The organism is Kitasatospora sp. NPDC088742 (assembly GCF_055584905.1).
Window position 1 is genome coordinate 54,619 of record NZ_JBVJLD010000023.1, and the last position, 57,671, is coordinate 112,289.

A 57,671-nucleotide genomic window follows, 5' to 3' on the forward strand; every position below is an offset into this window, starting at 1 on the left:
TGCAGCTTCCGCGCGGTGACTTCCCGTCAGGGGTGTCTGGCCGCTTGCGTCCAAGGCCCGTTCCGTCCGGGCGGAGGGTCTTCTGCCGGGTGTCCCGGAGCACAAGGATGGTGATCACCGGCCGGACAGCGCCTGCGGAAACCCGCGGCCCCGGCGATTCCAGCTCTCCCAGATCGGGGTACCACCATGTCCGCACACCGTCCGACGCGCCTCACCGTCGCCCTCGCGGCCACGTCCGTCCTGGCGGCCGTGGTGACGGCCGGCGCTCAGGGGACGGCTTCGGCGGCCTCGGTCGCCACCTGGGACAAGGTGGCGCACTGCGAGAGCACTGACAACTGGTCCATCAACACCAACAACGGCTACTACGGCGGCCTGCAGATCAACCTCTACAACTGGCAGCACTACGGCGGCACCCAGTACGCGGCCCGGCCCGACCTCGCCACCAAGAAGCAGCAGATCCTGATAGCCGAGAAGATCCTCGCCGACCAGGGCTACAAGGCCTGGGGCTGCTGGCCCGGCACCGGCCTGGACACCGACCGCGCCGACCCGTACCCCGCCGCCCCGGCGAACACGGTGCGCCTGGTGGACCTCAAGCCGGGCGGCACCCTGCAGAACGCCGAGGGCGACTTCGCCACCGGCCAGTGGTCCGGCTGGAGCGACATGGGCGCCACCGGCGTCACCGAGGTCACCAGCGCCGCGACCGGGTCCGTCAACCGCGTCTTCGCCATCCGGGGCGGCCAGATCTTCGAGAAGGACGGCAACTACGCCACCGGCCAGTGGTCCGGCTGGTTCCAGCCCGCCACCGGTGCGCTGCCCGGCAACGCCGCGGCCATCTCGGCCTCCTCGTTCGGGAACACCGTCCACCTGGTCGTCGTCGGCACCGACGGGCACCTCTACAACACCGACGCCGACTACAGCGCCGGCAGCTGGAACGGCTGGACCGACCACGGCGGCAGCTACAAGCGCGTCACCAGCGCCACCACCAGCGACAACGTCAACCACGTCTTCGCCATCAACTCCAACGACCAGGTGGTGGAGAAGGACGCCAACTACGCGACCGGTACCTGGAGCTCCTGGACCACCGCGGGCTCCAGCGTGTTCACCGCCCAGGACGTCGCCGCCTCCGCCTCCGGCCGCACCGTGCACCTGAGCGCGGTCGCCCCCGACGGCAGCTGGTCCAACACCGACGGCAACTTCGCGACCGGCCAGTGGAACGGCTGGTTCAAGATGTCCGGCGGCAACCTCAAGCGCATCACCAGCGCCACCGCCAACAACGTCAACCACGTCTTCGCCACCGACACCGGCAACCGCCTGCTGGAGATCGACGGCGACTACAACACCGGCACCTGGGGCTCCTGGGCGCCCGCCGCCGGTGGCGCCGACTCCCTGAGCGCGACCGCCGCCTTCACCAGCTGACGCACCGTCCGACCGGCCCCCGGGCCCGCTGCCCGGGGGCCGGTCGCAAGTGCTCCGTGTACACCTCATAGGCTTTCGAGCCGACCCCCGTGAACCGCGCCGCCATCCGGCCGTGCCGCATTTGGAGACGACATGCCCCGCCTGACCGCCCTCGCCGCCACCACCGCCCTGCTGGCGGCCGTCGGGTGCAGCGCCATCGCGCCCACCGCGAGCAGCGCGGCCACCACTACGGGCACCTCCGCCCAGAGCGCGGCCGCCGCGAACACGCCGGTGGTCCGGGTGCTGCCGCTGGGCGACTCGATCACCTTCGGCCGCAGCAGCTGCACCGGCAACGGGTACCGCGGTCCGCTCCAGGGCCTGGCCGCCGCCGGTGGCCGGTACGCGATCGACTTCGTCGGCTCCAACCGCAACGGCGTGATGGACGACTACGCGAACGAGGGCCACCCCGGGTTCACGGTGGATCAGATCGCCAAGGGCATCGACGACGGCTGGCTCTCGGCCGCCGGCCCGGACGTGATCCTGCTGCACATCGGCATCAACGACCTCAACCAGGGCGCCAGCAGCACGGACACGGCGGGCCGGGCGGTCGCCCTGGTCAACAAGATCTTCGCCGCGCGGCCCGGCGTGACCGTGATCATGCAGGGTCTGATCGGCGCCAGCACGGGCATGAACAACCCGATGCCCGTCAACCTCTCCGCCAGCATGGACGCCTTCAACACCCGCCTCCAGCAGGAGGAGGCGGTCCAGCAGCAGGCGGGCCGTCACTTCCGCTTCGCGAAGGCCCCCGCACTGAGCCCGTCCCAGATGAACGACGGCCTGCACCCGAACGACGCCGGCTACGCCGTCTTCGCCCAGGGCTTCTCCACCCTGCTCGACCAGGCGTACACCGCCCACTGGTTCTCCGGCACCAGCACCCAGCTCGCGCGCCCCGCCGACACGGTGCGCCTGGTCAGCCTCAAGGACGGCCGCCTGCGCAACGTCGAGGGCGACTTCACCGCCGGGCAGTGGAGCGCCTGGAACGACATGGGCGCCGACGGGATCACCGAGGTCACCAGCGCCGCCACCTTCTCGGTGAACCGGATCTTCGCGATCCGCGACGGCAGGGTCTACGAGAAGGACGGCGACTACTCCGCCGGCCAGTGGTCAAGCTGGTTCGAGCCCTCCTTCGGCGGTACCCTCCCCAGCCGGGCCGTCTCGATCTCCGCGTCCGCGCTGAACCACGCGCTGCACCTGGTCGTGGTCGGCGAGGACGGACACCTCTACAACGCCGACGCGGACTACGAGGCCGGCCGCTGGACCACCTGGACCGACCACGGCGGCGGCTTCAAGCGCGTCACCAGCGCCACCACCACTGACAACGTCAACCACGTCTTCGCCATCGACGCCGCCACCAACCAGGTGATGGAGCGGGACGGCGACTACTGCGCGGGCCGCTGGAGCGGCTGGACCAACTCCGGCTCGAGCCCCTTCACCGCGAAGGACGTGGCCGCCTCCGCCTCCGGCCGCACCGTCCACCTCAGCGCCGTCGCACCGGACGGCACCTGGGCCAGGACGGACGGCGACTTCGCCGCCGGGCACTGGAACGGCTGGAACACACTGCCCGGCAGCGGCCTCACCCGGATCGCCAGTGCCACCGCCAACAACGTCGAGCACGTCTTCGGCACCAGCGGCGGCCGGCTCAAGGAGCTCGACATCAACCTCGCCAACGGCACCATGAACGGCTGGGCCGAGGCAGCGGGCGGGGCGGACTCGCAGGGCGTCACCTCCTCCTTCACCAGGTGACGGACCGCGCACACGACGCCGAGGGGCGGCCGGGTACTCCCGGCCGCCCCTCGGCGTGGGCGCTCCGCTCAGTCGAGGCGGGCGTCGAAGGCGAGCACCTCGACCAGGGCGTCGACCGAGGCTTCGGGGAGGCCTCGGGAGACGAACCAGGCGCCGATGTTGCGGACGTCGCGCTCCAGGAACGAGCGGCCGCGCGGGTTGGCGATGACGTCGACGATCTGGGGGACGTCGATGATCACCAGCCGGCCCTCGTGGACCAGGGTGTTGTAGGCCGAGAGGTCACCGTGGGCGTAGCCCTGGCGGGCGAGCACGGAGAGGCTGCGGCCGAGCTGGTCCCAGAGGTCCTCGACGTCCACCTCCTCGGCGGCGTACTGGGCGAGCCGGCGGGCGGCCACGCCGTTCTCGTCGCCGACGAACTCCATCAGGATCTCGGTGCCGGTGATCTGCACCGGGTACGGCACGGCGACCCCGGCCTCCCAGAGGCGGCACAGGGCGGTGAACTCGGCCCCCGCCCACTGCCCGGCGATGGCCTCCTTGCCGAAGGAGGTCCGCTTGGCCATCGCCCGGCTGATCCGGGACTCCTTGTGCTGGCGGCCCTCCAGGTAGCCGGAGTCCCGGTGGAACATCCGGTGCTGAGCGTCGCGGTAGCGCTTGGCCGCCATCAGGGTGCGGCGGCCGGTGCCGGGGACGGCGCGCTCGACCAGGAAGACGTCGGCCTCCTTGCCGGTCTTGACGATGCCGAGCTCGGTGTCGACGGCGGCGAGCTCGGTGATCACCCAGTCCGGTCGGGGCTCGGGGCCCTTCTCGGTCGGGGTGGACTGGTCCCAGGTGGACCAGCGGTCGCCCTCCGGCGGGCCGTCTCCGGCGGAGGTGGTGGTGGCGGTGGGCTCGGGGTCCTCGTCGACGGAGAAGTCGGAGGACTCGGCGAACTCGGGGAAGAAGTACTCGGGCTCGACGTCGTCGAACCGCTCGTTCCGGCGGCCACGCCGGGCGCCGCCCTTGGGGCGGATACGGGAGAAAGAATCACTGTCTGCGAACTGCTCGCGCACTGCGGGGGCTCCTGAGGAGTCGGCCCACCGGGGTGCGTCGGAGAGTGTGACGCGTCGTCAGCCGGTGGGCTGGAAACGGAAGTAGGCGTATGGCGCGCAAGAAGAAGCGCGCCGCGACACGGCGGCAACCATTCGGACACACCTCCTCGGAACTTCCGGACTCACAACAGCTTGATCACCATAGCAGCGGCCATCGGCGGCGGCGCAAGTGGTTTTTCTCAGCCTTCCACCGGGTGCGGGCGCAGCACCGTCAGCTCCCCCTCCCGGCGGGCCACCAGGGCGAAGGGGAAGCGGTCGAGTTCGAGGCAGAGCGCCACGTCGTCGGGGTGGACGCCCTCCCGGACGCCCTGGGCCAGCTCGGCGGCGGCCAGCGAGCCGGCCGCGCGCCGCAGGTAGGGGCCGGCGTCGACGGAGACGGAGAGTGGTGCGGCCGCGCGGCGGGCGATGTACTGCGCGCAGGCCAGGTCCTCCTCGGCCGTCCCCCGCTCCCCCGTGACCACGAAGGTGACTTCCCCGGCCCCGGGCCGGTGCTCGCGCAGCAGCGCCGCCGTCGCCCCGGCCACCGCGAAGCTCGCGCAGAGCACCAGCCCGGCGTCCTGCACCGCGAGGGCCCCGACCGTCCCGGCGGTGGTCTTCTGGACGACGGTGCGCCCGGCGAGGTCGGCCGTGCGCAGCAGGCCGGGTGAGTTGACGGCGTCGAAGCCGGGGGTGGCCGGGCCGTCCTTGAGGGCGATCCAGCCGGGGTGACGGGCCTTCAGCTCCAGGGCCTCGTCCGGGGTGGCGGCCAGCACGATCCGTTCGGCTCCCCGGCCGAAGGCCCAGGCGGCCGTGGTGAAGGCCCGCATCACGTCCACCACCACGGCCACGGCGGGGACTTCGGTCAGTTCTTCGATGGCGAGGAAGCGCGTGTCCATCGGAGGACTGTGGCACGGCGGCGCACCTCCGTGCCGGGTATTTCAGCGCCGTGGACTTCAGCGCGGGTGGCCCAGGGCGTCGGTGTTCAGCGACTGGGTGTTGAACCTGATCTGCCAGACCACCACCTGGCCGCCGGGCCGTTCGCACACCACCGCGCCGTCCTGCCAGGGCCCGTTGGTCGGGTACCACTGGCTCCCCACCGGGTCGCCCTGGTTGAGGTGGACGTCGTGGACGCCGAGGCCGGCGGTGAAGGCCTGGCCAAAGACATAGATCCTGGCGGCCGCCTCCAGGTGCGGCACCAGCACGTCCAGCGCGTTGTCGCCGTTGCTGGCGATCCAGGGGAAGAAGCGCAGGTACGGGCGGAAGTGGTCGAGCCCGCCGAGGCCGAGGATCCGGCGGCGCAGCTTGGTCACGTTGGCGGCCAGGGTGTCCGAGAGGTCGGGTCCGAACATCGGGCTGCCGGGCGGGTGCGGCGCGAGGGTGTGGTGGATGCGGGCGTTGGCGGCGGTGAGCCACTCGAACCAGAGGCGGTTGCGCAGCAGCGGGCTGCGGACGTAGTCGAGGGCGCCGGAGGTGGCCGAGGAGACCAGGTGGTGGAAGCCGTCGGGGCGGTTGCGCAGGCCGGCGATGTCCGCGCCGGTCAGGTCGTCCACCACGCGGTAGCTGACGCCGATGCTGCCGGGGGCGTCCACGTCGAGGGCGGCCTGGTAGACGCCCACGGGCGTCTGGAGGAAGAGGTGCCCGTGGTACCACTGGCCGAAGTCGTGGGTCGGGTCGCGGGAGAAGTCGTGCAGGCTTCCGATGGCGACCCCGTAGTTCGGAAGAGCCATACCCCCACTCTCCGCCTTCCACGACCCGGCCGCAGGCCGAACGGCTCGGCGCGGCAGCCCCGTTCGGGCACCTTCCGCCGCCCTGAGCTGCCCGAACGGGCAGTCCTCCGTCACTGTCCGCCGACGGCCGGGAACGGTGAGGCACTCTGATCCGGCCATGTTCTGAGGGTCCGTCCGGTGACCGGAAAGTTAAGGCCCGGATATCGGACGATCCGGCGGACGGCGCGCCTGGGCGCCGGACGGCGGGAATCGCCGCTGGTCCCGCGCGGGCAGTGTCCGGATGCTGAGACGGAACTGCTCGCCACGGACACGGTGCACGGCCCGCCGCGGGGTGTCCGGTACCGGCCGGTACCGGTGGGCCGGAAATGATCGAAGTGGTTGCTCCGCTTCGAACGGGTAACGGACAGTCACTCAGGTGAACGAAGAACCCCGTCCGTCTCAGGACCGTCTGCTCGCCCACCGCGACTTCCGGCACCTGCTGCTCGGTGCGGCCACCAGTCAGGCCGGCAGCCAGGTGACCCTGGTCGCGCTGCCGCTGGTGGCGGTGCTGGAGCTGCACGCCACGGCCTTCCAGGTCGGCCTGCTGACCGCCGCCGAGACCGCCGCCTTCGTCCTGGTGGGCCTGCCCGCCGGGGCCTGGCTGGACCGGATGCGCAAGCTGCCGGTGCTGGTCCGGGCCGACCTGGTGCGCCTGCTCGCCGTCGGCTCGGTCCCACCCGCCGCGCTGGCGGGCGTGCTGACGATGGCTCAGCTCTACGCCGTCGCGCTGCTCACCGGAGTGGCGACGGTCTTCTTCGACGTGGCCCACCAGTCGTACCTGCCGTCGCTGCTGCCGCGCGAGCGCCTGGTGGCCGGGAACGGCGCGCTGGAGACCGTCCGCTCCTCCGCCCAGATCGTCGGCCCGGGCCTCGGCGGCGGGCTGGTCCAACTCCTGGGCCCGCCCCTGGCGATCGTCGCCGACGCCCTCGGGTACCTGGCCTCGGCCCTGCTGCTGCGCCGCATCCGCGCCGTGGAGGAGGAGCCGCGGCCGGCCGCCGGGACCTCGCTGCGCGGCCAGGTCGCCGAGGGCCTGCGGTTCGTGCTCGGCCAGCCGCTGCTGCGGACCATCGCGGCCGCGACCGGCCTGTCCAACCTCTTCGCTGCAGTGCTGATGGCCGTTCAGACCGTGTTCTGGGTCCGGGTGCTGGAGCTGTCGCCGGGGGCGATCGGCATCCTGCTCTCGGTCTCGGCGCTCGGCGGGCTGGCCGGGGCGCTGTGCGCCGGACGGCTGGCGGCGCGGTTCGGGCAGGCCCGGGTGATCTGGCTGTCCGCGCTGGCCGGAGCGCCGTTCGCACTGCTCTGGCCGCTCGCGGCCGGCCCGGCGGCGCCGGTGCTGTTCGCCCTCGGCTCGGCGGCGGTGCTGTTCTGCGCGGTGGTCTACAACGTCGCCCAGGTGAGCCTGCGTCAGGCGCTCTGCCCGCCGGAGCTGCTGGGGCGGATGAACGCCACCATGCGGTTCCTGGTCTGGGGCACGCTGCCGCTCGGCGCGCTGCTCGGCGGCACCGTCGCCGACACGGCCGGTCCGCGCACCGCCCTCTGGGTCTGCGCCCTGGGCTTCCTCGCCGTCCCCGTCCCGCTACTGCTCTCGCCGCTGCGCCGCCTGCGCGAACTGCCGGCCGAGCCCGACCTGGCCACCGCGAACCGTTGAACCCGCCCGGCCGGCCCGAGGTCACCGAACCCCGAAAGCAGACGACCGTGCACACCAGCATCACCGCCGCCTACCTCACCCGGTACCGGGCCCTCGCCGAAGCCGAGGCGGCCGGCCCCGACGGGCTGCTCCCGCTCACCGGCGCGCAGCGCCGCTTCCTGCTCACCCGGCGGATGCGTCCGCAGGCCCGCCCGGACACCGTGCCGCTGTTCTTCCTCTTCCCGCGCGGCACCGTGGACCCGGCCCGGCTGCGGCGCGCCGCAATCCGCCTGACGGCACGTCACCCCGCGCTGCGCGGCCGGTTCACCACCGTGCGCGGCACACCGGTGCTGCGGCTCGGCGGGCCCTCGGTGGAGGTCGCCGAGCTGACCGTCGAACCCGGGGGCTCGGCCGAGGCGGCCGCGCGGGAGGCGCTGGCCGCCTGGCCCGCCGAGGGGCCGGTGCTGCGGCTGCTGCTCGCCGCCGACCCCGGGTCCGGCGAGGAGCTGCTCACCGTCGCGCTCGACCACGCCGCCTGTGACGAGCAATCACTCGGCCTCGTCACGGCCGGGCTGACCGAGGCCTACGCCGAGGCCGGGGCCGGCGCCGAGGAGGACGGGCTCGCCGCCTACCGGGAGGCGGTGGAGCTCCAGTTGGCCGCCGAGCTGGCGGCCGCCTCCGCCGCCGCCCGGGCCCACTGGGCCGCCCGGCTCGGGCAGCTCACCGACGGGGCGACGGCCTCGGACTCCACCGGGACGACCGGTGCGCTCGCCGAGCGGCTGCCCGCCGTCACCGGCGCCGCCCGCGGCTCGCTCTTCCCGGTGCTGCTGGGCGCGGTGACCGCCGCCGGGCACCGGCTGCCGGACGCCCGGCGGACGCTGGCCGTCGGCTATCCGTGGGGCGGGCGGCCGGCCGGGGCGGAGGGGGTGCTCGGCTGCTTCCTCAACACCCTGGTCCACCCCGGCGCCGCCGCACCCGCCGATCCGGAGGCGCTGGCCGACGCCTGGTGGGACGACCTGGAGCACGCCGGGACCCCGTTCGACGAGGTGGTGCACGCGGCCCGCTCGGGCGGCGCCCACTGGTCCGGCGCCCTGGACGGGCTGCTCACCTACGAGGACCTGCTGCGCCGGCCACCGCTGGTGCTCGACGGCGTGGCCGGGCTGGAGACCCACCCGGCCGGACGGCCGATCGGCGCCCCGTTCGCGGTCGCCGCCTCCAACGGGGAGCGGGAGCTGCTGGTCCGGCTGGTCTGGGACCGCGCGCGCTGCTCCGACCGGGACGCCGAAGCGGCCTTCGAGGCGCTGCTCCTGACCCTCCGCCACCACCTCTCGCCGGTGCCCGCCTCCGCCTGACGGACCGGCACCCCACGATCCTCCGGACCTCCGCGTCCGGCCCCCCGTACCACCGTTGCACCGCCGTCGGACGCCACCACCCCGGCGTCCGCCCGAGGGCGCGCACCCACCCAGCGGCGCGCCCCGGCCATCCGCACCAGTCACAGCAAGGGAACCCACCATGTTCGACCTCTCCTCCTCGCAGGAGATCGTCTGGTTGCACGAGCAGATGCTCCCCGGCAGCCGCGCCTACAACTTCACCGCGGCGCTCGACCTCTGGGGCAAGCTCGACACCGACGCGCTGCGCGCCGGGCTGACCGCCGTACTGGCCCACCACCCGGGCCTGCGCCTGGAGTTGGTCCAGCGCGCGGAGGGCCTGCCGGGCCAGCGGGTCGGGGAGCGCACCGAGCCCCGGCTGCGCACCAGCGACTTCTCCGGCGAGGACGACCCCGAGGCCGCCTTCCGCACCCTGCTGGCCGCCGAGGCCGAGGAGCCGCTCGACACCGAGCAGGCCCCGCTGCTGCGCTGGCACCTGGTCAGGCTGGAAGAGACCCACCACCGGCTGATCCACGTGGAGCACCACCTGATCCACGACGGGCACTCGTTCGCGATCCTGCTGCGTGACCTGTTCACCGTCTACCGGGCCGAAGTCCTGAACGAGCAGGCCGAGTTGCCGACCGCCCCGTCCTACGAGACGCACGCCAGGAGCGGCTCCGACCCCGCCACCGCCGGCGACCGGGCCGAGGCCCGGGCCCGCAGCCTGGCGTTCTGGCAGCGGGAGCTGGCGGACGCCCCGATGGACCTCACCCTGCCCGGGCTGGCCCGTCCCGGCGCCGTGCGCCGCCACCACGGCGGTCAGCTGCGCCAGGCGATCGGGGCCGATCTGGCCGAGCGGCTGCGCGAGCGCAGCCGGGCCGACGGCCACACCCCGTTCTCCACCCTGCTCGCGCTCTTCGCCGAACTGCTGCGCCGTCACAGCGGCCACCGGGAGACGGTGATCGGCACCGCCGTCGGCAACCGGCCGCTCGGCTTCGAGGGCACGGTCGGCATGTTCGTGAACACCGTGCCGCTGCGGCTGCGCCTGGACCCGGCCGAGCCGGGCACCGAGGCGGTCGACGAGGTGACCGAGGTACTGCTCCGGGCACTGCCCCACCAGGACGTCCCCGTCCAGGAGTTGACCCGCTCGCTCGGGCTGCACACCACGGGCGCCGACAACCCGCTGTTCGACGTAATGTTCAGCGCGCACGACGCCTCGCTGCCCGACATCCAGGCGCCCGGCCTGGAGGTCTCGCTCTACGAGGGCTTCAACACCGGGACCACCCGCTTCGACCTGGACGTGGTGCTGCTGCCGGACGACCGGCGGGTGGTCGGCGAGAAGCACGGCGCGGCCGGCATGATGCTGGTCTGGGACTACGACGTGGACCTGTTCGGCCAGCCGGTGGCCGAGCTGCTGGCGGAGCGCCTGGTGGCGCTGCTCCGCGCCTACCTGGACCGGCCCGGCGCGCCGCTGGCCGAACTCGCCGTCGCCGCACCGGAGTCGGGCCCTGCGGAGACCCTCGGTGAGCCCGCCGGACTGGACCCGCTCGCCGCGCGGGACCCGGGCGCGCTCGCCCTGGTCGCCGGCGCCGAGCGGCTCACCTACGGCGAGCTGGACCGCCGGGTCGGTGCCCTGGTCGAGCGGCTGCGCGCCGCCGGGGTGCGGCCCGGGCAGCCCGTCGCCACGGTGCTGCCGCGCGGCACCGACAGCGTGGTGGCCCTGCTGGCCTGCCTGCGCCTGGGCGCGGTGTACGCGCCGCTGTCGGGCGACGACCCGGCCGCCCGCCTCGGCCTGCTGATCGAACGGCTGTCCCCGGCCCTGGTGCTGACGACCCGTCAGAGCTCACTCGCACTGCCCGCGACCGGCGTCACCCCGGCCCTGCTGGACGGCCCCGACGCCTTCCCCCCGGCCGCGCCGGCCGCCGTGCTGGAGGGCGCCGCGTACGTCATCCACACCTCCGGCTCCACCGGCGTGCCCAAGCCGGTCCTGGTCGGCCGCCGGGCGCTGGCCCGCTACGTCTCCGGCGTGGTCGAGCGGTACGGGCTGACCGCCGCCGACCGGGTGCTGCTCTTCGCCCGGCCCTCCTTCGACGTGGCACTGGAGGAGGTGCTGCCCTCGCTGGCGGCCGGGGCCGCCCTGGTGCTGCCCCAGCGCGAGGTGCCGACCGGGACGGAGCTGGTCGCCGTGCTGGCCGCCCGCGGCGTCACCGTGGCCAATCTGCCGACCAGTTACTTCCTGGCCGTCCGCGAGGAGCTGCGGGAGGCGCTGGCGGACGGGCGCTGGGCGCCCAGGCTGCTGGTGCTGGGCGGCGAGCGGCTGCCGGCCGCCGCGCTGCGCGAGGTCACCGCGGCCACCACCGCCACCGTGGTCAACGCCTACGGCGTCACCGAGGCCACCGTGACCTCCACCACCCACGAGGTGACGGCCGCCGATCTGGCGGCCGCCGAGATCCCGCTGGGCACCGAGCTGCCGGGCACGCGGGTGCACGTCCTGGACGACGGGCTCCAGCCGCTCCCGCCGGGCGCCGTGGGCGAGTTGGCGGCGGCGGGCGAGGCGCTGGCCGAGGGCTATCCGGGGCTGCCCGAGGTCACCGCCGCGCGCTTCGTCACCGTCCCCGCGCTGGGCGGCGAGCGGGTCTACCGGACCGGCGACCGCGGCTACCGCGACCTGTCCGGCCGGCTCTGGTTCCTCGGCCGCCGGGACAACCAGGTGAAGCTGCGCGGGTTCCGGATCGAGCTGGAGGAGATCGAGGCCGCCGCCTCGGCCGAACTCGGCGGCCGCTCCTGCGCGGTGGTGCTCCACCAGGACGAGGCCGGCGCCCCGCGTCTGCTCGGCTTCCTGGAGGGCGCCGAGCAGCCCGACCGGACCGCCCTGCACGCCGCGCTCGCCGAGCGGCTGCCCGCCGCGCTGGTGCCCGCCCACTGGACGGCGCTGGCCACCATGCCGCTGCTGCCCGGTGGCAAGCCCGACCGCGCCGCGCTGGCCCGGACCGCTGCCGAACTGCCCACCACCGCACCGGAGTCCACCTCGGCAGCCACCTTCGACGACCCGGCCCAGGAGCTGGTCGCGCAGGCCTGGCGGGCGGTGCTCGGCCACGACGCCTTCACCGCCGACTCGCACTTCTTCGAGGCCGGCGGCCACTCCCTGCTGGCCGCCCAACTCGCGGCCCAGCTGGAGCCCTTGCTCGGCACCCGGCCCGCGCTGCGCACCCTGTTCCGGCACCCGGTGCTGGCCGACCAGGCCCGCGTCCTGACCGGCGGTGCCGCGTGAGCACCGTCCTCCCCACCCTCCTCCCGACGGCCGCGCCCGCCGCCCCGCGCCAGCTCTCCCCCTCCGCCGTGCTGACCGAGGAGCACCGCGAGCTGGTCGAGGCCTTCGAGAGCTTCATCCGCCGCGAACTCGTACCGCTGGCGGCCGAGTTGCCCGAGACCGCCGACCAGGTGCCGGCCGACCTGCGGGCCTACGTCCGCCGCCGCTCCGCCGCACTCGGCTTCTACGCGGGCGACCAGCCCGAGGAACTCGGCGGCGCCGGAATGCCGTTCACCGCCGTGGTGCTGCTGCACCACGCGGCCGGGCGCAGCGGCTGCCCGCTCGCCCCGTACGCGCTGGCGGGGTCGGACGGGCCGAGCCCGCTGCTGCGGCACGGCACGCCGGAGCAGATCGAGCGGCACCTGGTCCCGCTGGTGCGCGGGGAGTCGGCCCGCTGCCTGGCGCTGACCGAGCCGCACGCCGGTTCGGACGCCTTCCGGCTGACCACCACCGCCGTCCGCACCGACGGGGGCTGGCTGATCAACGGCCGCAAGACCTTCGTCTCCAACGCCGACCGGGCCGACATCGTCCTACTGGTCACCGCCACCGACCTGGGCACGGGCTCCGGCCCGACGGCCGGGGCGACCGCCTTCGTGCTGCCGATGGACACGCCCGGCCTGCGGATCGGCCAGCGCTACGAGGGGATGTCCGGCGAGCCGCTGTTCGAGCTGCTGCTGGACGGCGTGCTCGCCCCCGAGGAGGCCGTGATCGGCGGCGAGGAGGGGATCGGAGCGGCGGCGGCGCTGGCGATGGACAGCCTCTCCCGGGGCCGGCTGGTGGTGGCGGCGATGTGCGACGGCATCGCCGAGTACGCGCTGCGGCTGGGGGTGGAGTACGCCCGTGAGCGGGAGGCCTTCGGCTCCCGGATCGGCGCCTACCAGCACGTCCAGGAACATCTGGTGACCACCCGGGCCGAGGTGGAGGCCGCCAAGCTGCTCACGCTCGCCTGTGCCCGGCTGGTGGACGAGGGCACCGAGGCACCGGAGAACGCCGCGCTCGCCAAGCTGACCTCGTCGGAGACCGCGGTCCGGGCGGTGGACCGCGCGCTGCAGGTGCACGGCGCCACCGGCTGGGTGCGCGGGCATCCGCTGGAGAGCCTGTACCGGTACGTCCGGATGATGACGATCATCGAGGGGACCTCCGAGGTCCAGAAGGTGATCATCGCCCAGGCCATGGGCCTGAGTTGACCGCCCCTCACCACCCGTTCGGAGAACCCACGATGACCACTGCCTCGTTCCTCGGCACCGCGCACGACGCTCCGCACCAGGACGTCCCGGTGCTCGACCTGTTCACCGGCTGGGCCCGCCGCACCCCGGACGCGCCCGCCCTCCTCGACGGCGACACCACCGTCAGCTACGCCGAACTCGACCGGATGGCCGAGGAGTTGGCCGACCGGCTGCGCGGGCGGGTCCGCCCCGGGGAGCTGGTCGGCCTCTGCCTCGACCACTCCGCCGCGCTGGCCGCCGCAGCCCTCACGGTGGCCCGGCTCGGGGCCGTCGCGCTCCCGCTCGGCCCCCGGCCCGGCGAACGCCGCCTCCAGGCCGTCGCCGAGAACCTGCGCCTGGCCTGCCTGATCGGTACGGCCGGGGTGCTGCCGCCCGCCCACCGGGACGGGGAGCACCTGCCGCTGCCCGTCCCCGCCACCGGCGGCGAGGTCGTGGCGGCGTTCGCCGACACCCCCGAGGGAGCGGTGGGCGCACCGGAGGGCACCTTCTACGCCGTGCTCACCTCGGGCTCCACCGGCACCCCGAAGGCCGTCGCGGTCGGCGAGCCCTCGCTCGGCGCGCTGCTGCACTGGTACCGCGGCCTCACCGGCCTCGGCCCGGGCGAGCGGCACAGCCTGCTGATCGGCGTCGCCTTCGATCCGCACCTGATGGAGCTCTGGGGGACCCTCACCTCGGGCGCCGCGCTCTGCGTCGCCCCCGAGGCGGTCCGCTGGGACTCCGCCGCGCTCACCGACTGGTGGCGGGAGGCCGGGATCACCGTCTGCGTGCTGCCCACCCCGCTCGCCGAACCGCTGCTGGACCGTCCCTGGCCCGCCGGGCTGACCCTGCGTCACCTCACCATCGGCGGCGACCGGCTGCGCCGCGCCCCCGGCCCGGACGTCACCGCGACCGTCCACAACGTCTACGGCCCGGCCGAGGCCACGGTGTCGACCACCGTGCACACCATGGCCCCGGGCGGCGGGCACGAGGCGGGGGCGCCGCCGATCGGGCTGCCGGTGCCCTCGGCCGCCGTGCTGGTCGTCGACCCGGAGGGCCGTCCGGTCGACCGCGGCACCACCGGTGAGCTGTGGATCGGCGGCCACTGCCTGGCCCTCGGCTACCTGGACCAGGAGCTCACCGCCCGCCGCTTCGTGCCCGCGCCGGAGGGCCCGGCCGGCGCCGACGGGCGGTTCTACCGGACCGGGGACCGGGTAATGATGCGGGCCGACGGCGTGCTGGAGTTCCACGGCCGGCTGGACGACCAGGTGAAGGTCAGCGGGGTGCGGATCGAACCCGCCGAGGTGGAGGCCGCGTTCGAGCGCGACCCCCGGGTGCGCCGGGCCGCCGTGGCCGCCCGGCCGGGCCCGGCGGGCGGCGTCCGGCTGCTGGCCTTCGTCCAGCCCTCGCCGGGGGCCGCCACGGTCACCGGCCCCGAGCTGCTGGCCGAGGCCCGGGCCTGGCTGCCCGAGCAGGCCGTCCCGGCGGTGGTCCGTCTGGTCGACGCGTTCCCGCTGGACGCCAACGGCAAGGTGGACCGGGCCGCGCTGCTGGCCGCCGAGGAGGCCACCGCTCCGCCGGCCTCCGCTGGTGCCGAGGAGGGCGACACCGAGACCGAGCGCTTCGTGGTCCGGACCTGCCGGGAGCTGCTGGGGCGCGCCGAGCTCGGCCCGCAGGACGACTTCCGGGACGCGGGCGGCACCTCGCTGGCCGCCGCCCGGCTGCTCGCCGCCGTGGAGGAGGAGTACGGCGTGCGGCTGCGGGCAGCGCAGCTGCTGCGCTGCCCGGACCTGCGCGGGGTGGCACGGCTCGTCGACGAGCGCCGCCCGGTGGCCGCCGCCGCCCACTCCTGACCTCGCGTCAACCGCCGCCCTCCGTAAGCATCAGGGCGCCCCGGCCCACCGGCCGGGGCGCCCGGAAGGGAACCTCCATGTCCGCTCCCACTCCCGACGGCCCCACTCCCGACCGCCCCGCGCCGTTCCGGCCGTCGGCCGGCTCCGTGCCGGCGCTGATCGCCGAGCAGGCCGAACGCGCGCCGCGGGCGCTGGCCGTCACCGACGGATCCGTCGCCCTGACCTACGGTGAACTCGTCGGCGCCGCAGGCCGGTTGGCCGCCGAGCTGACCCGTCGCGGGATCGGCCCCGGCAGTGCCGTCGGCCTGCTCGCCGCCCGGTCCACCCGGCTGGTGGTGGCCCAGCTCGCCGTCTGGTGGGCCGGTGCCCACAGCGTGCCGCTGGACCCGGCCTACCCGCGCCCGCGCACCGCCGAGATGATCGCCGACTCCGGGGTGGCCCTGGTGCTCGGCGACAAGGCCCTGCTCGCCGAGGCGCGGCTCGCCACCGGCCTGGGCCTGGAGCTGTCCGAGGACGGCTCCCCGGGTGACGGTCCGTCGGCTCCGCCGCCCGTCCCGGCGCTGGGCGCCGAGTCGGTCGCGATGGTCTTCTACACCTCCGGCTCCACCGGCCGCCCCAAGGGCGTCCTGGTGCCGCACCGCGCCGTCACCGACCTGGTCACGGCGGCCGACGGCATCCCGCTCGCCCCCGGGCACCGGGTGCTGTTCCACTCGCCGCTCACCTTCGACGCCTCCACCTTCGAACTCTGGGCCCCGCTGACCCGGGGCGCGGCCGTCGCGGTCTCCCCCGCCGACCGGCCCACCGGCGAGGAACTCGCCCAGGACGTCGAGCGGTTCGGCGTCACCCACGCGTTCCTCACCACCGCGCTCTTCCACCACCTGGCCGCCCGCCGGTCCCGGCTCTTCGGCGTCCTGCGCACCCTGGTGACCGGCGGCGAGACGCTCTCCCCCGAGCACGCCGGATCCGTCCTGCGGGCCTTCCCCTGGCTGGAGTTGCTGAACGCCTACGGGCCCACCGAGGCCACCACCTTCACCACCCTGCACCGGGTCTCCCCCGCCGACTGCACCGGCCCGGTCCCGATCGGCCGCCCGTTCGGCGGCACCACCACCGCCGTCCTGGACGACCAGCGGCGGCCCGTCCCGGCGGGCGGGCAGGGCGAGTTGTGGATCGGTGGCGCCCGGACCGCGCTCGGCTACCTCGACCGCCCCGAGCTGACCGCCGACCGCTTCCGTGAGCTTCCGGGCCTCGGCCGGATGTACCGCAGCGGTGACCTGGTCAGCCAACGCCCGGACGGCGCCCTGGACTTCCACGGGCGCGCCGACCAGCAGGTCAAGGTGCGCGGGTTCCGGATCGAGCCCGGCGAGACCGAGCACGCCCTCGTGCAGCTGCCCGAGGTGGCCGAGGCCGCCGTCGTGGTCCGCGGCCCGGGGCGCGAGGACGCCGCCCTCACCGCGTACGTGGTCCCCGCCGAGGGCCACCGGCCGGCCGGCGAGACGCTGCGGGCCCGGCTCGCCGAGCGGCTCCCGGCCCATCTGGTGCCGACGGCGTGGACGGTGCTCGACCGGCTGCCGCTGACCGGCAGCGGCAAGGTGGACCGCCGGGCGCTGGCCGAGCTGCCCGGCCCGGCGACCACCGCCGATACCCCGGCGGAGGCCGTGGCCGCCCTCACCCCGATCCAGGAGGCCGTGGCCGAGGCCTGGTCGCGGGCGCTCGAACGCCCCGTCACCGACCCCGCCGCCGACTTCCTGGCCGAGGGCGGCCACTCCCTGCTCGCGCTCTGGGTCGTCGACGACCTGCGCGAGGACCTCGGCGTCGAACTCACCCTCGCCCAGTTCTTCGCCCACCCGACGGTGGCCGCCCAAGCCGCCCTGGTGGAAAGCGCCTTGCTCGCCGACACCACCGTTCCCGCCGAGGATGGCCGATGACCGACATCGAACTGAGCGCCGACCTGAGCACCGACCTGAGTGCCCGTCAGGCCGAACTGCTCCGCCGCGCCCGCTCCGGCGGTGGCCGCACCGAACGCCGCGCCGACCGCCGCCCCGGAGCCGGCCCGGCGGAACTGCGCCCCGGACCGGCCGGCCCCGCTCCGCTCTCGCACGCCCAGCACCGCATGTGGCTGATGGACCGGCTCGGGCAGGGCGGCGCCCGCTACAACGTGCCGGTGGCGGCCCGGCTGCGCGGCCCCCTCGACACCGAGGCCCTGGCCACCGCGCTGACCGCCCTCACCGAGCGGCACGCCGTTCTCCGCACCCGCTACGGGCAGCCGCCCGGGGACGGGGAGACGGCGCCCTACCAGGAGGCCCTGCCGACCGCGCCCGTCCCCGTCGAGGTCCGCCCGGCCGAAGCCGACGCCGACGCCGAAACCGTGGCCGAGCTCCTCCGGGCCGAGGCCACCCGGCCCTTCGACCTCGGGACCGGTCCGGTGCTGCGCGCCCTGGTCCTGCGACACGGGCCCGAGGACCACACCCTCCTCCTGACGGTGCACCACATCGCGGTCGACGGCTCCAGCCTCCCGATCCTCACCGCCGACCTCGCCGCCCTCTACGCCGAGGCCCGCACCGGGATCCCCGCCGATCTTCCCGAACTCCCGCTCCAGTACGCCGACTTCGCCCGCTGGGAGCGCGCCCGCGACCCGGAGTTCACCGTCGCGGCCGAGGCCCGGGCGGCGCAGCTGGCCGGGGCCCGTCCCCTCCCGCTGCTCCGGCCGGTCCCTGGCGGTCCGGGCGAGCGGACCGCCGCGCTGCACAGCGCGCCGCTGAGCGCGCGGACCCTGGACGGGCTGCGCCGCCTGGCCACCGCGCACGGCGCCACCCTCTACACCGTGGTGCTCGCCGCCGCCCTGGCCACCCTGCACCGCGCCACCGGCGAGCCGGACCTCACCGTCGGCCTCGCCAGCGGTCACCGCGCCCGTCCGGAGCTGCGCCGCCTGGTCGGCCTCGGCGTCAACACCCTGGCCGTCCGCGCCGATCTGGGCGGCGACCCGGAGTTCACCGAGGCGCTCGGCCTGGTCCGCGCCGCGCTGTTGGACGCGCAGCAGCACCACGACCTCCCCTTCGACCTGGTGGTCGAGCGCCTGGGCGCCGAGGCCCGGGGCACGGACGGCGGCGCCCTGGTCAACGTCACCTGTGACCTGGTCCAGCCGGTCGCCCCGCTGGAGCTGCCCGGGCTGACCGCCGAGGCCGTCGACGTCGAGCTCGGGCTGGCCAAGTTCGGCCTCGGGCTGCTCGTCGAGGACGGGCCCGCGCCGCGCTGTCTGGTCCAGCACGACACCGAGGCCCTGGACCGTGCCACCGGCGAACGGCTGCTCGCCGCCTTCGCCGCCGTGCTCGACGCGGTCGCCACCGACCCGGCCGTCCGTCTCGGCCGGCTGCCCGCCCCGCTCCTGACGACCCCTGAACACCCCGCCGTGGCAGTGCTGTTGGCCGACCCATGGGTCACCGACGCCGCCGTGGTCACCGCCGAGGGCCGGCCCACCCTGGCCTACGTCACCCTGCGCGGCCCGATGGGGCCGAGCGGCGGCGAGCTGCTCACGGCCCTGCGTCGGCGTCGGCAGCTGTCGGCCGGGCAACGCCCGGCCGCCGTCACGGTGTTGGACAGCATGCCGCGCTCCGCCGACGGCACGCTGGACCTCGACCGGCTCCCCGGCGCGGCGCCGCGCCCCACCGAGGGCACTGGGGCCGCCGAGACCGCCGGTCCGCTGGAGGCGGTCCGCACCGCCTTCGGCGAGCTGCTCGGCAGCCGCCCCGAGCCCGACGCGGACTTCTTCGTCCTCGGCGGCCACTCCCTCGTCGCCGTCCAGCTCGCCGAACGGCTGCGCGCCCGCACGGGCCTGCCGCTCACCGGCCTGGACGTCCTCGAACAGCGCACCCCGCTGGCCCTCAGCGCCCTGCTCGCCGACCGCGAGCGGGAGCGCCTGGCCGCGTCCTCCCGCGTCACGGCCACTCCCCGTTCCGGCGCCACCCCCACCGGGACGGTCCTGCTCACCGGGGGCACCGGCGGCGTCGGCGCCGCCGTCCTGCAGGAACTGCTGGCCCAAGGGCGGCTGGTCCGGGCCCTCGCCCGGCCGGAGTCCGCGCACCTGGTCGCCCTGGACGGCGTGGAGACCGTCGAGGGCGACCTCACCGACCCCGACAGCCTGCGCCGCGCGGTCGAGGGCGTGGACGCGGTGATCCACGCCGCCTGCACCTTCACCGACCACGACACCGACGTCGCCGCCATGCGCGCCCTGCTCGACGGTTGGACCGGGCGCAGCTTCGTCTTCGTCAGCAGCACCGACGCGTACGGCCGCCCGACGGCCACCGAGGTCACCGAGGGCGCGCCCGCCGCCGAGCCGGTCACCCCGTACGGGCGGGCCAAACTCACCTGCGAGCAGCTCCTGTTGGACCACGTCTCCGCTTCGGGCGCCGCCACCGGCACCGTGGTCCGGCCGCCCATCGTCTGGGGGCCGCAGCGGCGCCTGCGCGACCAGCTGCGCTGGGGCTCCACCGGCGACCTCTACCAGGCGGCCCTGGCCGGGCGTCCGTTGGTGCTGCCCGCTCCCGGTGCCGGCGGCCACGCCTGGCACGGCGCCTCCTGGGTGCACTCCGCCGCCCTGGCCCGCGCCGTGGTCGCCTGCGCGTCCGGTACCGCCCCCGCCGCCGGACGGGTCGTCAACGCCGTGAGCGGCCACGTCTCCTGGGCCGAGTTCGGCGCCGAGCTGGTCCGGCTGCTCGGCTCCTCCTCCCCCGTGGTCCTCACCGAGGACCCGGACCCGGAGCTGCTCCGCCCCTGGCACTACGGCGCCGAGGCGCTGGCCGACGCGCTGCGCCCCGAGCCGGGCGAGGACTGGCGCTCGGTGCTGGCCGCCATGGTCCGCTGAGTCGGTGGCCGGGCCCCGTCCACCCCCACCGGGGCGGACGGGGCCCGGCGGTCGGTCAGAGCCAGCCCCGCTGGGCGGCCTTGATGCCGGCCTCGAAACGGCTGCTGGCACCGAGGCGCTCCATGATGGAGGCCATCTGGCGGTTGACGGTGCGTGAGGAGACGCCGAGGCGCTGGCCGGCGGCGTCGTCGGTCAGGCCGGAGCCGAGCAGGCGCAGGAGTTCGCGTTCGGTGGTGTTGAGGCCGGTGGCCGGGTCGTCGGTCCGGGTGCGCCGAGCGGGACGGCGATCTCCCAGGCCTGGTCGAAGAGTTCGCACAGCGCCCGGACCAGTCCCGGCTCGGTGACGTGCAGGGCTCCCTTGCGGGTGTCCGCGGGGTCGATCGGGACCAGGGCCTGGGCGCGGTCGACGATGACCAGGCGCTGGGGGATCACGGGCGCGGTGCGGATCTCGCCGCCGTGCTCCAGCACCCAGTTGGCATGGCTCACGGTGTGGGTGACGTTACGGACGGCGTCCTGGTAGAGGCCCTTGACGGTCACGCCGCGCTCCAGCGCCCGGGCGTTGGCGGTCCGGGCGGCGGCCAGGTCCTCGGCCAGGTGTCCGGTGCCGGGGTGGACCCCGAGGCACTCGGTGGTCATCCGGCTGCCGAGCTCCTCCAGCCGGGCCTGGATGGCGTCCATCCCCAGCAGCCGCTCACCGTGCGCGGCCCGGGTCTCGGCCCGGTCTGCGACCAGCCGGGTGACCGCGGCCCGGGAGGCGGCGAGCTGGGCCTGACGGGCTGCCAGCTCGGCCTCCTGCCGGGCGAGCATGTCCGCCAGACCGACCTCCGGGCTGACCGCGCGCATCTGTCCGGGGTGTTCGCTGGAGGCGCGCACCAGCATCATCCCGGCGAGTTCGTCCAGACGGGCGCGCACCTGATCGGTGGTCAGGTCCAGTGCGGCGGCCAGCGCGGCGATCCCGTCGCCGGGCCGGTCGAGCATCGCCTGGTACAGCGCCGCGGCGGCGCCGGACAGCCCCAAGGCTTCGAGCATCGTGGTGTGGCCCCCCGTGAATGCGGTCGCTCCCCAGGACCGCGCGGGGTCATGATGGCACCGGCCCCGCCCGCCTACAAGATCCACTATGTGCCACTTCGTTGGCGGACAGCCGAATTGGGCGGCCTGTCCGACAGTGACGACACCTGGGGCCGTTGCCCGATGTGCCCCAGGGGCGAAGCGGACAGCCGGTGACAGAGCGGACCGGCCCGTCCCCCGGCCCTTTGCCATCATTTCACCCGTCGAGGGGCCGGGTGCCCGCGGCGAGGTGGATCCGCTCCGGACGGGTGTCGACGGTGAACAGCGGCCGAGGGTCCCGTCCGTCCCGGTCGGTGTGGAAGTACTCCTGCCGGTACGGCTCCTCGGGCTGCCGATACCAGACGATCCTGCCGTTCACCGCGGCGGCCGGGCCGACGTCCCACGGCTGCTCCACCTCGCGCAGGAGCCCGGTGGTCACGTCCACGGCGCGGCATCCGACGTCCTCGGTCATGCCGGAGAGCAGGAAGGTGCGGCCGTCGAGCCAACCGACCGGCTCGTCCTGGTCGACGCGGTGGACGACGGCGCCGCCGGCGACCTCGACGAAGACGTTGGCGTGCCAGTCGTCGAAGGTCTCGTCCCGGTCGAAGAACAAAGGGCTCACCGCGATCAGCTCTCCATCGGGGGACCAGACGAGCCCGCTCTCCCAAGTGACCGCGAAGTCCTCCGGCGAGGTCCACAGGCGCTCGCGCGCACCGGTGCCGAAGTGGACCAGGTCGACATGCGCCCGGTTGTCCCCGTCGCCACCGGGCCCGGCCTCGCGACCGTCGTCGTACAGCAGCGCGACCCGCGTACCGTCCGGCGAGAGCGCGAGCGCGAGCGCGCAGTGGGGCTGCCCGCCGATCGCCACCTCGTGCCACGACCGCCGCCCCGTCGGCAGCTCCACCAGGCACAGCCGCACCTGGGCGTCCCGCCCCTCGACGCCGGTCCCGAACAGGAGCTTCGTACCGTCGGCACTGACGCCGGACAGCAACAACCCTGCCAGGTCCGCCAGTTCGGCCAGCACGACGAGGGCTCCGTCGGCATCGTCCACACCCACCACGGCGGACGCCACGCCGAAGACCAGCCGCACCCGCCGCACCCCGCGCCGCGGAAGCCGCCCCACCTCCACGGTGATCCGCTGCTCCATCCCGCCAGAATAGGGGCGAGCGCCCCCACCAACCCCACCGCCCTGCTGACTTCCCCCAGCAGTCACGCTCCGCCCCAACCACCACCAGATCTGAGGAACCAGCCAGAACGCCCCCGGCAGCGTCTGATCCCCCCGGGCCTCCATCTGATACCGACTCACACGCCGTACAACGTCAGCACTGAAGCCTCGTCAGCTCCATTGGTCGGCCCCTACGTCTTGGAACGCAGGAGCTCCAGCACCGCCGCGACCGGACTCCGGGTGATGTCTTCTCACAGAGATCCCGATGAAGTGCCCGGGGAATCCCTCGGATCGCGGGCATGGCGACGCCATGGACCCAGTCGGCTGATCTGTTCACTTCGTCCCCCTTCATCGCTCGGGCGTGAGCGTATGGCGAGGGACTGACAGAGAGGCAGGCGTGCCGGAACCTGGGAGGGGGCTGCCGGCGTCCGTCCCTTCCGGACGTGGTGCGGAGGGGGACAGGTGGGTGGTGAGGTGTCGTCAGAGGTGACGGTTCCGGGGGCGAGGCTGCTGGTGGGGGTGCTGTACCTCGAGGCCGTGGTGTACGTGCTGGCCTTCGGGGTGTGGAGTGTCCTCGAGTTCCTCGGGCCGTACGGGCCGCGGGACACCCGGGGGCTCTACCCCTATGTGTGCGCGAGTCTGCTGTGGGTCTTCTGGCTCGTGTACGCCGGGGTCGACGAGGCGGCGCTGGAGCGTGGGTCCGTGCGGCGGCTGGGGTGGACGGTGGTGGCGGTGCCGCTGGCGGTGTTCTGGCCGCTGCAGGCCGGGGTGGTGGCGGGGCGGCGGTTCCTACAACAAGACCTGCGGCGGTTCCGCCGCACCGTCGCGGCCGCCGGCGCGGGGCTGCTGCTCGGCGGGACGTTCTGGGGTGTGTGGGCCGTGGCCGCCGAACTGCCGTGGCGGCGTTCGGATCCCTCGTCCTCCGCCGTCCTCGGGGAGTGGCACGGCAGTTGGGGAGAGCGCCTGGAGCTGCGCGCCGACGGCACGTACCGCGAGACCTTCGAGAAGCCGGTCGCTCCGGGCGGTCCGAGCTCCCTGACCGGAACCTGGGAACTGCGGTTCCACCCGGGCAGCGGCAACCAGCGACTGCGGCTCTCCCCCTCCGTCTTCACCCGCACCGGCGGGGGCCTCACCCTGGAGGTGTACGGGGCCCTCACTCCCGCCTCGCTCTGGACCGTCTCCGGAAGCGCCGTGGTCTTCGAGCGCTGAGCCGGGGCAGGGGGTGACGCACCGTCGGGGCGCCGGTGGAGTGCTTCCGAGGCACTGGGGGGCGTGCGGAGTGCAGCGAGGTAAAGGTCACACCCCCTCCATCTGATGATCGTCGGCTAACGGGCATTAACCTTCGGGCTATGACGGTCCTGCCCCAAGGGCTCCCTCTGGCCGCCGAGTTCCCGGAGACTTCCCGCGAGCGGTGGCAACACCTGGTCGAAGGCGTCCTGCGCAAGTCCGGCGCGGACGTCTCCGGAGCACAGGCGGAGGAGGCGCTCTCCACCGAGCTTCAGGACGGACTCCGAGTCCGTCCGCTGTACACCGCCGAGGATGGCGCGGCTGCCGCCGAGGCCGCCGGCCATCCGGGCTTCGCCCCGTTCGTCCGGGCCGGACGGCCGGCGGGTTCGGCCGTGTCCGGCTGGGACGTGCGCCAGCGGCACTCCGAGCCCGACCCCGCTCGGGCCAACGAGGCGGTGCTCGCCGACCTCGAGAACGGGGTGACCTCGCTCTGGCTGGAGCTGGGTGGCGCCGGGCTGCCGGTCGACGGGCTGGCGCGGGCGCTGGACGGTGTGTACCTGGACCTGGCCGGGGTGACCCTGGACGCCGGGGCCGGGTTCGGCGCGGCGGCCGGGCAGTTCTTCCGCGTCCTCCAGGAGCGCGGCGTCCCGGCCACGGCCGCCACCGGAAACCTCGGGGCGGACCCGCTGGGCCTGCTGGCCCGCACCGGCCGGGACGCCGCCACCGACGCCGCCACCGACACCGGCACCGACGCCCAGCTGACGGAGGCCGCCGCGCTGGCGGCCCGCTGCGCGGCGGAGTACCCGGGACTGCGCGCCCTGGTCGTGGACGCCCTGCCGTACCACGAGGCCGGGGCCTCCCCCGCCCAGGAGTTGGGCTGTTCGCTGGCGACCGGTGTCGCGTACCTGCGGGCGCTCACGGCGGCCGGGCTGGACGTGGACGCCGCCTGCGGGCAGCTGGAATTCCGGTACGCGGCGGACGCGGACCAGTTCCTCTCCATCGCCAAGTTCCGTGCCGCGCGCCGTCTCTGGGCCCGCGTCACCCAGGCCTCGGGCGCCGCCGCGCACACCGCGCAGCGCCAGCACGCCGTCACCTCGGCCGTGATGATGACCGAGCGGGACCCGTGGGTGAACATGCTGCGCACCACGGTGGCCTGCCTGGCCGCCGGGGTCGGCGGGGCGGACGCGGTGAGCGTGCTGCCGTTCGACAGCGCGGTGGGCCGCCCGGACGCGTTCGCGCGGCGGATCGCCCGCAACACCCAGTCGGTGCTGCTGGAGGAGTCGCACCTGGCCCGGGTGATCGACCCGGCCGGCGGCTCCTGGTACGTGGAGCAGCTGACGGACCAGCTGGCGCGCAGCGCCTGGGCCTGGTTCCAGGAGATCGAGCGGGCGGGCGGCCTGCGGGCCGCGCTGGCCGACGGCACGGTCGGGGAGCGGATCGCCGCGACCTGGGCGAAGCGTCAGGTGGCGCTGGCCAAGCGGCGCGAACCGGTCACCGGTGTCAGCGAGTTCCCCCACCTCGGCGAGCAGCCGCTGGTGCGCGAGCCGCTGCCGGCACCGTCCGGCGGGGGTCTGCCCCGGGTCCGGCTGGCGGGTGCCTTCGAGGCGCTGCGGGCCCGTTCGGACGCGCACCTGGCGGCGACCGGGGCGCGGCCCCGGCTGGCGCTGGCCGCGCTCGGCCCGGCCGCCGCGCACACCGCACGGCTGACCTTCGCGGCCAACCTGTTCCAGGCCGGCGGCATCGAGACGATGACCGTCACCGACGGCGGCACGGACGGCGCCGAGCTGGTCTGCCTCTGCTCCAGCGACAAGGTCTACGCCGAGCAGGCCGTCGAGGTGGCCGCCGCGCTCAAGGCGGCCGGGGCCCGGCGGGTGCTGCTGGCCGGGCGCCCGGGCGAGCTGGGCGAGGCGCTCCGGGCTGCCGGGGTGGACGAGTTCGTGTACGCGGGCGGCGACGCGGTCGCGTTGCTGACCTCCCTGCTGGACGACCTCATTGGCGGGTCCGAGGACGAGAACGGAGCGGACCGGTGATCCCTGACTTCACGGAGATCGGCCTCGACCAGGAGGAGGCCCCGAAGGCCTCGACCGACGCCCAGTGGCGGGAGGCCTGGCGGGAGGCGACCGGCAAGGACGTCGAGGAGCAGCTCTGGGAGACCCCGGAGGGCATCGGCGTCAAGCCGCTCTACACCGCCGCCGACCTGGAGGGCCTGGACTTCCTGGGCACCTACCCGGGTGCGGCCCCGTACCTGCGCGGCCCGTACCCGACCATGTACGTGAACCAGCCGTGGACGGTGCGTCAGTACGCCGGGTTCTCCACCGCCGAGGAGTCGAACGCGTTCTACCGGCGGAACCTGGCGGCGGGTCAGAAGGGCCTGTCGGTCGCCTTCGACCTGCCGACCCACCGCGGTTACGACAGCGACCACCCCCGGGTGACCGGCGACGTCGGCATGGCGGGCGTGGCCATCGACTCCATCTACGACATGCGGCAGCTGTTCGACGGGATCCCGCTCGACAAGATGTCGGTGTCGATGACGATGAACGGCGCGGTGCTGCCCGTGCTGGCGCTGTACATCGTGGCGGCCGAGGAGCAGGGGGTGCCGCCCGAGAAGCTGGCGGGGACCATCCAGAACGACATCCTCAAGGAGTTCATGGTCCGCAACACCTACATCTACCCGCCGCAGCCCTCGATGCGGATCATCTCGGACATCTTCGCGTACACCTCGCAGAAGATGCCCCGGTACAACTCGATCTCCATCTCGGGCTACCACATCCAGGAGGCCGGGGCGACGGCCGACCTGGAGCTGGCGTACACCCTCGCCGACGGCGTGGAGTACCTGCGGGCCGGGCTGGAGGCGGGGCTCGACGTGGACGCCTTCGCGCCGCGACTGTCGTTCTTCTGGGCGATCGGGATGAACTTCTTCATGGAGGTCGCCAAGCTGCGGGCGGCCCGGCTGCTCTGGGCGAAGCTGGTGAAACAGTTCGACCCGAAGAACCCCAAGTCCCTTTCGCTGCGCACCCATTCGCAGACCTCGGGCTGGTCGCTGACCGCCCAGGACGTGTTCAACAACGTGACCCGGACCTGTGTCGAGGCGATGGCGGCGACCCAGGGGCACACCCAGTCGCTGCACACCAACGCGCTGGACGAGGCGCTGGCGCTGCCGACCGACTTCTCGGCCCGGATCGCCCGCAACACCCAGCTGATGCTCCAGCAGGAGTCCGGCACCACCCGGGTGATCGACCCGTGGGGCGGCAGCGCGTACGTCGAGCGGCTGACCCACGACCTGGCGGCGCGCGCCTGGCAGCACATCCAGGAGGTGGAGGCGGCCGGCGGGATGGCGAAGGCCATCGACGCGGGCATCCCCAAGCTCCGGGTGGAGGAGGCCGCCGCGCGCACCCAGGCGCGGATCGACTCCGGCCGTCAGCCGGTGATCGGGGTCAACAAGTACCGGGTCGCGGCCGACGAGCAGATCGAGGTGCTCAAGGTCGACAACTCCTCGGTGCGGACCCAGCAGATCGAGAAGCTGCGCCGGCTGCGGGAGGAGCGGGACGAGGCGGTCTGCCAGGCCGCGCTGGCAGCGCTGACCGCCTCCGCGCGTGAAGGCGCCCGCAACAGCGGCGGGTTGGAGGGGAACCTGCTCGCCCTGGCGGTGGACGCGGCCCGGGCCATGGCGACCGTCGGCGAGATCTCGGACGCCCTGGAGGCGGTGTACGGGCGCCACTCCGGCCAGATCCGTACCATCTCCGGTGTGTACCGCGACGAGGCAGGCAAGTCGGGCTCCCTGGACCGCACCCGCGAGCTGGTGGAGCGGTTCGAGCAGGCGGAGGGGCGGCGGCCGCGCATCCTGGTCGCCAAGATGGGCCAGGACGGCCACGACCGGGGGCAGAAGGTGATCGCGACCGCCTTCGCCGACCTCGGCTTCACGGTGGACGTCGGCCCGCTGTTCCAGACCCCGGCCGAGGTGGCCCGGCAGGCGGTGGAGGCGGACGTGCACATCGTCGGCGTCTCCTCGCTGGCGGCCGGTCACCTCACCCTGGTCCCCGCGCTGAGGGCCGAACTGGCCGAGGCGGGACGGGAGGACATCACCATCGTGGTCGGCGGCGTCATCCCGCCGCAGGACTTCGAGGCGCTGTACGCGGCGGGTGCGGCGGCGGTCTTCCCGCCCGGCACGGTGATCCCGGAGGCCGCGTACGACCTGCTGACCAAGCTGGCGGACGAGCTCGGGCTCGAACTGTGAGTGCCCGCAGGCCACTTGGGGGAGTCTGACCCGATGGCCCGGACGATCGACATCGAGCAGTACGCCGCCGGGGTCCGTGACGGCTCGCGCGCCTTCATCGCGCGGGCCATCACCCTGGTGGAGTCCGCCCGGCCCGACCACCGGGTGCTGGCCCAGCAGTTGCTCGCCGAGCTGCTGCCGCTGAGCGGCAAGGCGGTGCGGATCGGCATCACCGGTGTGCCCGGCGTCGGCAAGTCCACCTTCATCGAGGCGCTGGGCACCATGCTCACCGGCCGCGGGCACCGGGTCGCGGTGCTCGCGGTGGACCCGACCTCCAGCCGCACCGGCGGCTCGGTTCTCGGGGACAAGACCCGGATGGAGCGCCTCGCGGTCGACCCGAACGCCTTCGTCCGCCCCTCCCCCACCTCCGGCACGCTCGGCGGGGTGGCCAAGGCCACCCGGGAGAGCATGGTGGTGATGGAGGCGGCCGGCTACGACGTGGTGCTGGTGGAGACGGTGGGCGTCGGCCAGTCCGAGACCACGGTGGCCAGCATGGTGGACACCTTCCTGCTGCTCACCCTGGCCCGCACCGGTGACCAGCTCCAGGGCATCAAGAAGGGCGTGCTGGAGCTGGCCGACCTGGTCGCGGTGAACAAGGCGGACGGCCCGCACGAGACCGACGCCAAGGCCGCGGCGCGTGAACTCGCGGGCGCGCTACGGCTGTTGCAGGCACCGGACGCGGCCTGGAATCCGCCGGTACTGACCTGTAGCGGGCAGCACGGCACCGGACTGGACGTGCTCTGGGAGCGGATCGAGCAGCACCGCACCACCCTGGACGCCACCGGCGCGCTGGCCGCCCGACGGCGCGACCAGCAGGTCGCCTGGACCTGGTCGATGGTCCACGACCAGCTGCTCGCCCAGCTGCACGGACACCCGGGAGTCCGCACGCTCGCACCCCTCCTGGAGCAGCAGGTGCGGGACGGCACGGTGACCGCCACCAGCGCGGCCGACCGGCTGATGGCGGCCTTCCGCAGCCCTCCCGGCGAGGACGGCTGACGGCCGTCCGAAGGAATTCACCCCAGTCTGCACCGAATGCCCCGGCCCACTTTCGGACCGGGGCATTCGGCTGCCGTCCATTTCGGTGCGGGCTCAATGAGCGTCCGTCAGACGGGCGAAAAGGATGACACTACTGGTGTATTCACGGTCGGCCCGGTCGAATCGTCCGCCGCAGGTGCTGATCGAAGCCGAGCTGACCCGAAGTCACACCCGGCTCCTGCGCGAACATTTACGCAATGGTTGTGAAATCGGCCGCCCCGCTAAACCCGGCTCCACCGGCTGCCCGGTGATCAGCACTCGGCTGGAGTGACCCCTCAACCCGCTCGGCTCAGCTCCCCCCGAGACCCCGCGCACAGTGCGCCCCACCGTGCCCCCTCGTGCGCCCCGTGCACCCTCAACACCCCGTCCGCGCCGGACCGCCAGGCGGCTCAGACCACCGTGACGGTGACGTTGGTGAAGCCCGTGGAGCGCAGCAGGCCGCCCAGCATGTCGCGGGTGCTGTCCTCGGCCTGCCGGGTCAGTTCGGTCTCCTTCGCGGCCTGCTCGATCTTCTGCACGGCGAGCTGCTCGACCTGCCGCTGGTTGCCGGGGTTGCCGCTGAAGAAGTCGCCGATCCGGTCGAAGAACCCGCGCTGCTGGAGGTAGACGTACGAGCGCTTCACATCGACGGCGGCCGGGGCCAGTTGGGCGTGCGGGACCTTCACCGTGACGCTCCGCCGGTCCTCGGAGACGGCCACCGCGTCCGCCCCGAGCCCGCCGAGGTCGACGTAGGCGTCCACCGAGCCGGCCGCGACGTACAGGGTGCGGTTGCCGAGGATCTGCGAGGGCAGGAAGGCGGCCTCGTGGTCCAGGTCCACGATCACCTGGAAGTTGCCCTGGGCGCCGGTGAAGTGCTTCATCTGCTGGATCGACTGGAGCAGCACCGGCTGGCTGCGGTCAACGGTCCTGCGCTCGAAGGGATTCGGCAGGCTCGGGAAGAGCCCGGCCTGCGCCCCCGCCAGAAAGAGCGCGAGGATCACGGCGAGCGTGATCGGCAGGCTCAGGTACCAGGGCAGCCCCCGCCGCCCGCGCGCCGTGCGGGGCGAAGGCTCTTCTTCGGTACGGGACTTGGGGCGCGGGCGTCGGGACAGTCTCATGCTCCTGCGCGTACCCGGCGGCCGGGCGTTCATGCGAATCAGTCGTCAACGACACGTTCCGGAAAGGAACTTGGGCGACGAACCGACCCCGCCGCCAACGGCGGGGGTTGCCTGTTGCCGCGAAGATCGCTAGTGTCCCGCTCCATGTACGTCTCCGATCCGCACTGACAGGTCCGGCACCCGCCGCCCGCCGCCCCGCACCACGGGGTCCCGGCGCGGCCCGTCGATCCGTCATGCCCGCGCGCAGCCCGACGTGTTGCGCCGTCCCGTCTGGAGACGTCCTTCCCATGCCTGGCCCCGACCGGGACGACGCGACCTTCCGCGCCGTCCTCACGCTGCCCCACGCCCGCCGACTGTTCACCGCCGCGATGCTGGCCCGGGCCTGTTACGGCCTGCTGCCGCTCCCGCTGCTGCTCGCCCTCCAACAGGCCACCCACTCCTACACCTTGGCCGGTTCCACCGCCGCGGTCTCCGGCCTGGCCACCGCCCTGCTCGGCCCGTACCGGGCCCGCCTGGTGGAGCGTCACCCGCCCGCCCTGACGGTGTTCGCGCTCTGCTACGCCACCCTGCTGACCGCCGTCGCCGTCAGCTGCCTGACCGGCGGGCCGGTGCCGCTCACCCTGGGCCTCGCCGTGCTGGCCGGCATCTGCCCGCCGCCGGTCGGGCCGCTGATGCGCACGCTCTGGGGCCGGCTGGCCCGGGGCGAGGCGCAGCAGCAGGCCGCGCTGAGCCTGGACACGGTGGCCGAGTCCACCGTCTTCGCGCTCGGCCCGGTGCTCGGTGCCCTGCTGGCGGCCGCCGTCTCGCCGCCCCTGGTGGTGCTGCTCTCCGCGCTCATGGTGGTGGTCGGCTTCGGGCTGCTGGCCCGGGCCCTGCGGGGTGCGCCGGAGGCGTTGCGGTCGGCCCGCGCGACGGCCGCCGGCTCCTCGACTCCCCTGCGCCGTCCGGGATTTGTGCCGCTGCTGCTGGTCGTGCTGGCGACCGCCTCGGGGCTGTCGCTGTTCGAGCTCGGCGTGCTGGCCGCCTGGGGAACGGTGGCCGCCGGCGTGCTGGGCACGCTGTTCTCGGTCGGCGGGGTGCTCGGCGGTCTGCTCTACGGACGCCGGGTCTGGCGCGGGCCGCTGACGCGCCGTCCGGTGCTGGTGGCGGCCGGGGCGGCGGCCGCGTACGGGCTGCCGGTGCTGCTGCACTCCGCGCCCACTGCCGGGGTGGCGCTGCTGTTCGCCGGGGCCTGCACCGACGTCCTGCTGATCACCTCCTACCAGCTGGTCGACCGCCTCGTCCCCGACGGCTCCCGCACCGAGGCCGGAGCCTGGGTCAACACCGCCTTCAACCTCGGCGGTGCGGCCGGCTCCGCCCTCGGCGGCATCCTGGTCGACCGGGCCGGCCCCTCGGTGGTCTTCACCGTCACCGCCGCCGTGATCGCCACCTGCGCCCTGCTCTGCGCCCCGGCCCTGACCCGCCGGGCGGCCAACCGCCCGTCGGCGCACGGCGAGACGCCGGTGGCCTCCACCCTCTGAGGGCCCGGATCAGGGCGTCGTCGGTGCGGCGGCGGCGCCCGCCGGGCCGCTCGGAAGAAAATCTTCGCGGGAGGTGTCGATCCGCCGCGGCACCGTTCGACGCACGGGTGAGAGGCGGGGAGTGGCCCCGCCGCCGTACCGATCCGAGGAGCACACCATGCCCCGCTACATGACACTGATCCGCATCGACGAGGAGAAGGCCGCGGCCTTCGAACCCGACCCCGGCTTCGAGGAGCGGATGGGCGCCCTCTTCGAGGAGATCGCCAAGGCCGGGGCGATGCTGGACACCAACGGCCTCAAGCCGACCTCGGAGGGCACCCGGCTGTCCTGGTCGGGCGGGAAGGTCGGCCTGACCGACGGGCCGTTCACCGAGACCCGGGAGGTGGTCGGCGGCTACATCGTCTTCCAGTGCCGGGACAAGGCCGAGGCGGTGGAGTGGACCCGCCGCTTCCTCTCGCTCCACCCGGAGAGCTGGGAGGTCGGCGCCGAGGTCCGCGAGATCGACGAGATGCCGACCCCGCCGGGAGCCTGACCACTCGTCACCGGCCCGGAGGCGCGCCGCGTTGCCGCGCCCCCGGGCGGCTGCTCTGATGGGTGCTCGTGACGGAGGAACGCGGTGCGGCCGGGCGGCGGGACGTGGCGGCGGCGGTCGCGACCGCCTTCGGGATGGAGTCGGCGCGGATCATCGCGACCGTCGCCCGGGTGGTGCGGGACGTCGGCATCGCCGAGGAGCTGGCCCAGGACGCGGTGCCGGACCGCCCGGGGGCCTGGCTGACCGCTGTCGCCCGTAACCGGGCGGTCGACCTGGTCCGGCGGCGCGAGGTGTACGCCCGCAAGCTGGCCGAGGTCGGCCGCGGCCTGGAGGACGTCCCGCCGCCGCCCGACCCCGCCGAGCCGGACGACATCGACGACGACCTGCTGCGGCTGGTCTTCACCGCCTGCCATCCGGTGCTCTCCGCCGAGGCGAGGATCGCCCTGACGCTCCGTCTGGTCGGCGGTCTGACCACGGCCGAGATCGCCCGGGCCTTCCTGGTGGCCGAGCCGACCGTCGCCCAGCGGATCGTCCGGGCCAAGCGCACCATCGCGGCCGCCGGGGTCCCGTTCGAGGTGCCGGCCGGGGAGGAGCGGGCCGGGCGGCTGGCCTCCGTGCTGGAGGTCATCTACCTGGTCTTCAACGAGGGCTACGCGGCGACCGCCGGGGAGGAGCTGCTCCGTCCGGCGCTCTGCGAGGAGGCCGTGCGGCTGGCCCGGGTGCTGGCCGCGCTGATGCCGCAGGAGCCCGAGGTGCACGGTCTGGCCGCCCTGACGGAGCTTCAGGCCGCCCGGCTGCCGGCCCGCACCGGACCGGACGGCGAGCCCGTGCTGCTGGCCGAGCAGAACCGCGCCCGTTTCGACCGGCTGCTGATCCGCCGCGGCACCGCCGCCCTGGCCCGCGCGGGCGTCACCCGCCCGGACGCCGGCCCGTACACCCTCCAGGCCGCCATCGCCGCCTGCCACGTGCTCGCCCCGCGCTGGGCCGACACCGACTGGGCGACCATCACCGGCCTGTACACCCGCCTGGAGGCCCTCAACCCCTCCCCCGTGGTCCGCCTCAACCGGGCCGTCGCGCTCTCCTACGCCCGGGGCCCGGCCGAGGCCCTCGCCCTGGTCGACGCCCTCGCGGCCGAGCCCGCCCTGCGCGGCTACCACCTGCTCCCCAGCGTCCGGGGCGACCTGCTGGCCCGCCTGGACCGGCCGGCCGAGGCCCGCACCGAGTTCGAACGCGCGGCGGGCCTGGCCGGCAACGAGCGCGAACGCGCTCTGCTGCTCGACCGCGTGGCCGGACTGCCCGGCCCCGGCTGATCAAACCACTCCGGGGCGCCGGCGGTCAGGAGGGGGTGCCCGCCGGCGCCGCGTCGGCCGGGGTGCGCAGGGTCGAGGCGACGGCGGCGAGCAGGGCCGCGCCCGGGACGATGCCGGCGACAGTGGCGACGACGGCCTGCGGGAGGCCGGCCCAGGCGAGCGCGAGCCCCGCGGCGCCGCAGAGGCTGAGGACGGCGGCCAGGCGGTTGACGGCGGGCATCCGCCAGACGGCGGCGAGGCCGAAGAAGTGGACGCCGACCACCAGCGCGATCCAGCCGACGGCGGCCTGCGGGTGGTGCAGGAGGCGGGAGATGACGAAGAGTCCGGCCGCACCCACCCCGACCTCGGCGGCCACCACCAGACGGTAGCCGCGGCCGAAGGTGGCGGCGCTGGCCGGGACGGAGGAGCCCCTGCGGCGCAGCAGGGTGAAGAGCCGGACGAAGGCGAGGACCGCCAGGACGCGCAGCGGTATGCCGACGGCGCCGGGCAGGGGGCCGGTGTTGGCCAGGACGAAGACGAGTCCGAAGACGGCACCGATGAGCGGGCCGAGCTGGTTCTTGCGCACGGCGCAGGCTCTCACCCGAGTGGATCATGGTGCAACGGGAATCCCCGCCCGGTTGCCCCGCTGCGCCGGCACCGACGGTTCCTCCATCTGCTCCGGGGCAGTGATCCGATGATTCACCCACGCTCAGAACCCTTGTGTGGAGGGGGTGTTGGCGCTGTCGCCGCGTGGTGGCCGCCGGGGAGGGGTGCACCATGGGACAGCTGGCCAGGATCACTCTGGACGGGGGCGGCTCGATCCTCGTGGAGGCGGCGGACAGCGCCGTCGGCCCGGTGAAGGCCTCCCGCATCGGCGACTCCATCCGGGACCTGCCCACCAGTCTGTCGGCGGCCCTGGGCCCGGTCACCGGGATGGCCCGCACCGTGCTGGCGCACCTGCGCGAGGCGGGCCCCAGCGAGGTGGAGGTCGAGTTCGGCGTGGACCTCTCCGCCGAGGCGGGTGTGGTGATCTCCAAGACCGCGGCCAACTGCCACCTGACGGTGCGGATGGTGTGGAACAAGGAGCATGCGCCATCTTGAGAACCACTGGTCGGGAGGTCTTCCGTGACGTTCGTTCGGGGTGCTCACGATGGTCGTGGGCAGCTGTCTGCGCCGTAGACCGACTGGCAGAGCGGTTTCGCCGGTTCCTGCCCGTTGCCGGTATGCCTTCTTCGATCCGGTCCATGGTGGACCCCGAGTCGCTGGAACGGATCGACGCGCGACGCGCAGAGCTGGACGGACTCGAAGAACAGCTGGTCAAGCAGCTGGAAGAGATACGGGCCGAACAGAGGCAAGACCATCCGGGCCGAACTGCCCCGCCGACCCCGCCTTCGCCGTCCCTGCGGCATGCTCCGGGGCACGCAACAGATCGATCACGGTCGGACCATGCACGTCCAGTCCGTGAAAACCTGATCGCTCGTCAATCAAGGGGTTCCCATGCACGACCGCGTCCCGTCGCTCTTAACCTCAACCGCCGCGATCACCGTGACCGTCATGGCCGCCGCAGTGCTGCTGAGCGGCTGCGGGAGCAATCAGGGCAGTACCGTCGCCACCAGCCCGCCGCCCAGCCCGGCCGCCTCGGCAACCACGGCTACCGCGGCGCCCACTGCCGCCCCCACTGCCGACGCAGCCCAACAGGTCACCAGTTGGTACGAGCAGGGCGGCCAGGCGAAGATCACAGCGCTCACCGACTCGACGCGCAAGACCGCCACGAGCGGCAACGATCCCGTCATGCAGTCCTTGGGCTGCCTCAGCGTGGCCCGGGACGCCACCGCTGCTCAGGCCTACCCGTCCATCCCCGACGCCCAGGCCCAGGCGTCGTGGAGCAAGGCCCTGACGCAGCTGCAGCAAGGCGGCTACATCTGCTCCGACGGGCTGCAGAAGAAGGACACGGCCCGCGCGTCCCAGGGGACGGCCACGATCCAGGACGGCCTGACCGACCTCGCCGCCGCCGTCTCGAGGATCAACGTCGTCCTCCACGAAAGCCGGTGAGCCGTCGCAGCCGGCCCGCGCTCGGGACCGTGACGATCTTGAAGCCGGATGCACTACGCCGGGGCTCACCGCAATGTGGCCAGGTCGGCAGAGCAAAAGCCGACCGCCCCGGAGGGGCGCAGTCCAGGCGCGGGGCCTGTCCGGCGAGCAGGGTGATCACCTCGTCGCGCCAGCGGCGCACGATGGTGGCGGAGATGTCGTTGCCGCCGGCCATGTCGGCCAGCCGCTGATCATGCCGCAGGACAGTCAGCGCGATCACCGCGATCCTGCCTGGTGTCCGGGCCCGGCTCGACGGCGGCGAGGTGGACGACCTGGCGTTCAGCCCGGACGGGCGGACCCTGGCCGTCCCGGACGCGGAGTTGACGGTCCATCTGTGGGACGTGCCGTCCCGGACGTTCCGCCAGGATCTCCGGGAGGCCGGGGTCGGACCGCTGGCCTTCGGCCCCGACGGGCGGACCCTGGCGGCAGGTGGGAGCGACAGCAAGGTGCAGCTGCGGGACACCGGCGCGGCCTCGGCCCGCGGGGTGGTGATGGCCCTGGACGCAGAGCCGGCCCTGGCGACCGACCGCGTCTGCTCGGCCGTCAACCGGGAGCTCACGGAGCAGGAGTGGGCGACGTACCTGCCGGGCGAGCGTCCCCGGCCGCCCTGCCCCGGGGCCACCGCCGCGCGCGAGGCCGGGACGGCGCCGTGGACCGTGCTGTCCTGACGCCCCCTCGGTCCGGGCCGTCCATCCCACCCCCTCGGGCGGTCAGCCGCCGAGGTGCCAGATGGTGCCGTGGCCGGCGTGCAGGGTGAGGGCGAGGACGGCCAGGTCGGCGAGGCCGAGGGTGAGGCCGAGCAGGGCGCGGCCGCGGCGGGTGGTGCCGCGGGTGAGGGCCAGGGTGGCGAGGACCAGGGCGCAGGGGCCGAGGACGAGGTTGAAGAAGAGCAGTCCGAGCAGGCCCAGGACGAAGGAGGCGACGGCCATGCCGTCGGCGTCGCCGCGGGTACGGGTGAGAGTGGTCATGGCGGGCTCCTGGTCAGTGGCGGCGGGTGCGGGCGAGCCGTTCGCGGGCGGCGAAGGCGAGCAGCCAGGCGGTGATGGCGGCGCTGGCGGCGAGGAAGACCGGGCCGGTGGTGTGGACGGCGGCGCCGCCGAGCAGGGCGAGCGCGAGGAGCATGGCGAGGAAGGACATCTGACGGTGCCTCTCGGTCGGCTGTGGGTCCGTGGGAGAAGGGCTGACGTGCAGTCAGCGAACAGTTGGGATGACAAGTGTTCGCTGACATGCCCACTCTACGCTGGTCAAAGTCGGCAAACAGTTGTTTACTGAATGACGTGAGTCACACCCTCGGCCCCCGGCAGGCCCAGAAGCAGCAGTCCCGCCGCGCCCTCCTCGACGCCGGACTGCACCTGCTGGAGGCCCAGAACCTCAGCAGCCTCGGCGTCCGCGAGGTCACCCGGGAGGCCGGCATGTCCCCCGCCGGGTTCTACCGGCACTTCCGCGACATCCCGGACCTGGGCGTCACGCTGGTCGAGGAGTCGCTCGCCAGCCTGCACACGATGGTGCTCACCGTCCTCGCGGGCCCCTCCGACCCGGAGGAGCTGATCGACCGCACCGTCCGGGTGGTGGCCGACCACGTCCGCGAACACCGGTCCCACGTACGCTTCCTGGCGCGCGAACGGCACGGCGGCGTCCGCCCGGTCCGCGAGGCCATCGCCGCCGAACTGGCCCGCTTCGCCGACGAGGTGGCCACCGCCCTGGGAGCCCAGCCCGTCTCCGAGGGGTGGACCGGGGACGACCTGCGGATGCTCGCCGAGCTGTACGTCGAGCACCTGGTGACCACCGCCGCCGCCTTCCTGGACATCCCCGACGGCAGCCCTGGGACGGAGGAGCGGATCGGCCTGCTGGCCCGCCGCCAGCTGCACCTGATCAGCGTGGGCCGCCGCCACTGGCTGGACGACGGACGGAAGTAGACGGAGCGTCAGGCGCTCGCGCGGGTGAGGCGGACGGTCTCCAGGCACTCGGAGACCGCGTCCCGGTTCCGGGTCAGGCAGTCGATCCGCTCCGTCATCCGGTCGCGTTCGTGCTCCAGGGTGGCGAGCATCTCCGGTGTGGCGTCGGTGAAGTGGATGACCCGGGGCTGGTCCTGGCCCACACCGTCCTGTACGCCTACGTCGCCGCCTACCTCACAGACCGCGGGCTCGGCGACCGGACCGACAGCGTGCTGCTGGTCTTCGGCGCCGCCTCATTGCTCGGCATCTGGGCCGTCGGCGCGCGCATCCACCACGCGCTGCGCCGCCTGACCGTGGCGAGCACCCTGGCGGTCGCCCTCGGCACCGGCCTGCTCGCGGCCGCCTCCGGCTCCACCGTCGCGGTCTACGCGGCCGCCGCCCTCTGGGGACTCGGCTGGGGCGGGGTGCCGACCCTGCTGCAGACCGCCGCGGGCCGGGCCGGCGGCCAACTGGCCGACTCCGCCCAGGCGATGCTGGTCACCCTGTGGAACGTGGCGATGGCCGGCGGCGGCGTGCTCGGCGGCCTGCTGCTGGACCGGTTCGGCGCCACCGCCCTGCCCTGGAGCGCCCTCGCCCTGCTGGCCCCGGTGCTGGCCGTGGTCCTGGCCGCCCGTACCCGGGCCTTCCCTTCCGAGAGCCGACCGGCCGGGTGACGGACAGTCATCTCCGCGTCCGCGTCCGCGCCGCCGAGCCGGCCGACACCTGCGAGCGGGCCCGCGCAGGCTTTACCAGACCATGTCCTCCGTTCTTCCTTCCTTCACCCGCGCAGCGGGTACGCGTCAACTGCAGCGCCCTAGGGTTACGCCCGCTCACCCCCCGTGCACTGTCACCCCCTCACCAGGAGGACGGCCATGACTGCCCCTCAGGTCCAGCAGAACCCCAAGCGCAACCGTCGCACCCTCACCGCCATCGGAAGCGCCGTCGCGCTCGCCGCCGGTTCGCTCGGCGTCTGGGCCGCCACCGGCACCGCCGCCCAGGCGGCCACGCTCCCCGCCCCCGACCACATCGTGGTGGTGGTGATGGAGAACCACGCCTACACCCAGGTCATCGGCAGCTCCAGCGCGCCGTACATCAACAACACCCTGAAGGCGGGCGGCGCCAACCTCACCCAGTCCTTCGGTCTGACCCACCCGTCCGAGCCGAACTACTACATGCTGTTCTCCGGCTCCAACCAGGGCCGCACGGACGACAGTTGCGTGGGCGTCGGCTCGATCTCGGCCGCGAACCTGGCCTCCGAGCTGATCGCCGCCGGCAAGACCTGGAAGAGCTACAACGAGGGCCTGCCGTCCCAGGGCTCCACCACCTGTTCCAGCGGCAAGTACGCGCAGAAGCACAACCCGTGGTTCGGCTTCTCCAACGTGCCGACCAACACCGCGCTCACCATGACGCAGTTCCCGAGCGACTACACCACCCTGCCGAAGGTCTCCTTCGTGGTGCCGGACCTGTGCAACGACATGCACGACTGCTCGGTCGGCACCGGTGACAGCTGGATCCAGAACAAGCTCGGCGCGTACGCCACTTGGGCGAAGACCCACAACTCGATGCTGGTCGTCACCTTCGACGAGGACAACCGCCTCTCCGGCAACCGCATCCCGACCGTGTTCTACGGCGAGCACGTCACCCCGGGCAGCTCCACCGCCAGCACCTACAACCACTACAGCGTGCTGCGCACCCTGGAGGACCTGGCGGGCCTGACCACCCACGCGGGCAACGCCGCGACCGCCACCACCATCTCGGGCATCTGGAGCTGACGCCCCGTCCCGCCGCCCCGGGCGCCCACCCGGGGCGGCATCCCCACGCACCACCGGCCACTGACGAGGTGTCACCCGCATGACGCGCACCACCCGCCTGCTCGTCCTCCTGTCCGCCGTCCTGCTGCTCGGCGGGGTCGGCACCGGAGCCGTCCTCTACGCCGCCGACCGCGCGGACCGCAAGGACCAGGAGCAGGTGGGCGGCCCGCCCGTGCGCCCGGGCTCCGTCGCCCTGGGCGGTGGCCGGGGGCAGCTGCTCTTCCGCAACCTCGCCTGGGGCCCGCACCGCGACGAGATCGTCACCGTCCCGGCCGGCGAGCCCACCGGGACCAGGACCTCCTCCGGCCTCAAGTGCCTGCGCTTCCACGCCGCCGCCGGTACCGGCATCTGCCTCCAGGCCGTGCACGGCGCGCTGGACGACACCTACCGCGCCGTCCTCCTCGACGACCACCTCCGCGAGCTCCGCAGCTTCCCGGCAGCCGGCATCCCCTCCCGGGCCCGGGTCTCCCCCTCCGGCCGGCTGGCCGCCTGGACCGTCTTCGTCAGCGGCGACTCCTACGCGGGCAGCAACTTCTCCACCCGGACGGCGATCGTCGACACCCGGGACTGGCGCTACGAGTCCAGCCTGGAGGACTTCGCCTTCCTGGTCGACGGCCACCCCCAGCGCGCCTCCGACCTCAACGTCTGGGGCGTCACCTTCGCCGACGACACCACCTTCTACGCCACCGTCGCCACCGGCGGCACCACCCACCTGGTCCGCGGCGACCTCACCGCCCGCACCCTCACCTCCCTGCACCAGAACGTCGAGTGCCCCTCCCTCTCCCCCGACGGCACCCGGATCGCCTACAAGAAGCGCGTCCCCGGCGCCTCCCCCGACGCCCCGTGGCGCCTGTACGTCCTCGACCTCGCCACCATGGCCGAGACCGCCACCGCCGAACAGCGCAACATCGACGACCAGGCCCTCTGGGCCGACGGCTCCACCCTCGTCTACTCCCTCCCCGGCGAGTACGGCGCCGACCTCTGGACCGTCCCCGCCGACGGCACCGGCGCCCCCACCACCCTGGCGGTCTCCGCCGTAGCCCCGGCCTACCTGCGCTGACGCGCCCTCAGCCGGGCGTGTGCGTCGGGTCTCCGACCCGGTGTCAGGCCCCTCCCTGCGCGGCCCGGTTGATCTCCGGACTGCGCAGGACGTGCGGGCCCCTGCCGTTCCAGCCCGTCACCGCGAGCATGGCGCGGGCGATGTTCTCGGTGGTGGTCACCCGGCCCGGGGCGAGGCGGTACAGCAGGGGGAAGAGCGGCGCGAGCACCGGGTAGAGGCGTCGGTAGGCCGGGGTGCGGGAGGTCTCGCCGTGCATGGCGCGGATGAATCCCGGGCGGAACATGTAGGCGTGGAAGTCCATCGCCAGCAGCTCGTTCTCGGTGCGGCCCTTCACCCGGGCCCACATCAGGCGGCCCTGTTCGGTGCTGTCGGTGCCCTCGCCGGAGACGTAGACGAAGGTCAGCGGGGGCTCCGCCTTCGCGGGCAGGGCCCGGGCGGCGGCAAGGGTGAAGTCGTACGTGATCCGGCGGTACTCCTCCTCGCCCTTGCCGGCGGAGGTGACGCCCAGGCAGAAGAAGCAGGCGTCCACGTCCTCGAATTCCCGCTCCAACGCCGTGAAATCGGCGAAGTCCGCATGCACCAGCGTGCTCAGCTTGGGATGGCTCACCTCCAGCGGCCCCCGCACGACCGCCCGCACGCCGGTCACCCGGTCGTCGAGCAGGCACTCACGCAGCACGCCCTGCCCCACCATGCCGGTGGCGCCGAAGAGGAGTACGTTCACGGGGTTCCTTCCGAGTCGGTGGCCCCCAGTCTGCCCGCTCGGGTGCCCGGCGGCCGGTAATCCCGTGGCGACCGGCCGGGCCGGCCTGGCATCGTGCCGGGCGATGACCGACGACACGATGAACTACCGTCCCGTCAACTCACTGGCCGGCCTGCTGCAACGCGGCCACGGCCACGGCGCCATGGCCGCCCTGGAGCAGCCCGAGGCCGCCGCGCCGCTGGTCCTGGACGGCATCCGCCGCGACTGGCGCTGGGACTCCGTGGACGAGCGCGCGCTCTACCTCGCCCGCCTGGTCCGCGATCTGACGCTCCCGCTCACGCCCGTCCTCGATCTCCTCCATGAGGACGATGACCAGGACCGGACCGACCGGGCGTCCGCCGTCCTGGAGTTGCTCGCCCTCGGCGGCGACGAACAGGCCCGGGACGCGCTCCGCCGCTACGTCCGCGCGGGCACCCACTGGGTGCACGTGCTGGAATCCCTCGCCGAACGGTGGCCGCCCGAGTGGTGGGAGGACCTCGGCGAGGTGGCGCGGGAACGGATCGCCCGGCACCCGGAGCAGCTCTGGCTGACCGAGCCGTGGGCCAGCTTCGGCATCCCGACCCGGGGGTACGGCACACGGCCGGCCCCGCTCGACCTCACCGGCCGGACCGACGCCGAACTCCTCGCCCTGCTCGCCACCCCCGGGGCCGACGGGAAGACAGACGCCCTGCGCGAACTCGCCTGCCGGGAACCGGCGGAGGAACTGCTCGCGCTCGTCCCCTCCCTCACCACCCCGGACGGCCTGCGCCCCCTCCCCCTGCTCTGGCAGGCCGTCGACCACCACGGCCCGCTGGCCGTGCCGGCGGCGCGGCGCTGGATCTGCGACGAGCGGCCGTGGCTGGCCCGGCTCGGCGCCGACGTCCTGGCGGACCACCTGGGCCCCGAGGTGATCCCGCACCTGGTGGCCCAGCTCGCCGAGCAGCGGGCGGCCCGCGCCTGGTGCGGGCCGAATCTGACAGCCCGCCGGCTGGCCAGGTTCGGCCCGGAGGCGGCCGCCGCGGTGGCGGACCTGCGGTGGTTCTGGCTGCGCACCCCGCACTCGTACGAGCGGGCCGCCTACCTGGAGGCGCTGGCGGCCGTCGACCCCGAGGCGAACAGCCTGCCCCGGGTGTACACGTTCTCGCTCTGGGACTGCGAGGACCGCGCCAGGCTGCTCGGCATCACCCACGCGCCGGACAGCCCCGAAGTGCGCGAGCGGCTCGCCGTGCTCCGTGACGACCCGATGGAGGAGCCGGCGGTGCGCGCCGCCGCCGGGGCCCGGCTGGGCGCATGACTTTCCCAAGATTTTTTTGCAAAAACTCTTTGGCAAAGCCCCGGGCCCGTCCTACGCTGCCGGTATGGAGAACGACGACCGGGCCCGGGTGCTCGACCCCGAACGGGACGCGGACGCCCTCAAAGCGCTCACCCACCCCCTGCGGATCCGCCTGCTCGGCCTGCTCCGGCAGGACGGCCCCGCCACCGCGAGCGAACTCGCCGCCGTCACCGGGGAGTCCTCCGCCTCCGCCAGCTACCACCTCCGGGTACTCGCCAAGCACGCCTTCGTCCGCGAGGCCGAGCACCGCGACGGGCGCGAACGCCGCTGGCAGGCCGTCCACGCACTCACCTCCTGGTACTCCGCGGCACTGGCCTCCTCCCCCGCCAACCGGGCGGTGGGCAGCGCCCTCCGGCGCAGCCAACTCGACCACCTGGCACGCTCCTTGGCCCGCTTCGAAGCCGAGGCGGAGGACGGGCGGCTGGGCCCGGAGTGGGCCGGCGCCGACGGAATCGGCGACTGGCTGCCGCGCCTCACCCCCGAGTCCGTCGCCGAGCTCTGGCGGACCCTGGAGAGCAAGGTCACGGAACTGACGGCCCGTGACGCCGAGGACCCGACGGCCACCCAGGTCGTCGTCCTCGCCGCCACCCTGCCGCTGGCCCCGCAGCCCCCGCAGTCCCCGCAGTCCCCGCACGACGTGGGTAGTCCGGCGTGAGCGGCCGTCCGCTCGACGCCCGGACCGCCCGCCGACGCTACGTCACCACCTGCGCCCTGCTCTGGCTCCCGGTCGGACTCACCGTCGCGCCGCTGATCCTGCTGCTCACCTCGCGCGGCCTCCCGCTGGCCACCGTCACCCTGCTGCTCGCCGGGTACTCGATCACCACCGCCCTGCTCGAACTCCCCACCGGCGGCCTCTCCGACGTCCTCGGCCGCCGCGGCGTCCTGGCCTCGGCCGGTCTGCTGAGCACCGGCGCCCTCGCCCTGCTCGCCCTCGGCACCGGCCCCTGGCCGCTCGCCCTGGGCATGGTGCTGATGGGCGCCGCCCGGGCGCTCTTCTCCGGTTCGGTGGAGGCGTGGTACGTCGACACCGCCCGGGCCGCCGACGGCCCCGACGCCGACCTGCGCACCGGCCTGGCCCGGGGCAGCACCGCCACCTCGGCCGCACTCGCCCTCGGCACCCTGCTCGGCGGGGCGATCCCCTGGGCCCTCGGCCTCGGCACCAACCCCGGCGCCGCCCTCACCCGGGCCACCGGAGGCCTACTGCTGCCGCTCTCCGTCCCGCCCCTGACGGGATGTCTGGTCACGCTCGGCTTCGTCCTGTACGTGCTCACCGCCCTGCCCGAGTCGGCCCGGCCGCCCGCCACGCTGCGCGACGCACTCCGCGACGTACCCGCCACCGTCCGGACCGGCCTGCGCCTCGGCCGCCGTGACGCCCTGGTGCGCCGGGTCCTCCTCGGCACGGCCGCCGCCGGCGGGGCCCTGTCCGCCCTCGAACTACTCACACCCGGCCGCGCGGCCGATCTCACCGGGGGCTCGGCCTCCGGCGCCGTGCTCTACGCCGCGCTGGCCTGCGCCGGGTTCATCTGCTCCGCCCTCGGCAGCCAACTCGCCCCGCTCACCGCCCGGTTGGCGGGCAGCGGCGAGCGGGCCGTGTTTCTCGGCCTGGCGGTCGGCGCGGCCGGCCTCGCCCTCCTCGGCCTCACCGCCGCCGCCACCGGCGCCCCCGCCCTAGCCCTCGGCGGCCTCGGATACCTCCTGGTCTACCTCGGCCTCGGCGCGGCCGGCCCCAACGAGAGCGACCTGCTCCATCACCGCATCCCCGACCGCACCCGCGCCACCGTCCTCTCCGTCCAGTCCCTCGCCCTCCAACTCGCGGGCGCCACAACGTCCCTGGCCGTCGGCCACCTCCCCTCCGGCCCCCTCCCCTGGCTCGCCGCAGCCGGCCTCCTGCTCGCCGGAGCACTGCTCTGGACGGGAACCGAGCGCGCCTCGGCACCTACCTCGGCGGCCACCGACGGGCCGACGGCCCGGGTGTCTCCGTAGGCCGGGCCGGCTGCCGGAGTTCCGCCAGCACCGGGTTGGCCGTCAGTTCCGGGTGGGCCGCGCCGAGTTCGGCCGACAACGCGTCCACGAAGGCCTCCCATGCGCTCCTCAGCTCGGGCAGCGAGCAGTGCGCCGTCGAATCCGTGTAGGTCGCGGACACCCGGACCCGCCCGCCGTCGGGCACGAACCGGATCAGCTCGGCGTTCTCGGTGAAACCGATCGCCGATTCCGCTCCGGCGTCCAAGTAGCCCAGGACAAGCCGTAGTTGCCACGCGAAGTCGAGGGCGGGAGTCCACGACCACGGCGGACTCAGGTCGACTCCACCGACCTCGAAGGACAGATCGGACAGGAAGTAGTACCAGCGCAGGTCCGCCCGGCTCACCGTCAAGAGGTCGGCCCCCTCCCGGTGCTCCCGGCCCTGCTCCACGTAGGGGCCCGTCCGGAGGTACTCGATCTCGGTCACTTCCGCCTCCTACGGCCGCTCGACTGGAAAGGCGTTCCGGATCTTCAGTGTCTCCGGGTCAACGTACACCCGGATCGTGTACAGGTCCTTGACCCTGTTCGGGTCCGCGTTCCTGGTCTTGCCGACCACCATGGGGTTGCCCTCCGCGTCGAGGAACTTGAACTCCCAGACCTCGCCGTTGACGTTCGGAGTGTCGAAGACCTGCTTGCCCTTGGAGAGGACGGTGCGGATGAACGCGGCCCGATCGGCCGGCGTCGTGTTCGGCAGGTACTCGGTCTTGGTCACGTCGAGGTTGGTCCCCTCAGGGGTGTGACCTTCCTTGATGTGCGGGTCGTCGATGACGAGCTTGGCGAGGTCGAGCCCGCAGTTCGGGTCCTCCTCGTTGTGCACCAGCACCGGGGTGACACCGGCGAGGACGTAGTAGGTGTGGACGGTGCCGACGGTGAGGTTGTACGCGGGCCGGAGGTCGGTCCAGCTACGGACCGCGAAGATCCGGACCGCCCGTCCGTCGGAGGACCGGACGGTGTCACCGGCCGCGAGGTCGGTCGCGTAACGCCACGCACGGCTGCTCTCCGACCAGTAGCGGTGGTGCGCGGTCGAGGTGATCCTCCCGGTGACCCCGGCCGCCGGAGCGATCGTGAGCTCGGTGAAGTCACGGTCGTCGGGGGTGTAAATCGTGGCCTCGACCGTCTGCGCCCCGGTCACGCCCGACAGCGGATCGGTCGCCGTCACGCGGTCGCCGACCCTGACCTCCTCGATCGGCCGGCTCGTGCCGTCGGCCATCAGCACGGTGGCCCCCGCCGGGAAGCTGTTGGTCTTGTTGCAGGCCCGTCGGACCAGATCCGCGACCTTGGCCTCGTCCTCGAACTTCTTGATCATCCTGGCCGCGTCGGGGTCCACCCGCAGCGCCGCGAGGGCCTCCTTCGTACCGACCCCGTCGACGAGCGAACGCCGGAAGGCACCGACGGCGTCGGCGGTGGCGAGCAGCTTGAGCCGGGCCGCGTCGCCGTAGCCGTTGAGCGTGGCCTGCAGTGCCAGCTTGGCCTGGTCGAGGCCGACCCCCGTCTCGACGGCGAAGCGGAAGGCCGTGACGGCCTTGACGCCCTTGAAGAGGGTCCCGTACGGAATGAAGTTCGACCCGGCCCAGGCGCAGTGCGAGTTGAACCCGGGGTCCTTGAAGCACTGGATGAAGTCACCGGCGAAGAGGGTGAAGATGTTGACGGACCGTGAGCTGCACTGGCCTCGTGTACAGCGGACCTCGACCTTGGAGTACTGCTCCTCGGTCATCTCCACGACGGTGGTGAACTCCACCTTGTCGAGCTGCTGGCTGCTGATGACGAGGGTGTCCCAGACGCTGAACCTGCCCTGACAGGCGGCGATCGAGAGACCGGGCTCCGGGCAGGTCCTCAGGACGTAGTCGATGGTGCCGGTGACCCTGATGGTGTAGGTGACGTCGCAGACGCTGACGCCGGCCGCGTTCTTGTGGAAGTTGTCGTCGGTCCACCAGTCGGCCAGCGTCCCGCTCCTGCCCTTGCTGCAGCGCCCTTCGTCGGACTTGACGACCTCCTGGCTCAGCTCTCCACGCGGCACCGCCTCGACGTAGGAGACCCGGCCGTTGTCGTCGACCACGACCGTGTCGCCCTGCATCTTGCTCTCGGCCGCTTCGGTCTGCTGCTTCGTGGCGACCTGCGCGGCGGCGTCCCGGGCGGCCTGCTCCGCCTCGTCCCTGCTCTTGCCGGCTTCGAGGGCGGAGGCGCCGGCACGGGCTGCGGCATCCTTGGCGTCGTGGGCGTACTCCTTGGCCCGGAGGGCGGACCCCGCGGCGGCCAGGACCGACGCGTCGGCCCTTCGGACCGCGGCGTCGGCACCGGCCGCGGCGGACCTGGCCTGCCGGGCGTAGGCCGCCGCCTGCTCGGCGGACGCCTGGGCCCGGCGGGCGGACTCGGCGGCCTTGGCGGCCCAATCGGCCGCCTGGTCGGCAGAGGAACGTGCCCGTTCCGCATGGCCGTTGGCCTCGTCGGAGGCGCCCCGGGCGGTGGCGTAGGACCGGGCCGCCTCGGCCGCGTACTGGCGGGCGGTGGCCACCTTGCCGTCGATGTCGGCCAGGTAGGAGTTGACGGTCGCGACGTGGGCCGCCGTCAGGGCGTCGCGCTGGCGGGCCTTGGGCAGGCCGCTCTGCAGGAACGGCACCAAGCCGGAGGCCGGGCCGGCCAGGGCGGCCTGGGCGGCGGCCTTGACCTCGGGGCCGCCCGAGGCGAGCGCCTGGTTGACCAGGACCCGGTCGTCCTGCTCCCGGGCGGTGAACTGACCCGTGGTCAGGAAGGCCCGGACGTCGGCGTGGGTCCCGGCCATCGCCCGGTTGGCCGCCTCCTGCACGCCGGGCCCCCCGGACGCCTGGATCTGCGAGAGCAGGACGCGGGCGTCGTGCTCCTGGCCGGGGTAGGCACCGGTGGCCAGGAAGTCACGGACCTGGACGGCGGTGCCGACCGCGGCGGCCTCGGCGGCGAGGCGCTTCTCCAACTTGGTGGAACCCTGGGCGGCAGCGACCACGGCTGAGCGGTCGTCACGTTCCCTGGCCAGGGCCAGACCGCTGCCCAGGAAGGCGAGGACCTCGGCCTCCGTGCCCTCCAGCGCGCCCTGTGCGGCGGCCGCGGTCCACGGCCCACCGGCCTCCAGGAGCCGCACGGCGGCCTGCCGTCCCTTGGCCACCGCGACCGGCTGCGCCACGCCGGCCGTGGTGGCCTCCGCGAGCAGCCGCTCGGTGTCGGCCGCGAGCGCGGACGCCTTGCCCGCCTCCCAGACCGCCTTCCTGGCCTTGGCCTCCTCCTCCCGCGCGGCCTGCTGGGCCTCGGCGAACTGGACGGCCTGCTGGGCGTCCAACCGCTCCTGGTCACCGGCCCGCGCGATGTCGGCGATCTTGTGGGCCTGGGCGGCGGAACTCGCTGCGGAGTCTGCGGCGGCGGCCGATTCGGCGGCGGCCGCCTGGGCGGTGCTCGCGGCGCTCGCCGCTTCGCCGGCGTGCAGGGCAGCGGTGTCGGCAGCGGCCGCCGCGGCCTCGGCGTGGGCGGCGGCGGCGTTGGCGGCGCGCTGGGCCTCGGCCGCGGCGGCGGCGGCCTCGTTGGCGATCCGGGTGGTGGCGGCGGCCGCGCGCCGGGCTTCGGCGGCGGCGGCCTTGGCCTTGGTGGCCTCCTCGCGGGCCCGGTTGGCCGCCTCCTCGGAGACCCCGGACTGCCTGGAGGCCTCGACGGAGGCCTCGGCGGCCGCGTCGGCGTTGGCACTGGCGGAGCTCGCCGCCTCAGCGGCCAGCTTCGCCTGTTGCGCGGCACGCCCGGCCCACTGCGCGGCCTCGCCCGCCGTCCGGGCCTCGGTGGCCGCCTTCCGAGCGGTCACGGCGGCGTCGCGGGCGGCGGCCGCCTTGCTCGCGTCACCGGCGGCGGCCGCGGCAGCGCTCTGGGCCTTCGTGGCCGCTTCGCCGGCCAGGGCCGCGGCCTTCGCCGCGTCAGCGGCGGCGTTCGCGGCTTGGAGAGCCGCCTCGTTGGCCGCCGCGGCGGCGGAGGAGGCGGTCTGCGCGGCCGCGGCGGCCCGGGACGCGGCCGACGCGGCCCGGCCCGCCGCGTTGGAGGCCTTCGACGCCTCGCCCTGGGCGAGCCTGGTCTCCTCGGCGGCTCGCTCGGAGGCCTGCTTGGCGAGTGCGGTCGCGGCCAGCGCCTTGCCGGCCGCGTCCTGCGCGGTCCTGGCCTGCTCGCCGGCCCGGTCCGAGGCGTTCCTGGTCAGGTCGGCGAGCTGAGCGACCGTCAGGGTCTCCTGGTCGTGCGCGGCAGCGGTCTGCCACCCGTAGTGCAGGAAGTCCCGGACGTCCTCGACGCCGCCGGCCATGGCGGCGTTGGCGGCCTTCCGCACCTCGGGGCCGCCCGAGGACTGGAGCTGGGTCAGCTTCACCCGGTCGTCGTGCTCCCGGGCGGTGTACTGGCCCTCGTCGAGGAAGGCCGTTACGTCCGCCGACGAACCGGCCATCGCCTTGTTCGCCGCGTCCTGGACCCCGGGGCCGCCGGCCGCCTGGATCTGCGAGAGCAGCACCCGCTGGTCGTGTTCGAACGCGCTCTTGTAACCCCCGTCCACGAAGGCCTGGACCGCGGCCGCGCCGCCCACCGCCAGCGCGGCGGCCGCCGCCGAGCGGATGCCCGGGCCGGAGACGGCGACCAGTTCCTCCACCCTGGCCCGCAGGTCCTGCTCCGCGGCGGCGGCCCGGCCGGTGGCCACGAAGGCCCGCACCTCCGCGTCCGACCCGACGAGCGCCGACTCGGCGGCCCGCCGCACCGCCGGACCGCCGGAGGTCCAGGCCGCGACGGCGGCCACCCGCTCGGCGACCGGTCCGGTCGGCGGTGCGGTGTCCGCGACGGCCGGCACCGTCAGCAGGCCGGTGAGCAGGCCTCCGGCCGCCAGGCCGGCGGCCAGCCGCCGCCTGACGGTCCCTCTGTTCCGGTCCGGGTACGCGTACCGTTCCACCGCCGACGGTGGCACCGCCTCCGCGGCCGCGGCGGGCACCGCCCCGACCGCACCCGGCAGTGCCGTTCGCCACCGGACCGACCTGCGAAGCTTGCGCATGCATCCTCCAGAACACACCGACGTACGGGGTCAGTTGACGCGCTGGTTCCGGGCAGCGCTCAGAGCAGCTGCCAGGCGTGGTCGTCCTCGTCGCTGCAGGTGTAGAGCGTCAGCCGGGCACCGTCGCCACCCGTGCGCACCCCGGAGACGTCGAGGCACAGACCGCTCTTCACGTTCACGATCCACCCACCACCGCTCGGCCGGGGCACCCGCTTGAAGAGCTGGTTGTCCGCCGAAGTCCCGTCACAGGTGTACTCGTTGACCAACGAACCGAGTTCCACCACACCCCGGTCATGAACATCCAGACAGAGACCGTCCTTCGCATTACGGATGACGAACTGCCCACTCCCGTCGCCCTCCCAGTAGAAGAGCTGGTTGTCCACCGACGACCCCACACAGGTGTACTGACCCACCGGCGCACCGATCCACCCCGGACCCAGATCCGGAACGTCCACACACTTCCCCGTCACGGTGTTCGCCAGCAAATACGGCCCCGCCGCCGTGACCGTCGTCCAGATGTGGTCGTCCTCGTCGCTGCAGGTGTAGAGCGTCAGCCGGGCACCGTCGCCACCCGTGCGCACCCCGGAGACGTCGAGGCACAGACCGCTCTTCACGTTCACGATCCACCCACCACCGCTCGGCCGGGGCACCCGCTTGAAGAGCTGGTTGTCCGCCGAAGTCCCGTCACAGGTGTACTCGTTGACCAACGAACCGAGTTCCACCACACCCCGGTCATGAACATCCAGACAGAGACCGTCCTTCGCATTACGGATGACGAACTGCCCACTCCCGTCGCCCTCCCAGTAGAAGAGCTGGTTGTCCACCGACGACCCCACACAGGTGTACTGACCCACCGGCGCACCGATCCACCCCGGACCCAGATCCGGAACGTCCACACACTTCCCCGTCACGGTGTTCGCCAGCAGATACGGCCCCGCCGAGGTGGTGGTGCTCACCCATGCCGCCAGGTCGTCCGCCCGATCGGCGTGCGCCCCGGTGCGGGTCTCAGCGGGGTCGGCGCCGAGACAACCCGCCTGCCAGGAAAGGGAGATGACACCGACCAGCTGGGTCGCACCGTCCGTCCCGCGCAGTAGTGGGGCGCCGGCATCGCCTTGGCAGACCCGGTCGGCCGAGGTCTTGGCCGCGAGGTCGAGGCCCGTGGCGGCGACCGCACCCGTGGTGAAGGCCGAGGTGTGCGGCAGCTTCGGCAGCCACTCCGTTGCGGTGCGACCGAGGCCGACCACGCGGAGGTCCTCGCCCGTGGCCGGTGCCGTGGTGGCGACGGCGACGGGGGTGACGGTCGCGACGGACTCGGCGAGGCGGGCCAGGACGAGGTCGCGGCCGGAACGGGGGACGAGCTCGACGACCTCGATGCTGCGGCCGTTGACGGCTGCGGTGCTCGGCTGCCGGGGCGCACCGGGGAGGACGGCGTTCGCGGTGGCGGCCCCGTCGGGCCGGTCGGGCTGGTCGGTGAAGCAGCCGGCCGCCGACAACAGCCACTGCGGCGCGACCAGCGTGGCGGTACAGCGGTGCGCACCCGGGAGGCCGGGCCGGCCGACGGTGACCGTGGCGACCGCGGACGGAGCGGCTCCGACCGGGGTCGGGGCCGCCACCGGCCCGTCTGTGGCGGTCAGTTCGAGCAGGGTGGTGCCGTCGGAGGAGGCGCCCTCCCCGACGGGGGTGTAGTAATTCTTCCGGATGTCGACGCCCGTGGTCGCGCCGTTGGCGCTCAGGGTGGCTCTGACGGTGTGGTCGTCGCCCTTGATGCTGTAGACCTGCGGCAGCTCCAACGCCAGGTACCCGGTGGGGCCGGCGACCCGGAGGCAGATCTTGGCCGGGCCCGGGTCGAGGCTACGGCTGAAGACCTCCAGCAGGCTGCCCTGCGAGGAGCAGTCGGCCAGCAGGATGTTGCCGTCGCCCGACTTCAACCTCACGTGCTGCTGTTCGAGGATCCGGGCCGCCCCCGGATACCCGTACCCCTCCACCGCCGACGGCGCGGTCTCCGCCACGGCGGCGGCCGGCACCGATCCGGCGACGGCCGGCAGCGCCAGTGCTGCGGCCATGGCCATGGCCACGGCCAGAGGCCAGGCCCACGTTCGACTCGTCCGCACGCGTTCCCCCCGGAAGACGACATGCCGGAGGAGCACTCACGCGCCCCCCGCGGCTGAGCAAGATTGCCAGAGGGAAGCTATCGACTGACCGTGTACACGTAAAGGGCACCGGGGAAGACGACATCCACTGTTCGCCCGGGGCGGGCCCCGCTGGGGTCAGGCCAGGAGGTGGCGCAGGACCGCCGCGTGGGCGGCGGTGACGGCCTGAGCCGCCGCCGGGAAGGCGTCGACGATGGGGGGCGCACGCGCGAGCGCCCCACGCCGCCAGGGCAAGGGTTCTGACGCCACGTCACCCGGCTGGTGTCGGTGGTGGCTGGTAGAAATGGGGAAGGCCCGTGCCAACGGGCGGGGCAGTGGGGAGGGGCAGGATGACGACGGTTGTGCGCCGTTCGATCGCTGCGGCCACGACGGTCGTGGTCGGTGCGGTGTCCGGGTACGCGACCAATGTGGTCACCGACGACGCCGGTGCGGGGTGGTGGGTCGCGCTGGCGGTGTCGGTGCTGATCGGGGTGGGTCTGCAGGTGTACCTGACGACGTCCTCGGCGGACGCTGCGGTGCCCGTGACCGCGTCCGGGCCGGGGTCGATCGCGGTCGGCGGCACCAGTAGTGGCACCTTGCGCACGAAGGTGAAGGGCGTGGCCGCCTCGGCCTCCGGCGCCGTGCCGCCCCGGGGCGGGGTCTCCGCCACCGAGCCGGGTTCGGTGGCGGTGGGCAAGGACGCGGAGGGCCCGATCGAGACCGACGTCACGGAGTGAGGCCAGCACCGAGAGTCCGGGCCGACGGGGCGAGCGCCGTCGCGATCGGCGGGGACGCCCACGGGCCGATCCTCACCAACCCGGTGTTCCACGTCTACCCCGCACCGGAGCGGGCCCCGGCCCTCCCCCGGACGCTGCCGCCGCAGCCGGCGGACTTCACCGGGCGGGAGGAGGAGATCGCCCGGATCCTCGGCCCGGTGGGGGCCGACGTGGTGGGGGCGGACCGGGTGGTGGTGATCTCCGGCAAGCCGGGCGTCGGCAAGACCGCCCTCGCGCTGCACCTGGCACACCACCCGGACGGCGACTTCCCCGACGGCCGGCTCTACGCCGACCTGCGCGGCATGGCCGACCGTCCGGCCGCGCCGGAGGACGTGATGGCCCGGTTCCTGCTCGCCCTCGGCACCCCGCAGGCCGAACTCCCGGGCGATCCGGACCAGTTGCTCGACATATACCGGCTGGCCCTGGCCGGCCGCCGCACGCTGCTGGTGCTCGACAACGCCGCGGAGGAGCAGCAGGTCCGCCCGCTGCTCCCGCCCGGGGGCGGCGGGGCGCTGGTGCTGATCACCAGCCGCAGCCGGCTGGTCGGCCTGGAGGGTGCGCACCGACTCGACCTGGACACCTTCTCCCCCGGGACGGCCCTGCGCTTCCTCCGGCAGGTCTGCGGCGCCGAGCGGATCGACCACGACCTGCCCGCCGCCGAGGAGGTGGTCGGCCACTGCGGCGGGCTCCCGCTGGCCCTGCGGATCACCGCCAACCGTCTGGTGACCAACCCCCGGCTGAGCACTGCGGCCCTGGTCCGCGAGCTGCGCGACGAACACGAGCGCCTGGAGGCCCTGGAAGCCGGCGATCTGACGGTCCGTGCGGCCTTCGGCCTCTCCTACCGCAAGCTCAACAAGGCTGCCCGGAGCACCTTCCGTCACCTCTCCCAGGTACCGGGCGAGGACTTCGGCCCCGGCATCTGCGCCGCCCTTACCGACCGCGGCCCGCGTCAGGCGGCCAGGGAACTCCGCAAGCTGGCCGAGGCAAACCTCGTCGAACCCGCCCCCAGGGACGGGCGCTACCGGCTCCACGACCTGCTCCGCCTGTACTCGAGGGAGCAACTCGCCGATAAGAAACCCGCGTTGGCCTCCGCCGCCGCACAGCGAATGTACGACTGGTACCTCCGCTCGGCCGGCAAGGCACTGCACCTCCTCAACGGAATTCCTCTTCCCCCGGTGCTCACGCAGGACCCGACCAGTGAGATCCACACGGCGGAGGACGCTGCCTGCTGGGCCGAGGAGAACCGCTCCGGCGCGATCTCCGCCGCACGGCGGCTGCTCCCGCTGGCGGATGCCGAAAGTACCGTCGGCTTCGCCGCCGCACTGGCGGGGGTCTACGAGGTGACCGGCCACTGGCGCGAGTGGGCAGAGTCGATCACGGTCGGCACCGAGGCCGCCGAGGCAGTGAGCAATCCCCGTCTCCGCGCCGTGTTCCTCATGCAGCGGGCCAACCTCGCGCGTGCCCGCCGGGAGTTCCGGACCGCCCTCGAGGTGGCCCAGGAGGTCAGCGCCCAGGCGGAGGACCTGAACGCCCCGGGGCTGCTCGCCGACGCGGTCAACCTCGTGGGCAGTCTCCACATGGACCTCGGCGACACGGTGCGTGCTCGTCCGCTCTTGGAGCGGAGCCTGCGGCTCTGGGAGCAGCTCGGCAACCGGCACCAGGCCAGCAAGGTGCTGTTCAACCTGGGCACCGTCCACCGGGAGCAGGGGGACTTCGGCACAGCCATCGAGTACTTCCGCAATGATCTGCGGATCTGCGAGGAGGTGCAGGACGCGCCGGGCACGGCCGAAGCGCTCAACACGCTGGCGCTGACCCTCCTCGACATCGACGACGCGGCGACCGCCGAGCAGTACCAGCTCAGGGCCCTCGAAATCTTCCGGCAGATCGGAAACCGCTACAAGGAGAGCATGGTCCTCAACGACCTGGCCGTGACGTTCCATTACCAGGGGAGGCACGAGGAGGCCCTCGGCAAGCACCTGGAGGACATCGCGCTCTGCCATCGGCTCGGACACCACCTCGGCGAGGCACTGGCCAGGTCGAACGTGGCCGGCATCCTCACCGTCCTCGGCCGGCCCGAGGAGGCGCTCCCCTTCATCGACGAGGCGGTCGCCGTCTTCACCGAGCTGGGCGACGAACAGCGGCTGTCCCAGAGCCTGGGCGGCAGATCGACCGTGCTCTTCGGTCTCGGGCGGGATGACGAAGCCGCGCGGTCGGCCCTACGTGCGCTTGAGATCATGAACCGCCACGGATGGATCAAGGGCCGCGCGGAGCTTCACTTCAACCTGGCGACCGGGTACGAGGAGGCGGGCCGCCACCAGGAGACCCTCGACCATGCCGAGGCGTTCCTCTCCCTGCACCGCCAACCCTCCGAGCCACGCCGAGCGGCCGCCCTGGAGATGGCCCGCGAGGCCGCAGCCGGGCTGGGCGACGAGGCCAGGAGCCGGCGCTACGAGGAGCTGCTGTCCGCCCCCATCGAGTCCTGACCCTCCGTCAGCAGGTGGCGCAGCACCGCCGTGTGGGCGGCGGTGACGGCGTGGCGGGAGGCGGGGGTGGGGTCCGCGACGTCGAAGGCGTGGCCACCGCTGGGGTGGCCGACGAGGTCGAGCGGGGTGCCCGCCGCCTGGGCGGCCGTCAGGAGGGCGTCGACGGCGGCGGCGATGGGTGACGTGGCGGCCGCGCGCGGCTGAGGACGGGCGGCACGACAGAACGGCCGGTCCGGGACCTTGCGCGCCCCGAGGAGCCGGTGGGAGCATCAGCCGCGCGCGATTGTGTTGTTTTAGCGGTCCAAACAAACAGATTCGATCAGATCCGGCGCGAGGACAGGACACCCCCATGAGCCCCCACCCCACCCGCCGCGGCATCCTCCGCACGGCCCTGGCCCTCGGCCCGGCCCTGGCACTCGCCTCGCTGCCGGAGTTCATCCCCCGTGCCACGGCGGCGAGTTCGGAACGGCCCGCGCTCGCGCTGGTGCCCGACGCCCAGGCGACGGCGCTGCGATACGCCACCCCCGGCACCGAGGCGCTGATCCTGGAGCAGGGCCTGCCGGTGGGCAACGGCCGGATCGGCGCGCTGGTCACCGGGGACCCCTCACGCGAGGCCTTCCACCTGGCCGACTCCTCGCTGTGGACCGGCGGGCCGAACACCACCCTCGGCTCCGACGGTCAATTCCCCTACGGCACCTCGGACTTCGGCACCATGGGGCAGCTCGCGCGGGCCTACCTCGACCTGCCCGCCCACACCGCCTCCGCCGTCACCGGCTACCAGCGCCGGCTGGACCTCTCCAACGGCCTGGCCACCGTCTCCTACCGGCTCGGGGCGGCCGCACACCGCCGCGAGGTGTTCGCCAGCCACCCCGACGACCTGATCGTGGTCCGGCTCACCCAGAGCGGGGGCGGCACGTACACCGGCAGCCTCACCCTGACCCCCACCCGGGGCGAGGCCGTGACCACCGACCCCGCCACCGCCTCGGTCTCCTTCACCGCCACTCTGCCCAACGGGCTGCGCTACGCCACCGTCCTGCGGGCCGTCGGCACCGGTGGAAGCGTCTCCGCCACCGGCGGCAAGGTGGTCTTCGACGGCTGCTCGGAGGTGCTGCTGCTGATCAGCGGCGGCACCGACTACGCGGCCGCGGCAGCCGGTTACCGCGACGCCAGCCGCGATCCGCTGGCCGTCGCGCGCACCGTCGCCGCCGCGGCCGCCGCAGTCCCCGGGGCTTCCCTCCTGGCCACCCACGCCGCCGACTTCCAGCGCCTCCAGCAGGGCATGACGGTGGACCTCGGCTCCTCCACCGCCGCCCAGCGGGCCCTGGACACCCCCGCCCGGCTGACCGCCCGGGCGGCCGCCGGCGCCGCCCCGGACCCCGAACTGGAGGCCGCCTACCTCCAGTTCGGCCGCTACCTGACCATCGCCGGTTCCCGCACGGGCCTGCCCGCCAACCTCCAGGGGCTCTGGCTCAACACCAACGCGCCCGACTGGATGAGCGACTACCACACCGACATCAACGTCCAGATGAACTACTGGCTGCCCGACCGGGCCGGCCTGCCGGAGTGCTTCGAGGCCTTCGCGGACTACTGCGTCAGCCAGTACCCCGCCTGGCGGGACTCCACCCTCAAGCTCTTCCAGGACCCGCGCAACGGCTTCCGGAACACCTCGGGCCGGGTGGCCGGCTGGACGGTCGGCATCTCCACCAACATCTGGGGCGGCAGCGGCTGGTGGTGGTCACCGACCGGCAGTGCCTGGCTCTCCAACTCCCTCTACGAGCACTACGAGTTCACCCTCGACGCCGCCTACCTCGCGAAGGTCTACCCGCTGCTCAAGGGCGCCTGCGAGTTCTGGCAGGCCCGCCTGGTCACCGTGACCGAGCCCGGCACCGGGCGCCAGGTGCTGGTGGACGACCACGACTGGTCGGCCGAGCACGGGCCGACCGACGCCCGGGGCATCACCTACGCCCAGGAGCTGGTCTGGCAGCTGTTCCGCAACTACCGGGCGGCGGCGGCCGCGCTCGGGCTGGACCAGGCCTTCGCCGCCACCGTGGCCGACCTCCAGGGCCGCCTCCACCTCCCCAAGGTGAGCGCCACCACCGGCTGGCTGCAGGAGTGGATGACCGACGCCAACCTCGGCGAGACGACGCACCGTCACCTCTCCCCGCTGGTGGGCCTGTTCCCCGGCGACCGGATCGACCCCGACACCACCCCGACCGACCTGCTGTCCGGGGCCACCAAGCTGCTGACCGCACGGGGCATGCAGAGCTACGGCTGGGCCACCGCCTGGCGCGCGCTGTGCTGGGCCCGGCTCCACGACGCCGACCGCGCCTACCAGTTGGTGACCACCGTGATGAGGCCCTCGGTCGACTTCTCCAACGGCAGCGGGATCAACCTCTTCGACATGTACAGCTTCGGCAACCGCTCCACCTTTCAGATCGACGCCAACTTCGGCACCCCGGCGGCCATGGTCGAGATGCTGGTGCACTCCCGCCCGGGCCTGGTCGAGCTGCTGCCCGCACTGCCGAACGCCTGGGCCGCCTCCGGCTCGGTCACCGGAGCGGGTGCGCGCGGCGGGTTCACCGTGGACTTCGCCTGGCGCGACGGGCAGGTCACCACCCTGACGCTGCGCAGCCGGGGCGGTACCGCGACCACCGTCCGGGTCGGCGTCTGGAGCCGGGACGTCACGCTCGCGCCCGGCGGCACCGTCACCCTCACCCCCGACCCGCTGGCCGTCCCGCCCTCCGCCCGGCTGGTCAACCGGCTGAGCGGCAAGGCCGTGGACGTCCCCGGCTCCTCCACCACCAACGGCACCGCCCTGATCCAGTGGCCCC

General features: G+C 73.8%; 44 protein-coding genes and 1 pseudogene (1 of these 45 running past the window's edge). 29 read left to right on the forward strand and 16 right to left on the reverse strand.

Translation table 11 applies throughout. From position 1 onward, the window contains the following. Nucleotides 1–186 precede the first annotated feature (186 nt). Both ACZ6ZR_RS19490 and ACZ6ZR_RS19495 read left to right on the forward strand, forming a co-directional pair. Nucleotides 187–1,416 carry a transglycosylase family protein gene (locus tag ACZ6ZR_RS19490; protein ID WP_465643895.1) on the forward strand — a complete coding sequence of 410 codons (1,230 nt, stop codon included), beginning with the start codon at nt 187–189 and terminating at the stop codon, nt 1,414–1,416. A gap of 132 nt (nt 1,417–1,548) precedes the next feature. Beyond that, the gene (locus ACZ6ZR_RS19495; protein ID WP_465643897.1) at nt 1,549–3,198 is read left to right on the forward strand and encodes a GDSL-type esterase/lipase family protein; all 1,650 of its coding nucleotides are present in this window, start codon (nt 1,549–1,551) and stop codon (nt 3,196–3,198) included. Between the two features lie 68 nt (nt 3,199–3,266). On the opposite strand, the gene ACZ6ZR_RS19500 is transcribed toward ACZ6ZR_RS19495, so the two are convergent. The 3 genes from ACZ6ZR_RS19500 to ACZ6ZR_RS19510 all read right to left on the reverse strand — a co-directional run bounded on the left by ACZ6ZR_RS19500 (nt 3,267) and on the right by ACZ6ZR_RS19510 (nt 5,992). Beyond that, the gene (locus ACZ6ZR_RS19500; protein ID WP_465643898.1) at nt 3,267–4,247 is read right to left on the reverse strand and encodes a serine protein kinase RIO; all 981 of its coding nucleotides are present in this window, start codon (nt 4,245–4,247) and stop codon (nt 3,267–3,269) included. A gap of 218 nt (nt 4,248–4,465) precedes the next feature. Then, nucleotides 4,466–5,161, reverse strand: a complete 696-nt coding sequence (locus ACZ6ZR_RS19505; RefSeq protein WP_465643899.1) for a 2-phosphosulfolactate phosphatase — start codon at nt 5,159–5,161, stop codon at nt 4,466–4,468. Nucleotides 5,162–5,218: 57 nt separating this feature from the next. Then, a complete protein-coding gene (locus ACZ6ZR_RS19510) occupies nt 5,219–5,992 on the reverse strand; it encodes a DUF2278 family protein (protein WP_465643901.1) in 774 nt (257 codons plus the stop codon). 415 nt (nt 5,993–6,407) lie between these two features. Between ACZ6ZR_RS19510 and ACZ6ZR_RS19515 the strand changes: the two genes are divergently transcribed. The 7 genes from ACZ6ZR_RS19515 to ACZ6ZR_RS19545 all read left to right on the forward strand — a co-directional run bounded on the left by ACZ6ZR_RS19515 (nt 6,408) and on the right by ACZ6ZR_RS19545 (nt 20,248). Further along, entirely contained in the window at nt 6,408–7,679 is a 1,272-nt protein-coding gene (locus tag ACZ6ZR_RS19515) for an MFS transporter (RefSeq protein ID WP_465643903.1), read from the forward strand. Nucleotides 7,680–7,726: 47 nt separating this feature from the next. Beyond that, nucleotides 7,727–9,010, forward strand: coding sequence for a condensation domain-containing protein (locus ACZ6ZR_RS19520; RefSeq protein ID WP_465643905.1), 1,284 nt, complete (start codon nt 7,727–7,729; stop codon nt 9,008–9,010). A gap of 160 nt (nt 9,011–9,170) precedes the next feature. Next, nucleotides 9,171–12,296, forward strand: coding sequence for a non-ribosomal peptide synthetase (locus ACZ6ZR_RS19525; RefSeq protein WP_465643907.1), 3,126 nt, complete (start codon nt 9,171–9,173; stop codon nt 12,294–12,296). Continuing rightward, the gene (locus ACZ6ZR_RS19530) at nt 12,293–13,522 is read left to right on the forward strand and encodes an acyl-CoA dehydrogenase family protein (RefSeq protein WP_465643909.1); all 1,230 of its coding nucleotides are present in this window, start codon (nt 12,293–12,295) and stop codon (nt 13,520–13,522) included. Before ACZ6ZR_RS19525 ends, ACZ6ZR_RS19530 begins: the two co-directional genes overlap by 4 nt. 32 nt (nt 13,523–13,554) lie before the next feature. Then, nucleotides 13,555–15,390 carry a non-ribosomal peptide synthetase gene (locus ACZ6ZR_RS19535; protein ID WP_465643911.1) on the forward strand — a complete coding sequence of 612 codons (1,836 nt, stop codon included), beginning with the start codon at nt 13,555–13,557 and terminating at the stop codon, nt 15,388–15,390. Nucleotides 15,391–15,467: 77 nt separating this feature from the next. Beyond that, complete coding sequence (locus tag ACZ6ZR_RS19540) at nt 15,468–17,315, forward strand: amino acid adenylation domain-containing protein (RefSeq protein ID WP_465643912.1); 1,848 nt, start codon at nt 15,468–15,470, stop codon at nt 17,313–17,315. Then, nucleotides 17,312–20,248, forward strand: a complete 2,937-nt coding sequence (locus tag ACZ6ZR_RS19545; protein ID WP_465643914.1) for a condensation domain-containing protein — start codon at nt 17,312–17,314, stop codon at nt 20,246–20,248. The genes ACZ6ZR_RS19540 and ACZ6ZR_RS19545 overlap by 4 nt, the downstream gene beginning before the upstream one ends. Nucleotides 20,249–20,303: 55 nt before the next feature. On the opposite strand, the gene ACZ6ZR_RS19550 is transcribed toward ACZ6ZR_RS19545, so the two are convergent. The 3 genes from ACZ6ZR_RS19550 to ACZ6ZR_RS19560 all read right to left on the reverse strand — a co-directional run bounded on the left by ACZ6ZR_RS19550 (nt 20,304) and on the right by ACZ6ZR_RS19560 (nt 22,442). Next, complete coding sequence (locus tag ACZ6ZR_RS19550; RefSeq protein ID WP_465643988.1) at nt 20,304–20,543, reverse strand: response regulator transcription factor; 240 nt, start codon at nt 20,541–20,543, stop codon at nt 20,304–20,306. Then, complete coding sequence (locus ACZ6ZR_RS19555; protein WP_465643917.1) at nt 20,441–21,277, reverse strand: TrmB family transcriptional regulator; 837 nt, start codon at nt 21,275–21,277, stop codon at nt 20,441–20,443. Before ACZ6ZR_RS19555 ends, ACZ6ZR_RS19550 begins: the two co-directional genes overlap by 103 nt. Before the next feature lie 235 nt (nt 21,278–21,512). After that, a complete protein-coding gene (locus tag ACZ6ZR_RS19560) occupies nt 21,513–22,442 on the reverse strand; it encodes a hypothetical protein (RefSeq protein WP_465643919.1) in 930 nt (309 codons plus the stop codon). A 504-nt stretch (nt 22,443–22,946) separates the two neighbouring features. Between ACZ6ZR_RS19560 and ACZ6ZR_RS19565 the strand changes: the two genes are divergently transcribed. The 4 genes from ACZ6ZR_RS19565 (at nt 22,947) to meaB (ending at nt 28,956) form a co-directional block, all read left to right on the forward strand. Beyond that, nucleotides 22,947–23,669, forward strand: coding sequence for a hypothetical protein (locus ACZ6ZR_RS19565; protein WP_465643921.1), 723 nt, complete (start codon nt 22,947–22,949; stop codon nt 23,667–23,669). A gap of 140 nt (nt 23,670–23,809) precedes the next feature. Then, nucleotides 23,810–25,717: a methylmalonyl-CoA mutase family protein gene (locus ACZ6ZR_RS19570; RefSeq protein ID WP_465643923.1), complete on the forward strand. Its 1,908-nt coding sequence runs from the start codon at nt 23,810–23,812 to the stop codon at nt 25,715–25,717. Continuing rightward, nucleotides 25,717–27,921, forward strand: coding sequence for a methylmalonyl-CoA mutase (gene scpA, locus ACZ6ZR_RS19575; protein WP_465643990.1), 2,205 nt, complete (start codon nt 25,717–25,719; stop codon nt 27,919–27,921). The genes ACZ6ZR_RS19570 and scpA overlap by 1 nt, the downstream gene beginning before the upstream one ends. A 33-nt stretch (nt 27,922–27,954) precedes the next feature. Beyond that, on the forward strand, nt 27,955–28,956 hold the full coding sequence (gene meaB / locus ACZ6ZR_RS19580) for a methylmalonyl Co-A mutase-associated GTPase MeaB (RefSeq protein WP_465643925.1): 1,002 nt from the start codon (nt 27,955–27,957) through the stop codon (nt 28,954–28,956). 428 nt (nt 28,957–29,384) lie between these two features. On the opposite strand, the gene ACZ6ZR_RS19585 is transcribed toward meaB, so the two are convergent. Beyond that, the gene (locus ACZ6ZR_RS19585; protein ID WP_465643927.1) at nt 29,385–30,092 is read right to left on the reverse strand and encodes a DUF4230 domain-containing protein; all 708 of its coding nucleotides are present in this window, start codon (nt 30,090–30,092) and stop codon (nt 29,385–29,387) included. Between the two features lie 287 nt (nt 30,093–30,379). Between ACZ6ZR_RS19585 and ACZ6ZR_RS19590 the strand changes: the two genes are divergently transcribed. The 3 genes from ACZ6ZR_RS19590 to ACZ6ZR_RS19600 all read left to right on the forward strand — a co-directional run bounded on the left by ACZ6ZR_RS19590 (nt 30,380) and on the right by ACZ6ZR_RS19600 (nt 33,454). Beyond that, a complete protein-coding gene (locus ACZ6ZR_RS19590) occupies nt 30,380–31,612 on the forward strand; it encodes an MFS transporter (RefSeq protein WP_465643929.1) in 1,233 nt (410 codons plus the stop codon). 157 nt (nt 31,613–31,769) lie between these two features. Continuing rightward, a complete protein-coding gene (locus tag ACZ6ZR_RS19595; RefSeq protein ID WP_465643931.1) occupies nt 31,770–32,144 on the forward strand; it encodes a YciI family protein in 375 nt (124 codons plus the stop codon). Nucleotides 32,145–32,278: 134 nt separating this feature from the next. Continuing rightward, the gene (locus ACZ6ZR_RS19600; protein WP_465643992.1) at nt 32,279–33,454 is read left to right on the forward strand and encodes an RNA polymerase sigma factor; all 1,176 of its coding nucleotides are present in this window, start codon (nt 32,279–32,281) and stop codon (nt 33,452–33,454) included. 25 nt (nt 33,455–33,479) lie between these two features. Here the strand turns inward: ACZ6ZR_RS19600 and ACZ6ZR_RS19605 are convergent, their stop codons facing one another. Further along, nucleotides 33,480–34,019, reverse strand: a complete 540-nt coding sequence (locus tag ACZ6ZR_RS19605) for a hypothetical protein (RefSeq protein WP_465643933.1) — start codon at nt 34,017–34,019, stop codon at nt 33,480–33,482. A gap of 191 nt (nt 34,020–34,210) precedes the next feature. Here ACZ6ZR_RS19605 and ACZ6ZR_RS19610 point away from each other — a divergent pair, with 191 nt between their 5' ends. Together ACZ6ZR_RS19610 and ACZ6ZR_RS19615 are read left to right on the forward strand one after the other, a co-directional pair. Next, nucleotides 34,211–34,534 (forward strand): CU044_2847 family protein, encoded by a 324-nt coding sequence (locus tag ACZ6ZR_RS19610; RefSeq protein ID WP_465643935.1) that lies wholly within the window; start codon nt 34,211–34,213, stop codon nt 34,532–34,534. Between the two features lie 396 nt (nt 34,535–34,930). Continuing rightward, nucleotides 34,931–35,485 carry a hypothetical protein gene (locus tag ACZ6ZR_RS19615; RefSeq protein WP_465643937.1) on the forward strand — a complete coding sequence of 185 codons (555 nt, stop codon included), beginning with the start codon at nt 34,931–34,933 and terminating at the stop codon, nt 35,483–35,485. On the opposite strand, the gene ACZ6ZR_RS19620 is transcribed toward ACZ6ZR_RS19615, so the two are convergent. Next, nucleotides 35,457–35,744, reverse strand: a complete 288-nt coding sequence (locus ACZ6ZR_RS19620; protein WP_465643939.1) for a hypothetical protein — start codon at nt 35,742–35,744, stop codon at nt 35,457–35,459. The two genes, ACZ6ZR_RS19615 and ACZ6ZR_RS19620, sit on opposite strands and share 29 nt — an antisense overlap. A 43-nt stretch (nt 35,745–35,787) precedes the next feature. Here ACZ6ZR_RS19620 and ACZ6ZR_RS19625 point away from each other — a divergent pair, with 43 nt between their 5' ends. Beyond that, complete coding sequence (locus ACZ6ZR_RS19625; protein WP_465643941.1) at nt 35,788–36,192, forward strand: WD40 repeat domain-containing protein; 405 nt, start codon at nt 35,788–35,790, stop codon at nt 36,190–36,192. Between the two features lie 42 nt (nt 36,193–36,234). On the opposite strand, the gene ACZ6ZR_RS19630 is transcribed toward ACZ6ZR_RS19625, so the two are convergent. Both ACZ6ZR_RS19630 and ACZ6ZR_RS19635 read right to left on the reverse strand, forming a co-directional pair. Next, on the reverse strand, nt 36,235–36,492 hold the full coding sequence (locus ACZ6ZR_RS19630; protein WP_465643943.1) for a hypothetical protein: 258 nt from the start codon (nt 36,490–36,492) through the stop codon (nt 36,235–36,237). Nucleotides 36,493–36,505: 13 nt separating this feature from the next. Then, nucleotides 36,506–36,661 carry a hypothetical protein gene (locus tag ACZ6ZR_RS19635; protein WP_465643945.1) on the reverse strand — a complete coding sequence of 52 codons (156 nt, stop codon included), beginning with the start codon at nt 36,659–36,661 and terminating at the stop codon, nt 36,506–36,508. A 140-nt stretch (nt 36,662–36,801) separates the two neighbouring features. Between ACZ6ZR_RS19635 and ACZ6ZR_RS19640 the strand changes: the two genes are divergently transcribed. Next, nucleotides 36,802–37,440 carry a TetR family transcriptional regulator gene (locus ACZ6ZR_RS19640; protein WP_465643947.1) on the forward strand — a complete coding sequence of 213 codons (639 nt, stop codon included), beginning with the start codon at nt 36,802–36,804 and terminating at the stop codon, nt 37,438–37,440. Between the two features lie 8 nt (nt 37,441–37,448). Here ACZ6ZR_RS19640 and ACZ6ZR_RS19645 read toward each other — a convergent pair. Next, nucleotides 37,449–37,613, reverse strand: a pseudogene (locus tag ACZ6ZR_RS19645) (MerR family transcriptional regulator); the annotation flags it as partial. On the opposite strand from ACZ6ZR_RS19645, the gene ACZ6ZR_RS19650 reads away from it, so the two are divergent. The 3 genes from ACZ6ZR_RS19650 to ACZ6ZR_RS19660 all read left to right on the forward strand — a co-directional run bounded on the left by ACZ6ZR_RS19650 (nt 37,593) and on the right by ACZ6ZR_RS19660 (nt 40,329). Next, a complete protein-coding gene (locus ACZ6ZR_RS19650; protein WP_465643949.1) occupies nt 37,593–38,132 on the forward strand; it encodes an MFS transporter in 540 nt (179 codons plus the stop codon). The pseudogene ACZ6ZR_RS19645 and the gene ACZ6ZR_RS19650 overlap by 21 nt on opposite strands. 198 nt (nt 38,133–38,330) lie before the next feature. After that, nucleotides 38,331–39,230, forward strand: coding sequence for an alkaline phosphatase family protein (locus ACZ6ZR_RS19655; RefSeq protein WP_465643950.1), 900 nt, complete (start codon nt 38,331–38,333; stop codon nt 39,228–39,230). A 79-nt stretch (nt 39,231–39,309) separates the two neighbouring features. Continuing rightward, nucleotides 39,310–40,329: a TolB family protein gene (locus ACZ6ZR_RS19660; protein ID WP_465643952.1), complete on the forward strand. Its 1,020-nt coding sequence runs from the start codon at nt 39,310–39,312 to the stop codon at nt 40,327–40,329. Nucleotides 40,330–40,372: 43 nt separating this feature from the next. On the opposite strand, the gene ACZ6ZR_RS19665 is transcribed toward ACZ6ZR_RS19660, so the two are convergent. Continuing rightward, nucleotides 40,373–41,050 (reverse strand): NAD(P)H-binding protein, encoded by a 678-nt coding sequence (locus ACZ6ZR_RS19665; protein ID WP_465643954.1) that lies wholly within the window; start codon nt 41,048–41,050, stop codon nt 40,373–40,375. A 103-nt stretch (nt 41,051–41,153) separates the two neighbouring features. On the opposite strand from ACZ6ZR_RS19665, the gene ACZ6ZR_RS19670 reads away from it, so the two are divergent. The 3 genes from ACZ6ZR_RS19670 to ACZ6ZR_RS19680 all read left to right on the forward strand — a co-directional run bounded on the left by ACZ6ZR_RS19670 (nt 41,154) and on the right by ACZ6ZR_RS19680 (nt 44,384). Continuing rightward, a complete protein-coding gene (locus tag ACZ6ZR_RS19670) occupies nt 41,154–42,362 on the forward strand; it encodes a hypothetical protein (RefSeq protein ID WP_465643955.1) in 1,209 nt (402 codons plus the stop codon). Nucleotides 42,363–42,426: 64 nt separating this feature from the next. Continuing rightward, complete coding sequence (locus ACZ6ZR_RS19675; protein ID WP_465643957.1) at nt 42,427–43,056, forward strand: helix-turn-helix domain-containing protein; 630 nt, start codon at nt 42,427–42,429, stop codon at nt 43,054–43,056. Beyond that, nucleotides 43,053–44,384 (forward strand): MFS transporter, encoded by a 1,332-nt coding sequence (locus tag ACZ6ZR_RS19680; RefSeq protein WP_465643959.1) that lies wholly within the window; start codon nt 43,053–43,055, stop codon nt 44,382–44,384. The genes ACZ6ZR_RS19675 and ACZ6ZR_RS19680 overlap by 4 nt, the downstream gene beginning before the upstream one ends. Here the strand turns inward: ACZ6ZR_RS19680 and ACZ6ZR_RS19685 are convergent. From ACZ6ZR_RS19685 to ACZ6ZR_RS19695, 3 genes are read right to left on the reverse strand one after another with little or no spacing between them, the layout of a single operon-like run. After that, complete coding sequence (locus tag ACZ6ZR_RS19685; protein WP_465643960.1) at nt 44,338–44,847, reverse strand: hypothetical protein; 510 nt, start codon at nt 44,845–44,847, stop codon at nt 44,338–44,340. The genes ACZ6ZR_RS19680 and ACZ6ZR_RS19685 overlap by 47 nt on opposite strands. Nucleotides 44,848–44,856: 9 nt before the next feature. Next, the gene (locus ACZ6ZR_RS19690) at nt 44,857–49,452 is read right to left on the reverse strand and encodes a polymorphic toxin-type HINT domain-containing protein (RefSeq protein WP_465643962.1); all 4,596 of its coding nucleotides are present in this window, start codon (nt 49,450–49,452) and stop codon (nt 44,857–44,859) included. A gap of 59 nt (nt 49,453–49,511) precedes the next feature. Next, entirely contained in the window at nt 49,512–51,515 is a 2,004-nt protein-coding gene (locus ACZ6ZR_RS19695) for an RICIN domain-containing protein (protein WP_465643964.1), read from the reverse strand. Nucleotides 51,516–51,931: 416 nt separating this feature from the next. Here ACZ6ZR_RS19695 and ACZ6ZR_RS19700 point away from each other — a divergent pair, with 416 nt between their 5' ends. From ACZ6ZR_RS19700 to ACZ6ZR_RS19710, 3 genes are all read left to right on the forward strand, one after another. Beyond that, nucleotides 51,932–52,318, forward strand: coding sequence for a hypothetical protein (locus ACZ6ZR_RS19700; RefSeq protein WP_465643966.1), 387 nt, complete (start codon nt 51,932–51,934; stop codon nt 52,316–52,318). Then, a complete protein-coding gene (locus tag ACZ6ZR_RS19705; RefSeq protein ID WP_465643968.1) occupies nt 52,315–54,840 on the forward strand; it encodes an ATP-binding protein in 2,526 nt (841 codons plus the stop codon). The genes ACZ6ZR_RS19700 and ACZ6ZR_RS19705 overlap by 4 nt, the downstream gene beginning before the upstream one ends. Nucleotides 54,841–55,189: 349 nt before the next feature. Then, a protein-coding gene (locus ACZ6ZR_RS19710; RefSeq protein WP_465643970.1) for a glycosyl hydrolase family 95 catalytic domain-containing protein crosses the window boundary here: on the forward strand, nt 55,190–57,671 show its 5' portion. The gene runs 326 nt beyond the window's last position; 2,482 of the gene's 2,808 nt are visible here — the first part of the coding sequence; it begins with the start codon at nt 55,190–55,192; its stop codon lies beyond the right edge, outside the window.

Bases quoted from the DNA above. Each gene is read 5' to 3' on its own strand.
- ACZ6ZR_RS19490 (WP_465643895.1), top strand. From the start codon at position 187: ATGTCCGCACACCGTCCGACGCGCCTCACCGTCGCCCTCGCGGCCACG.
- ACZ6ZR_RS19495 (WP_465643897.1), top strand. From the start codon at position 1,549: ATGCCCCGCCTGACCGCCCTCGCCGCCACCACCGCCCTGCTGGCGGCC.
- ACZ6ZR_RS19505 (WP_465643899.1), bottom strand. From the start codon at position 5,161: ATGGACACGCGCTTCCTCGCCATCGAAGAACTGACCGAAGTCCCCGCC.
- ACZ6ZR_RS19510 (WP_465643901.1), bottom strand. From the start codon at position 5,992: ATGGCTCTTCCGAACTACGGGGTCGCCATCGGAAGCCTGCACGACTTC.
- ACZ6ZR_RS19525 (WP_465643907.1), top strand. From the start codon at position 9,171: ATGTTCGACCTCTCCTCCTCGCAGGAGATCGTCTGGTTGCACGAGCAG.
- ACZ6ZR_RS19535 (WP_465643911.1), top strand. From the start codon at position 13,555: ATGACCACTGCCTCGTTCCTCGGCACCGCGCACGACGCTCCGCACCAG.
- ACZ6ZR_RS19540 (WP_465643912.1), top strand. From the start codon at position 15,468: ATGTCCGCTCCCACTCCCGACGGCCCCACTCCCGACCGCCCCGCGCCG.
- ACZ6ZR_RS19545 (WP_465643914.1), top strand. From the start codon at position 17,312: ATGACCGACATCGAACTGAGCGCCGACCTGAGCACCGACCTGAGTGCC.
- ACZ6ZR_RS19555 (WP_465643917.1), bottom strand. From the start codon at position 21,277: ATGCTCGAAGCCTTGGGGCTGTCCGGCGCCGCCGCGGCGCTGTACCAG.
- ACZ6ZR_RS19560 (WP_465643919.1), bottom strand. From the start codon at position 22,442: ATGGAGCAGCGGATCACCGTGGAGGTGGGGCGGCTTCCGCGGCGCGGG.
- ACZ6ZR_RS19570 (WP_465643923.1), top strand. From the start codon at position 23,810: ATGACGGTCCTGCCCCAAGGGCTCCCTCTGGCCGCCGAGTTCCCGGAG.
- meaB (WP_465643925.1), top strand. From the start codon at position 27,955: ATGGCCCGGACGATCGACATCGAGCAGTACGCCGCCGGGGTCCGTGAC.
- ACZ6ZR_RS19585 (WP_465643927.1), bottom strand. From the start codon at position 30,092: ATGAGACTGTCCCGACGCCCGCGCCCCAAGTCCCGTACCGAAGAAGAG.
- ACZ6ZR_RS19590 (WP_465643929.1), top strand. From the start codon at position 30,380: ATGCCTGGCCCCGACCGGGACGACGCGACCTTCCGCGCCGTCCTCACG.
- ACZ6ZR_RS19595 (WP_465643931.1), top strand. From the start codon at position 31,770: ATGCCCCGCTACATGACACTGATCCGCATCGACGAGGAGAAGGCCGCG.
- ACZ6ZR_RS19600 (WP_465643992.1), top strand. From the start codon at position 32,279: ATGGAGTCGGCGCGGATCATCGCGACCGTCGCCCGGGTGGTGCGGGAC.
- ACZ6ZR_RS19610 (WP_465643935.1), top strand. From the start codon at position 34,211: ATGGGACAGCTGGCCAGGATCACTCTGGACGGGGGCGGCTCGATCCTC.
- ACZ6ZR_RS19615 (WP_465643937.1), top strand. From the start codon at position 34,931: ATGCACGACCGCGTCCCGTCGCTCTTAACCTCAACCGCCGCGATCACC.
- ACZ6ZR_RS19630 (WP_465643943.1), bottom strand. From the start codon at position 36,492: ATGACCACTCTCACCCGTACCCGCGGCGACGCCGACGGCATGGCCGTC.
- ACZ6ZR_RS19635 (WP_465643945.1), bottom strand. From the start codon at position 36,661: ATGTCCTTCCTCGCCATGCTCCTCGCGCTCGCCCTGCTCGGCGGCGCC.
- ACZ6ZR_RS19655 (WP_465643950.1), top strand. From the start codon at position 38,331: ATGACTGCCCCTCAGGTCCAGCAGAACCCCAAGCGCAACCGTCGCACC.
- ACZ6ZR_RS19660 (WP_465643952.1), top strand. From the start codon at position 39,310: ATGACGCGCACCACCCGCCTGCTCGTCCTCCTGTCCGCCGTCCTGCTG.
- ACZ6ZR_RS19670 (WP_465643955.1), top strand. From the start codon at position 41,154: ATGACCGACGACACGATGAACTACCGTCCCGTCAACTCACTGGCCGGC.
- ACZ6ZR_RS19675 (WP_465643957.1), top strand. From the start codon at position 42,427: ATGGAGAACGACGACCGGGCCCGGGTGCTCGACCCCGAACGGGACGCG.
- ACZ6ZR_RS19690 (WP_465643962.1), bottom strand. From the start codon at position 49,452: ATGCGCAAGCTTCGCAGGTCGGTCCGGTGGCGAACGGCACTGCCGGGT.
- ACZ6ZR_RS19695 (WP_465643964.1), bottom strand. From the start codon at position 51,515: ATGGCCGCAGCACTGGCGCTGCCGGCCGTCGCCGGATCGGTGCCGGCC.
- ACZ6ZR_RS19700 (WP_465643966.1), top strand. From the start codon at position 51,932: ATGACGACGGTTGTGCGCCGTTCGATCGCTGCGGCCACGACGGTCGTG.